The sequence below is a fragment of the Gilliamella sp. B2717 genome (genome assembly GCF_026536675.1).
In the GTDB taxonomy this organism is placed as follows: Bacteria; Pseudomonadota; Gammaproteobacteria; order Enterobacterales; family Orbaceae; genus Gilliamella; species Gilliamella apicola_I.
This window is the reverse complement of record NZ_JAFNNQ010000096.1, coordinates 115,344-173,014: the sequence shown is the minus strand read 5'-3', so window position 1 is coordinate 173,014 and position 57,671 is coordinate 115,344. Positions and strand designations below refer to the sequence as shown.

52 protein-coding genes and 1 pseudogene (1 of these 53 only partly in view) are annotated in these 57,671 nt (G+C 35.7%); 24 read left to right on the top strand and 29 right to left on the bottom strand.

Annotated elements, in window-relative coordinates; all coding sequences use genetic code 11:
- On the top strand, positions 1-103 hold the 3' end of the coding sequence (locus J3U35_RS11470; protein WP_267352304.1) for an MFS transporter. 1,250 nt of this gene lie to the left of the window's left edge; 103 of the gene's 1,353 nt are visible here — the last part of the coding sequence; its start codon lies beyond the left edge, outside the window; its stop codon occupies positions 101-103.
- Between the two features lie 68 nt (positions 104-171).
- On the opposite strand, the gene gorA is transcribed toward J3U35_RS11470, so the two are convergent.
- The 10 genes and pseudogenes from gorA to ribE form a co-directional block, all read right to left on the bottom strand.
- Positions 172-1,524, bottom strand: coding sequence for a glutathione-disulfide reductase (gene gorA / locus J3U35_RS11465; protein ID WP_267361476.1), 1,353 nt, complete (start codon positions 1,522-1,524; stop codon positions 172-174).
- A gap of 429 nt (positions 1,525-1,953) precedes the next feature.
- Positions 1,954-2,700, bottom strand: coding sequence for a twin-arginine translocase subunit TatC (tatC, locus tag J3U35_RS11460; RefSeq protein ID WP_267361474.1), 747 nt, complete (start codon positions 2,698-2,700; stop codon positions 1,954-1,956).
- A pseudogene (tatB, locus tag J3U35_RS11455) lies at positions 2,700-3,035 on the bottom strand (Sec-independent protein translocase protein TatB); the annotation flags it as partial. The pseudogene tatB and the gene tatC, both read right to left, overlap by 1 nt.
- A 3-nt stretch (positions 3,036-3,038) precedes the next feature.
- Positions 3,039-3,260, bottom strand: a complete 222-nt coding sequence (gene tatA / locus J3U35_RS11450; RefSeq protein WP_267352308.1) for a twin-arginine translocase TatA/TatE family subunit — start codon at positions 3,258-3,260, stop codon at positions 3,039-3,041.
- Positions 3,261-3,329: 69 nt separating this feature from the next.
- Positions 3,330-4,871 carry a ubiquinone biosynthesis regulatory protein kinase UbiB gene (gene ubiB / locus J3U35_RS11445; RefSeq protein WP_267361472.1) on the bottom strand — a complete coding sequence of 514 codons (1,542 nt, stop codon included), beginning with the start codon at positions 4,869-4,871 and terminating at the stop codon, positions 3,330-3,332.
- A 13-nt stretch (positions 4,872-4,884) separates the two neighbouring features.
- The gene (gene ubiE / locus J3U35_RS11440; protein ID WP_220216630.1) at positions 4,885-5,661 is read right to left on the bottom strand and encodes a bifunctional demethylmenaquinone methyltransferase/2-methoxy-6-polyprenyl-1,4-benzoquinol methylase UbiE; all 777 of its coding nucleotides are present in this window, start codon (positions 5,659-5,661) and stop codon (positions 4,885-4,887) included.
- Between the two features lie 61 nt (positions 5,662-5,722).
- Positions 5,723-6,658, bottom strand: coding sequence for a multifunctional transcriptional regulator/nicotinamide-nucleotide adenylyltransferase/ribosylnicotinamide kinase NadR (gene nadR / locus J3U35_RS11435; protein ID WP_267352310.1), 936 nt, complete (start codon positions 6,656-6,658; stop codon positions 5,723-5,725).
- A gap of 161 nt (positions 6,659-6,819) precedes the next feature.
- Complete coding sequence (locus J3U35_RS11430; protein ID WP_267352311.1) at positions 6,820-7,878, bottom strand: TrmH family RNA methyltransferase; 1,059 nt, start codon at positions 7,876-7,878, stop codon at positions 6,820-6,822.
- 21 nt (positions 7,879-7,899) lie between these two features.
- Positions 7,900-8,319, bottom strand: a complete 420-nt coding sequence (gene nusB / locus J3U35_RS11425) for a transcription antitermination factor NusB (protein ID WP_065558858.1) — start codon at positions 8,317-8,319, stop codon at positions 7,900-7,902.
- Between the two features lie 4 nt (positions 8,320-8,323).
- Positions 8,324-8,794: a 6,7-dimethyl-8-ribityllumazine synthase gene (ribE, locus tag J3U35_RS11420; protein ID WP_411589901.1), complete on the bottom strand. Its 471-nt coding sequence runs from the start codon at positions 8,792-8,794 to the stop codon at positions 8,324-8,326.
- Positions 8,795-9,178: 384 nt separating this feature from the next.
- Between ribE and lpcA the strand changes: the two genes are divergently transcribed.
- Together lpcA and J3U35_RS11410 are read left to right on the top strand one after the other, a co-directional pair.
- On the top strand, positions 9,179-9,757 hold the full coding sequence (gene lpcA, locus J3U35_RS11415; protein WP_267352312.1) for a D-sedoheptulose 7-phosphate isomerase: 579 nt from the start codon (positions 9,179-9,181) through the stop codon (positions 9,755-9,757).
- Positions 9,758-10,537, top strand: coding sequence for a class II glutamine amidotransferase (locus J3U35_RS11410; RefSeq protein WP_267352313.1), 780 nt, complete (start codon positions 9,758-9,760; stop codon positions 10,535-10,537). It abuts the gene before it with no gap.
- Between the two features lie 427 nt (positions 10,538-10,964).
- Here J3U35_RS11410 and J3U35_RS11405 read toward each other — a convergent pair whose 3' ends face one another.
- The 5 genes from J3U35_RS11405 to pncB all read right to left on the bottom strand — a co-directional run bounded on the left by J3U35_RS11405 (position 10,965) and on the right by pncB (position 17,169).
- Positions 10,965-11,423 (bottom strand): methylglyoxal synthase, encoded by a 459-nt coding sequence (locus J3U35_RS11405; RefSeq protein ID WP_267352314.1) that lies wholly within the window; start codon positions 11,421-11,423, stop codon positions 10,965-10,967.
- 134 nt (positions 11,424-11,557) lie between these two features.
- Positions 11,558-12,700 (bottom strand): porin, encoded by a 1,143-nt coding sequence (locus tag J3U35_RS11400; protein ID WP_267352315.1) that lies wholly within the window; start codon positions 12,698-12,700, stop codon positions 11,558-11,560.
- Positions 12,701-12,993: 293 nt separating this feature from the next.
- Positions 12,994-14,121: a porin gene (locus tag J3U35_RS11395; RefSeq protein WP_267361470.1), complete on the bottom strand. Its 1,128-nt coding sequence runs from the start codon at positions 14,119-14,121 to the stop codon at positions 12,994-12,996.
- 287 nt (positions 14,122-14,408) lie between these two features.
- On the bottom strand, positions 14,409-15,812 hold the full coding sequence (gene asnS / locus J3U35_RS11390) for an asparagine--tRNA ligase (protein ID WP_065558865.1): 1,404 nt from the start codon (positions 15,810-15,812) through the stop codon (positions 14,409-14,411).
- 163 nt (positions 15,813-15,975) lie between these two features.
- Positions 15,976-17,169, bottom strand: a complete 1,194-nt coding sequence (gene pncB, locus J3U35_RS11385; RefSeq protein WP_267361469.1) for a nicotinate phosphoribosyltransferase — start codon at positions 17,167-17,169, stop codon at positions 15,976-15,978.
- A gap of 251 nt (positions 17,170-17,420) precedes the next feature.
- On the opposite strand from pncB, the gene pepN reads away from it, so the two are divergent.
- Entirely contained in the window at positions 17,421-20,057 is a 2,637-nt protein-coding gene (gene pepN, locus J3U35_RS11380) for an aminopeptidase N (protein ID WP_267361467.1), read from the top strand.
- A 134-nt stretch (positions 20,058-20,191) separates the two neighbouring features.
- Positions 20,192-20,524 (top strand): rhodanese-like domain-containing protein, encoded by a 333-nt coding sequence (locus J3U35_RS11375; protein WP_267361465.1) that lies wholly within the window; start codon positions 20,192-20,194, stop codon positions 20,522-20,524.
- A 33-nt stretch (positions 20,525-20,557) separates the two neighbouring features.
- Here the strand turns inward: J3U35_RS11375 and J3U35_RS11370 are convergent, their stop codons facing one another.
- Entirely contained in the window at positions 20,558-21,406 is an 849-nt protein-coding gene (locus J3U35_RS11370; protein WP_267361463.1) for a MetQ/NlpA family ABC transporter substrate-binding protein, read from the bottom strand.
- Positions 21,407-21,588: 182 nt separating this feature from the next.
- Here J3U35_RS11370 and J3U35_RS11365 point away from each other — a divergent pair, with 182 nt between their 5' ends.
- The 19 genes from J3U35_RS11365 (at position 21,589) to J3U35_RS11270 (ending at position 42,485) form a co-directional block, all read left to right on the top strand.
- Positions 21,589-22,725 (top strand): amidohydrolase, encoded by a 1,137-nt coding sequence (locus J3U35_RS11365; RefSeq protein WP_267361461.1) that lies wholly within the window; start codon positions 21,589-21,591, stop codon positions 22,723-22,725.
- Between the two features lie 13 nt (positions 22,726-22,738).
- Entirely contained in the window at positions 22,739-23,782 is a 1,044-nt protein-coding gene (locus J3U35_RS11360) for a methionine ABC transporter ATP-binding protein (protein ID WP_267361460.1), read from the top strand.
- Positions 23,783-24,481, top strand: coding sequence for a methionine ABC transporter permease (locus tag J3U35_RS11355; protein ID WP_267352323.1), 699 nt, complete (start codon positions 23,783-23,785; stop codon positions 24,479-24,481).
- 263 nt (positions 24,482-24,744) lie between these two features.
- Positions 24,745-25,557 (top strand): phospholipid ABC transporter ATP-binding protein MlaF, encoded by an 813-nt coding sequence (gene mlaF, locus J3U35_RS11350; protein ID WP_267361458.1) that lies wholly within the window; start codon positions 24,745-24,747, stop codon positions 25,555-25,557.
- 3 nt (positions 25,558-25,560) lie between these two features.
- Positions 25,561-26,340 (top strand): lipid asymmetry maintenance ABC transporter permease subunit MlaE, encoded by a 780-nt coding sequence (gene mlaE, locus J3U35_RS11345; protein WP_065558871.1) that lies wholly within the window; start codon positions 25,561-25,563, stop codon positions 26,338-26,340.
- A gap of 11 nt (positions 26,341-26,351) precedes the next feature.
- Positions 26,352-26,936, top strand: a complete 585-nt coding sequence (gene mlaD / locus J3U35_RS11340; protein WP_267352325.1) for an outer membrane lipid asymmetry maintenance protein MlaD — start codon at positions 26,352-26,354, stop codon at positions 26,934-26,936.
- 12 nt (positions 26,937-26,948) lie between these two features.
- Positions 26,949-27,593, top strand: coding sequence for a phospholipid-binding protein MlaC (mlaC, locus tag J3U35_RS11335; protein WP_065558873.1), 645 nt, complete (start codon positions 26,949-26,951; stop codon positions 27,591-27,593).
- Between the two features lie 6 nt (positions 27,594-27,599).
- Positions 27,600-27,872 (top strand): STAS domain-containing protein, encoded by a 273-nt coding sequence (locus J3U35_RS11330; protein WP_065558874.1) that lies wholly within the window; start codon positions 27,600-27,602, stop codon positions 27,870-27,872.
- A gap of 86 nt (positions 27,873-27,958) precedes the next feature.
- The gene (locus J3U35_RS11325) at positions 27,959-28,216 is read left to right on the top strand and encodes a BolA family protein (protein ID WP_065558875.1); all 258 of its coding nucleotides are present in this window, start codon (positions 27,959-27,961) and stop codon (positions 28,214-28,216) included.
- Between the two features lie 89 nt (positions 28,217-28,305).
- The gene (prlC, locus tag J3U35_RS11320; RefSeq protein WP_267361457.1) at positions 28,306-30,333 is read left to right on the top strand and encodes an oligopeptidase A; all 2,028 of its coding nucleotides are present in this window, start codon (positions 28,306-28,308) and stop codon (positions 30,331-30,333) included.
- On the top strand, positions 30,320-31,057 hold the full coding sequence (locus J3U35_RS11315; RefSeq protein WP_267361456.1) for a class I SAM-dependent methyltransferase: 738 nt from the start codon (positions 30,320-30,322) through the stop codon (positions 31,055-31,057). Before prlC ends, J3U35_RS11315 begins: the two co-directional genes overlap by 14 nt.
- A gap of 13 nt (positions 31,058-31,070) precedes the next feature.
- Positions 31,071-31,763: a 16S rRNA pseudouridine(516) synthase RsuA gene (gene rsuA / locus J3U35_RS11310; RefSeq protein ID WP_267361455.1), complete on the top strand. Its 693-nt coding sequence runs from the start codon at positions 31,071-31,073 to the stop codon at positions 31,761-31,763.
- Positions 31,764-31,886: 123 nt separating this feature from the next.
- A complete protein-coding gene (locus tag J3U35_RS11305) occupies positions 31,887-33,134 on the top strand; it encodes a Bcr/CflA family multidrug efflux MFS transporter (protein WP_267361454.1) in 1,248 nt (415 codons plus the stop codon).
- Positions 33,131-33,652: a gamma carbonic anhydrase family protein gene (locus J3U35_RS11300; protein ID WP_267352331.1), complete on the top strand. Its 522-nt coding sequence runs from the start codon at positions 33,131-33,133 to the stop codon at positions 33,650-33,652. The genes J3U35_RS11305 and J3U35_RS11300 overlap by 4 nt, the downstream gene beginning before the upstream one ends.
- 102 nt (positions 33,653-33,754) lie before the next feature.
- The gene (locus J3U35_RS11645) at positions 33,755-36,718 is read left to right on the top strand and encodes a DNA translocase FtsK 4TM domain-containing protein (protein ID WP_416380705.1); all 2,964 of its coding nucleotides are present in this window, start codon (positions 33,755-33,757) and stop codon (positions 36,716-36,718) included.
- 125 nt (positions 36,719-36,843) lie between these two features.
- The gene (gene citG, locus J3U35_RS11285) at positions 36,844-37,728 is read left to right on the top strand and encodes a triphosphoribosyl-dephospho-CoA synthase CitG (protein WP_267361453.1); all 885 of its coding nucleotides are present in this window, start codon (positions 36,844-36,846) and stop codon (positions 37,726-37,728) included.
- Between the two features lie 103 nt (positions 37,729-37,831).
- Positions 37,832-40,276, top strand: coding sequence for an autotransporter outer membrane beta-barrel domain-containing protein (locus tag J3U35_RS11280; protein ID WP_267361451.1), 2,445 nt, complete (start codon positions 37,832-37,834; stop codon positions 40,274-40,276).
- Positions 40,277-40,518: 242 nt separating this feature from the next.
- On the top strand, positions 40,519-40,650 hold the full coding sequence (locus J3U35_RS11275) for a hypothetical protein (RefSeq protein WP_267352334.1): 132 nt from the start codon (positions 40,519-40,521) through the stop codon (positions 40,648-40,650).
- Between the two features lie 215 nt (positions 40,651-40,865).
- On the top strand, positions 40,866-42,485 hold the full coding sequence (locus tag J3U35_RS11270; protein ID WP_267361449.1) for an ATP-binding protein: 1,620 nt from the start codon (positions 40,866-40,868) through the stop codon (positions 42,483-42,485).
- 102 nt (positions 42,486-42,587) lie between these two features.
- Here the strand turns inward: J3U35_RS11270 and yfbR are convergent, their stop codons facing one another.
- The 13 genes from yfbR to murE form a co-directional block, all read right to left on the bottom strand.
- Positions 42,588-43,181, bottom strand: coding sequence for a 5'-deoxynucleotidase (yfbR, locus tag J3U35_RS11265; protein WP_267352336.1), 594 nt, complete (start codon positions 43,179-43,181; stop codon positions 42,588-42,590).
- A gap of 81 nt (positions 43,182-43,262) precedes the next feature.
- A complete protein-coding gene (lpxC, locus tag J3U35_RS11260; protein ID WP_267361447.1) occupies positions 43,263-44,177 on the bottom strand; it encodes a UDP-3-O-acyl-N-acetylglucosamine deacetylase in 915 nt (304 codons plus the stop codon).
- A 67-nt stretch (positions 44,178-44,244) separates the two neighbouring features.
- Positions 44,245-45,384 (bottom strand): cell division protein FtsZ, encoded by a 1,140-nt coding sequence (ftsZ, locus tag J3U35_RS11255; RefSeq protein ID WP_065558885.1) that lies wholly within the window; start codon positions 45,382-45,384, stop codon positions 44,245-44,247.
- 81 nt (positions 45,385-45,465) lie between these two features.
- Positions 45,466-46,719: a cell division protein FtsA gene (ftsA, locus tag J3U35_RS11250; protein ID WP_065558886.1), complete on the bottom strand. Its 1,254-nt coding sequence runs from the start codon at positions 46,717-46,719 to the stop codon at positions 45,466-45,468.
- Between the two features lie 21 nt (positions 46,720-46,740).
- Positions 46,741-47,574, bottom strand: a complete 834-nt coding sequence (locus tag J3U35_RS11245; protein ID WP_267361445.1) for an FtsQ-type POTRA domain-containing protein — start codon at positions 47,572-47,574, stop codon at positions 46,741-46,743.
- Between the two features lie 13 nt (positions 47,575-47,587).
- Positions 47,588-48,496, bottom strand: a complete 909-nt coding sequence (locus J3U35_RS11240; RefSeq protein ID WP_267361443.1) for a D-alanine--D-alanine ligase — start codon at positions 48,494-48,496, stop codon at positions 47,588-47,590.
- Positions 48,496-49,944 (bottom strand): UDP-N-acetylmuramate--L-alanine ligase, encoded by a 1,449-nt coding sequence (murC, locus tag J3U35_RS11235; protein WP_416380704.1) that lies wholly within the window; start codon positions 49,942-49,944, stop codon positions 48,496-48,498. Before murC ends, J3U35_RS11240 begins: the two co-directional genes overlap by 1 nt.
- A 167-nt stretch (positions 49,945-50,111) precedes the next feature.
- A complete protein-coding gene (murG, locus tag J3U35_RS11230; protein WP_267352339.1) occupies positions 50,112-51,164 on the bottom strand; it encodes an undecaprenyldiphospho-muramoylpentapeptide beta-N-acetylglucosaminyltransferase in 1,053 nt (350 codons plus the stop codon).
- Positions 51,164-52,315, bottom strand: a complete 1,152-nt coding sequence (gene ftsW / locus J3U35_RS11225) for a cell division protein FtsW (protein ID WP_267361441.1) — start codon at positions 52,313-52,315, stop codon at positions 51,164-51,166. The genes murG and ftsW overlap by 1 nt, the downstream gene beginning before the upstream one ends.
- Positions 52,312-53,646, bottom strand: a complete 1,335-nt coding sequence (murD, locus tag J3U35_RS11220; protein ID WP_267361439.1) for a UDP-N-acetylmuramoyl-L-alanine--D-glutamate ligase — start codon at positions 53,644-53,646, stop codon at positions 52,312-52,314. The genes ftsW and murD overlap by 4 nt, the downstream gene beginning before the upstream one ends.
- Positions 53,647-53,669: 23 nt before the next feature.
- A complete protein-coding gene (gene mraY, locus J3U35_RS11215) occupies positions 53,670-54,752 on the bottom strand; it encodes a phospho-N-acetylmuramoyl-pentapeptide-transferase (RefSeq protein WP_267361437.1) in 1,083 nt (360 codons plus the stop codon).
- A gap of 10 nt (positions 54,753-54,762) precedes the next feature.
- Entirely contained in the window at positions 54,763-56,127 is a 1,365-nt protein-coding gene (murF, locus tag J3U35_RS11210; RefSeq protein WP_267361435.1) for a UDP-N-acetylmuramoyl-tripeptide--D-alanyl-D-alanine ligase, read from the bottom strand.
- Complete coding sequence (gene murE / locus J3U35_RS11205; protein WP_267352344.1) at positions 56,124-57,671, bottom strand: UDP-N-acetylmuramoyl-L-alanyl-D-glutamate--2,6-diaminopimelate ligase; 1,548 nt, start codon at positions 57,669-57,671, stop codon at positions 56,124-56,126. The genes murF and murE overlap by 4 nt, the downstream gene beginning before the upstream one ends.

The window sequence follows — 57,671 nt, the reverse complement described above, 5'->3', positions numbered from 1 at the left end:
TGGTGCAGGTATTTATATCTCGTTTGTCGCGTTAATTGCAGTTGCGGTGGGTTTTTATCCGTTAGCAAAAAAAGGTTGGTCAAATAAACCCAATAATAAATAATTCTATCAATAAAAAAGCAGGATGTTTCCTGCTTTTTTATTCTATTTTAAATCCAGACAAATCGACATTTACCGCATGGTGACAAATTCTTCTGCGGCGGTTGGATGAATGGCTATGGTGTTATCAAAATCTTTTTTGGTTGCGCCCATTTTGAGTGCTACCGCAAAACCTTGTAATATTTCATCCATACCATAACCGATACCATGAATACCGATAATTTTTTCTTCATCACCAACACAGACTAATTTCATTCGACAAGGTTGGCGATGCTGTGTTACAGCTGTATACATCGCGGTAAATGTTGATTTATAGACTTTAACGTTTTCTTGTCCATATTGCAAAATCGCTTCAGGTTCTGTTAATCCAACAGTACCAATTGCAGGATGCGTAAAGACAACAGTTGGAATATTGTTATAATCTAGATGTTCATCAGGTTTATTATTAAATAACCGTTCAGATAAACGACGTCCTGCAGCCACAGCAACAGGGGTTAGGGCTGTTGCGCCTGTATCATCGCCAACCGAGTAAACACCGGCAACATTAGTGTTTTGGTACTTGTCTACAACAATAAATCCATTATCGTTAACCTTAATACCTGCCGCTGCTAAATTCATATTTTGTGTTGCAGGTTCACGACCAATTGCCCAAATTAGACAATCAACAGTATAACTTTCTCCATTTTCAAGGTGTAATGTTAACGAGTCATCACTATTTTTAGTCACTGATTTTGGTATCGCAAACGTGTGGAGTTGTTGACCTTCGCTGGCTATGACTTCCATTAAGGTTTCAATGATGAGTGGATCAAAACTGCGTAATGGTGTCGCTTGGCGTATAAATTGATGAGTTCGAGAACCTAATGAATGTAATACGCTGGCTATTTCACAAGCAATATACCCTGCCCCCACGACAGCTACACGTTTAGGTAAAGCTTTGAGCGCAAAAAAACCATCCGATGTAATACCATGTTCCGCACCAGGAATATTTGGTATACTCGGTTTTCCACCAACCGCTATTAATATGTGATCGGCGGTATATTGTTCGCCATTAACGTCAATAGTGTGAGAATCAACAAATTTGGCATAACCATAAATGACATCAACTTTATTATTAGTTAGTACACGGTCATAAGATTGATGTATTCGGTCGATGTAGGCGTTTCGGCTAGCCAGTAGTTTATCCCAACTAAATTGATTGATAGTCGTATCGAATCCATAATCAGAACCATAATGATTGATTGCTTCAGCAATTTGAGCGCCATACCACATGATTTTTTTGGGTACACAACCCACGTTCACGCAAGTCCCACCTAAAGATTTTGCTTCGATGATTGCGCATTTTTTGCCATATGAAGCCGCTCGGTTTACCGATGCAATGCCACCACTACCACCACCGATTGCAATATAATCATAATGTTTAGTCATTAAATTTCCTTCGTGCTGATTACTAAAATTAGCTATTAGCTTTGCATAAAGTGAAAAATAAAAAAAGTATTTATTTTAAAATTTAATAATAGTTATTAACGATTAATAATTACAATTAGTAGATTTTTATTTAATAAATCATTTTTCTAATGGGTTAATTTTTAATAATAATTTATTGGTTTTAAATGATTTTTTAACAGCGTTGTTTCCCAGTTATTGTGATAGGTTTTTTAGTAATACATAAAAATATCAAAAATTAGGGACTATGTTAAAGCGTTCGTTTTTTGTCGGTATTGGTCGATGCCGCCCTTAGGATCGGTTTGTAGAAGGGACAAGTGTTCCCATTGTTGCCGTAATTTTATGCCAGTCTCAATATTTGTATTTTTGTGCTTTTTTTGCTTGCATCAAAGTCCGTATTTATTGTGTTTGTTATTCATTATTTTCGTCTTCATCATGTTTACGGGGTTGATAAAAACGGGCGAAAAAAGTCCCAATTTCGAAAAGTAAACAAATTGGTATCGCTAATAATATTTGTGAAAACACATCAGGTGGGGTTACAAACATAGCAACGGCAAACACAGCCACAATGATGTAAGGTCTTTTTTTCCGTAAACTTTTTGGTGTGGTCACGCCAGTCCAACAGAGTAGTATAATGGCGACAGGGACTTCAAAAGCAAATCCGAATACCACAAATAACGTCATAACAAAATCAAGATATTTGGTGATATCGGTATTGATTGCAACATCAATCGGTGCTGTGTGGATAAAAAAGTAAAATGCAAGTGGGAATACCACAAAATAAGCAAAAGCAATACCTATATAAAATAACACTGTGCTTGATATAATCAGTGGCACGACTAAACGTTTTTCATTTTGATATAACGCGGGTGCAACAAATCCCCACACTTGATAAAGTACATAGGGAATAGAAATAAATATCGCCACCACTGCCGTTAATTTAATGGGTGTAAAAAAAGGGGCTGCGATATCAGTTGCAATCATGCTACTACCTGTAGGTAATTGACTAATTAACGGATTAGCAACGATGTGATAAATATCATTAGAAAAGTAAAGTAGAAAAATTAAAACCAATAAAATGCAGATAATACAACGTAAAAGTCGTGTTCTGAGTTCAACAAGGTGTCCAATTAAAGGTTGAGATGCGTCGTCTGTCATGGTTTGTCTTTATTTGGGTTTTCAATATCGGTTTGGGTTGCTGAATCAATCTCTTTTTGTAACGATTCTGTCACACGTTTTAAATCATCAATTGATTCTTGAATTTCAGGTGTTAAGTTGGTTAAACCACTTTGTTCTGCTTTTTTTAAACTATCTTGTAACTCTTGCAGTTTTAGCTCTTTGTTGAGTTCAAGTTGAACCGTTGCCGACATTCGTCGTAATACTTTAATCCAACCTGCAACGGTTTTAATTGCAATAGGCAAACGCTCCGGCCCTAATACAACCAGTCCAATAATTAAAACTAATAATAATTGACCAAAGCTGATATCGAACACAACCTACTCTTTTTTTGTCGTTTGTTCATCGTTAGAGGAGTCTACAGTTTCAACTTTATTTGGTTGTTCTGTTGATGTTTTTTTATCATCATCCTCATTCATTGCTTTTTTAAAGCCTTTAATTGATGCACCAAGATCCGAACCTAATGAGCGTAATTTTTTGGTTCCAAACAGTAATACAATAACTGCAATTAATATGAGTAATTGAGGCCAACTTGGCATCATGATAATTATCTCCGACGTCATTTGTGATTTGATTATACACTTAAATTATCAGATTCCCAAATAACTCATCTAATGAATAATTAGCATAGAGATAAATAATATAATGAGTATTCCTATTGCACTGTATAAAATTCGTTCTCGTTTTTTTCGACACGTTAGTTCGTGATTAATCTGTTTAATTTGATGATTCATCTGTTTTGTCATGCGTGCGTAATCATTAAGTTTTGCAGGCAGTTCAGGCAAAAGTGTTCGCCATTGTGGTAATGAAGCCCATGCTTGCTGAATAATAGTTTTAGCACTATATTTGTCTTCATACCATTTTTCTAAGAATGGTTTAGCGGTTTGCCATAAATCGAGTTCTGGATATAGTTGACGCCCCAAACCTTCAATATAAAATAGCGTTTTTTGCAATAAGATTAATTGTGGTTGAATTTCCATTTCAAATCGTCTGGCAACATCAAATAGTTTTAGTAAAATTTGTGAGAATGAGATTTCAGCCAACGGTTTTGCAAATGCAGGTTCACATACGTTGCGCATAGCCATTTCAAAAGCAATCGGATCAGTAGATTCAGGAACCCAACCCGATGCAATATAGGTTTCAGCTATTTTGCGATAATCTTGATTAAAAAAGGCAAGGAAATTTTCAGCAAGATAGTACTGATCATCTTCTGTTAAAATTCCAATAATAGCGCAATCAATTCCAATGTAACGGGGGTTTTGTGGCTCGGTAATGTCAACAAAAATATTGCCCGGATGCATATCAGCATGGAAAAAATTATCTTTGAAAACCTGCGTGAAAAAAGCTTGAACACCTCGTTCAGCTAGCAGCTTCATATCAATGTTGTGTTGTTTAAGTGTTTGGCTATCACCAATTGGCACACCTTTAATGCGTTCCTCAACTAAGATGTTTTCTCGACAGAGTTCTTGAAAAATGTAAGGTATATATAATATGTTACTATTAATAAAATTGTCACGTAAGCGTATGGTATTATAAGCTTCTTGTTTTAAGTCTAACTCTTTCATTAAGGTAAGTTCATAATCACGTACGATTTCAATTGCTCGCAACTTTGCACCGAACTTAATACGTTTAGTAAACTGTTTGGCAAGCCAATACATTAAGCCAATATCCGCTTTTATGACTGGTATAATGTTAGGACGCAATACTTTAATGACAATTTCAGCTTGGCTGCGTTTTAATATGGCTGTATGAACTTGTGCAATCGATGCCGATGCCAATGGTTGTTCATCAAAATCTGAAAAATAATGATCAATTGGCTGACCGAGTGCTTTTTCGATTAATTGTTTTGCCACCTTCCCGTCAAAAGGATCAACTTGGTCTTGTAATTTAGCTAAACTGTCTGCAATATCTTTAGAAAGCACATCTCGACGAGTTGATATCATTTGACCAAATTTTATCCATACTGGCCCAAGCTCTTGCAATGCTTGACGTAATCGCTCGCCAATTTCTTCATGTTTTGCTTTCGGCCTTATCCAAAATAAACATGATATTAAAATTGGTAACCACTTTGAAAATCGATTAGTTGGCAATAATTCATTTAATTGATATGCACGAAAAACGGTTAATATTTTATAGAGTCTGAAAAATGTCATTAGATTTCATCGCTTAAAATTTAAAACCAGTATGTAACGCCACAATACCACCTGTCATGTTGTGATATTTGACATCTACAAATCCTGCATCTTCCATCATTTTTTTCAATGTTTTTTGATCAGGATGCATCCGAATTGATTCGGCTAAATAACGGTAACTGTCAGCATCATTCGCAATAACTTTGCCCATTAACGGTAACATAGTAAATGAATAAAGATCATAAGCTTTATTTAAAATTGGGTATTGCGGTTTGGAAAATTCAAGAATTAATAAACGACCACCTGGTTTTAATACTCGCCACATGGATTGTAATGCTTTATTTTTGTCAGTCACATTACGTAGACCAAAAGAAATGGTAATACAGTCAAAAAAATTGTCCGCAAAAGGTAACTCTTCAGCGTTAGCTTGCACATATTCAATATTTTTGAATAATCCTTTGTCTCGAAGCTTTTCGCGTCCAACTTTTAACATGGATTCATTGATATCAGCGAGCACCACTAATCCGTCATCGCCGACTAATTGTGAGAATTTTGCAGTTAAATCTCCAGTGCCACCAGCAAGATCTAATACTTTTTGACCTTTACGCACACTGCTATATTCAATGGTAATTTTTTTCCAAATACGATGAATACCAAATGACATTAAATCATTCATTACATCATATTTGTCGGCAACGGAATGAAAGACATCCGCAACACGTTTTACTTTATCTTGTTTTAAAACTTGCGTAAAACCAAAATCTATTTTTTCTTGATTATCGTTATTTTGTTTGTCAGAAGATTGAGACATAAAATTTACCCATCACAAAGATTTAGGCTATTTTAGCATAAGCCAGAATAAAAGTGATGAACTAAATCAACAACCTTTCGACCATATTGGATACGGTTTCAAAATATTCTAATGATGAAAGATTTGGGTCAAAATCTTTTTCATGGATGACCAAATCAAAATGATAATTTTCTTTTAATGCGTTCAAAACTTGATGTTCTTTATCAAACACTTGCTGATAATAATGTGCTAACGTATCAAAATCGATTGAAGCAAACAGTAATTTATTAGCCTGTACTTCAGCACTCGATATCCGTTCAACATGTAACATTGCAATTTTAAGGTAATCAGCCTCACTCAAATAACGCTTATTATGTGAGTTTGTTAATTCCCGCTCGATATAATTAATATAGCCATTTGATACGTATTGCGTGTTATAAATATTAGCGAGCTGTATTGGGAGTTCTTTAAATATTCCTTGTCCTATAATCGCCACTTTTCTGACAAAAAAAGGCTTGGCAGCTTGTGCAATAAAAGACCAATTTTGGTAGGGGTTTTCGCGTATTTGAGTAGCACTAATATTTATAAAGTTGCGATCAGCATCAATAATAATTGCTGGGCAACCGAAATAAAGCTCATGATTTTTTATATCTTGAGGTTCACTGGTAAATATAACCGTTGGTTTGATTTTATATTCATTCAAAATAAGTTTGACACGATCACTCCAGTCTTTCCAGCCATTTGGATAAGACTGGATTCCAGCTTCATCTAAAACATGAATATGAATATTATGACGGTCTTTGAAGGTTTCTTTCAACCATGTGAATCGATCACTAACTTTAGGTTGTTTTGATAAATGGCTTTTGTCAAACAGTTGTTGATCACGTGATGGTTCACAGCCAAGAAAAATATGTAATTCATTGACCTGACTCATCGCTTTTTCAATTAAATATATATGTCCACTATGTAGAGGATAAAACTTACCAAAAATTAAACCAACTTTATGTTTAGACTCCATACCACTTACCAATGCATTTAAAACTTGTTAACAATCTACAGAAAAAATATTCATTTTCTAACCAATTGATGCTATTTAACATATACTCTATTTTATCAAATCCCATTAACCTTTATAGGTATTAATGTTTTGAGCAAAAATAAAGTAATCATATTTTTTAATTATAATGTTGATAATAAGATACCTGTAGCAACAGAAATATTTAGTGCCGCCATATTATCATTACCGTGTAAATGTACAACTACATCTGCACATTCTACCAGTTTTCGATTAATTTGTTGAAAAATAACGATAGCGACTTTTTTATTGAATTTGATTTGGTGTAATTCACTCGATTTAATTGACTTAACCGGGCATGGTAATAAGGCAACAATCTGATAATCATGTTGTTTTAATCGTTCAAGCGAAGCAACAAAGTCATCACTCTTTATCGACTCAATCGCTTCGATTCCCCCTTCGGCAATACGCATTGCTGCGCCACTATTGAGTAAATTAGTCTGACGCAATATGACACCGTTTACACCATAAAATGCGGCACTTCGAATAATTCCACCTAAGTTATGGGGATTATTCACATCATCAATTGCTAAAACACAATCTTGGTTTTTGCCACTATTTTTTTCGAGGTAATCGACTAATGTAAGTGGTATACGTTTTTTAACAATTAAACAGATCCCACCATGATGCTCCGTTTGGGTTATTTTCGCAATTTGTTCAACCGATACGACATCATAGCCTAAACGTTGATTGACTAACCAGCTAATTAAATCTTTAAACTGATAGGTCATATCTTGAGTAATAAATAATTTGACGATTGCTGAGCGTCGATGTTTGAAAACAGCTTTACAACTGTTTTCACTATAAACGAGGGTTTCTTCCTTACGTTGACGATATTCATCATAACCATAAGTAGGTGTTTGCTCATTATCACGAACTTTTTTCTGCCATGGGGAATCATGTTCGACAAATTGACCATACTTAAAATTTGATTCTAAATTACGATTCAGTTTTTCTGTCCCGGGTTTATTGGTTTTAGGTTTAAATACTTCAATACGGTCATTTACTGATTGTCTAATTTTGGTTTTAGACTGAAATGAATCTTTTTTAAAATTGTCTTTACGACCCGTCATTTTCTGCTGAGTTGAGCGAGAACGTTTCTGAGGTTCACTGTTCTTCGCATAAAAAATGGTTGGTTTATTTTTTTCAGAATTGTTGTTCATTTCAATCTCACTTTTGGTCAGTTATCGTGTACGAATGGTAGGAGCTATTTTATCTAATACACCGTTAACAAATTTGTGGCTATCAGCAGCACCAAACGTTTTTGTTAGATCGATTGCTTCATTAATCACGACTTTGTACGGTACATCTTGGCGTTTGGTTAATTCATATAGCGCAATTCGCAATATTGCTAATTCAATTAGACCTAGCTCTTCAACTGTACGTTCAGTGAGGTATGGCGCCATTTTATCATCTAACTCTGCTGTATTTTTACCCACCCCATTTAAAAGTTCTCGAAAATACTTGGAGTCAACGCCTTTCATATCTTGTTCTGCAATAAAACTGGTCTCAACATCGGCAAGATCATTTCGGGAAACTTGCCAAGAGTATATTGCTTGTACCGCACACTCTCTTGCTCGACGACGAGGATTGACTGATGCCACTAACTTACTCCTTAATTGCTTTAATAACGTTTAGCATTTCAAGCGCAGTTAATGCTGCTTCAGCACCTTTATTACCCGCTTTTGTGCCTGCACGTTCAATAGCTTGTTCTATAGATTCAGTTGTTAAAATACCAAATCCAACTGGGATCGAATAATCTAGGCTTGCACTTAATAAACCAGAACTTGATTCGCCAGCAACAAAATCAAAATGCGCCGTACTACCTCGAATCACGGTTCCTAATGCAACTATTGCATCATATTTTTTGGATTGTGCTGCAACTTTTGCCGCTAGTGGGATCTCATAAGCACCAGGTACCCAAATGACTGTAATGTTTTTATCATCGACTTGCCCAATACGTTTTAATGCATCGGTAGCGCCATTAACAAGACTATCATTTATAAAATGATTAAAACGTGCCACAATAATGGCAACTTTTGCTTTTGGTGCGATAACTTTAGCTTCAATAGTTTGCATACTAATTCCTTATCAATTGATTTTTAAATGCAATTTCACTATCTTTATTCGTGAAAAAATAACTGCCAAATTGTATCACAAACTGCAGATTTCTCCTATTAGCAAATAGCGCTACGAGCAAGATCTTTACATCAAATATCTAAAAATAAGACTGTACTATTTTTAAAAATAATTTAATTAAGCTCATATTGTAGATAATCAATTTAGAATAATTGATGTTTTAAGACTGATCACTCATTTTAGTTTTTATTTTCAAGACGATGTTTTAATTGACCAGTCATGAAAAATAAAAAAATGAATGAGAATTAAATTTATTTTTTAGTACTTGCAAGCTATTTTGAAAGAATTACAATGGTGGCTAAATTTTTTATGAGGGTAAGATTAATGTATATTGATAATATTCGAAATGAGTTAAATGAAGCAGCTGATGTGTTAAATAAATTTATTTCAGATGATAAAAATTTAGAACATATTCAGCAAGCCGCTATATTATTGGCTGATTCGTTCAAACATGGTGGTAAAGTGCTATCATGTGGGAATGGCGGTTCTCACTGTGATGCTATGCATTTTGCAGAAGAGTTAACAGGACGTTATCGCAACAATCGCCCTGCTTATCCTGCAATAGCGATATCTGATGTTAGTCATATTTCGTGTGTAGGTAATGATTTTGGGTTTGATTCGATTTTTTCTCGGTATATCGAGGGTGTAGGTCAAAAAGGTGATGTACTACTAGGTATTTCTACCTCAGGTAACTCTGCTAATGTGCTAAAAGCAATTGAAGCAGCAAAACAAAAAGGGATGAAAGTGATTACGTTAACCGGTAAAGATGGCGGTAAAATGCATGGTCTTGCTGATGTGGATATTCGAGTTCCCCATTTTGGTTATGCTGATCGTGTTCAAGAAATTCATATTAAAGTGATTCACATTTTAATCATGCTAATCGAAAAAGAGATGAGCAAGTAAATGTGCGAATTATTGGGCATGAGTGCGAATGTGCCAACAGATATCTGTTTTAGTTTCACCAGTTTAGTCAAACGTGGTGGTGATAAGGGCCCGCATAAAGATGGGTGGGGTATTACTTTTTATGAAGGTAAGGGGTGCCGTACATTTAAAGATCCTGAACCTTGCAGTTATTCGCCTATTGCCAAACTTGTTCAACAGTATCCAATAAAGTCAAAAGCAGTCATAGCCCACATTCGCCAAGCAAATCGAGGAGGCGTAGCACTTGAAAATACGCATCCTTTTACGCGTGAGTTATGGGGAAAAAATTGGACTTTTGCCCATAACGGGCAGCTAACAGGTTATGAAGATCTTGATATGGGGATATTTGAACCTGTAGGTCTGACTGATAGTGAATATGCATTTTGTTATCTCATTAATCAACTTCACAAGAAATATCCGCAAAAACCCAGTAATGATCTGGAAGTATTCAGCTATATTAAGCAATGCGCTGACAAACTAAGCCAACTTGGGGTATTTAATATGTTACTCTCTGACGGTCAATATGTTTTTGCTTATTGTTCAACTGACTTACATTGGATAACACGTAAAGCACCTTTCGGAAAAGCAAAACTTCTTGACGAAGATGTTGAAATTGATTTTCAAAAACACACTACGCCTAATGATATCGTCACAATCATTTCAACGTTGCCATTAACTTCTAATGAAACATGGTACAAGCTGAATACTGGAGAAGCGATTTTATTTAATAAAGGGGAAATTAATCCGTTTTCTTCATTTTAACTCACAATATTGAAACTTTATTTTAAATTAATACTGTAGAAAGCCGACAACTGTCAATTCGATTAGTATTAAAATTATTAAAGTTGCATACCAAAATCCGATTTTTATATCGAGCAACTTATATAAATAAACGGCGATAGGTATAAGCCAACAAACTTCGCCATAGCCAATTCGAATTAATTCAATCCCACGCAATAGTTTTACTTTTAAATTACTCTGATTTGTTGTTCAACATTCTCTTACAGGCTTGGCAATAAAAATACCTCATTTAAACAATGCAATTAAAAGTGGTACTACCAATAATGTTTTTGTAATACCAATAATCAGAATCCCAAAAGACATTAACAATAAAGCCGGCATGTTAGACCCTGTTTCTGTGGCAATATTTGCCCTTTCTGTTATGTAGTATTTGGGATTATATTGGCAATTATTTTAATCTTTCAGCTAAATAACCTTGATAGTCAGGAATTTCAATTTCTATTTCTTGCGTAAAAATGGAGGATTGAATCAGTGCATTAGCGGTTGCTTGATTAGTCGCAACCGGAATATTCCAGACCGTTGATAAACGAAGTAAAGCTTTGACATCAGGATCGTGTGGTACCGCATTGAGCGGGTCCCAAAAAAAGATAAGAATATCAATTTTTCCTTCGGCAATTAATGCGCCTATTTGTTGATCGCCACCCATAGGGCCGCTAAGCATAGGTGTAATATTTAGACCTGTTTCTTGTTTAATTAATGTTCCCGTAGTTCCTGTACCACATAAATGATGATGAGAAAGCTCTTCTCGATTTTTTTTACACCAATTTAATAATGACTCTTTTAAGTGATCATGTGCGACTAAAGCAATATTTTTTTTGGCAGCTAACTGACGAGTGGTATAACGCATAATGTTGTCCTAATCTATTATTATTGCTGATTTTTTTAACAGAGTATCAATTAAAATTCAAGTTTTATTTGATTAAATTAGGGACAATAAAAAAGGCACCGAAGTGCCTTTCAAAAATATCAAATTGCAATTAATTAGAATTGATAGATTAAACCAAGTGCAACAGTATCTTTTGTTGTCGCTTTAATTTCTGATTTGCTAAATGTGCTGCTATCATATAATGCACGACGTGCACCGATATCATCTTTATCTAACAAGTTGATTTTATAATCTACAATAGCTTGTAAGTTTTTGTTGAATGCATAAGTTAAACCAACATCAACATATTTAACAAGGTCATTACCTTTAAGCCCTGCATCGCTAGAATAGCTAGAAGCATCTTTAACTTTGTGTTGGATATAAGCAACAGATGGAGTTAAACGACCAATATCAAAGTCGATTCCGTATTGAGCAACAATTTCAATACCTTTGGTTTTTAAGTCATCTGCATTGTGGTTAGATGATGCATTATCCCAACCATATTTTTGTTTACCTTGAATATATAGCGCAGCTAAATAAACATTGTCATTGTCGTATTTGATACCTGCTGACCATGCTTTAGCATTTTTGTGACCACTAGTTTGAGTGTAACCAGCACCAACAGATAAACCAGTATCAAGCACATCCCAATCGATAACAGAACCCCATGCTTCCGCACTATCATGACCGTTGTTACGATTCACTGCATTGAAATGGCTAGTTGAGCTGTTATCACCGTTATCAGCATATTGAACAGCAAAGCGTAAACCATCAACTAAACCGAATAGATCAGTATTACGATAAGTTGCTACAGCTTTAGTACGTGCAGATAATGCATAAAGATCATTATTTGAAGCATCACCACCAAATTCTGGTAAAACGTCTGTATAAGAAGTTAAAGTTTTTAGCACACCGTCATTACGACCATAATCGAATGAACCAAAATCACCAAAATTCAAACCAGCAAATGCATAACGAGTTTCGTTGTCAGCATTTTTACCAGTTTTAGCTTCGTATTCCCAACGTCCGTAACCAGATAACCAGTCAGTAACTTGAGTTTGACCTGACATACCTAAACGTGCAGTCGTTTTATCACCTTCGCCTGTTTGGTTGTTTCTGTCAGTAATATAGTTTAATGCATAAACTCGACCATAAAAATCGACTTTATTGCCGTCTTTATTCCACACTTCAATAGAAGCGTTTGCAGTACCTGCAATTAAAAGAGCAGGAATAGCGATTGCTAATAGATTACGTTTCATTTTGTTACCCTCATAGGTATTTATATTTTTAAAGATGCAAATTACTTTGCTCTCGGTTAATAAATAACTGCAAAATTAAGCAATTATATTATTACTGTGATATCTTGTATTAGATATAAGATTTCTGCTTACATTGCAGATAAACAATGCAAATAAGTAAATTTCTACGAAATTTAGTTTATTTTAGTACCTACAATAAATTTTTTTAAGCATAAAATGTTTTTTTGGGCGGGAATAAATTCAAAAGGCGATAAAAAAGACACCTAAGTGTCTTTTTTATAATTTAAGAAGAATTAGAATTGGTAGATTAAACCAACACCTAACACATCTTTTGTACCTGGAGTATTTGCTTTCTTATGACCACGATTATTAGTCGTATTCATCGCTGCACCAATGTCTTTATGGTCAAGTAGATTAAATTTATATTCTACGATAGCGCTGAAATTTTTGTTAAGATCATAAGTTGCACCTAAAGATACGTATTTAGCCATAGGTGAGCTATGAGATCCTGAACGGTAATGCGCTTTATTATCACCATCATAACCACTTGTTAGTTTATGTTGAACATAAGCTAAAGAAGGAGTTAAACGACCAACATCTAATTCAATGCCATATTGAGCAACTAATTCGATACCTTTAACTTTTTCATCTGCAATATGACCTTTATGATCGATATAACGATTTTTTAACTTGCTTTGGAAATAGTTAGCAGCTAAATATAAATTATAGTTATCGTATTTAATACCAGTAGCCCAAGTATTGTGACGTTGATCACTTGAAGTTGATTGAGCATAACCAACACCTGCAGTTAAGCCTGTGTCAAAAATGTTCCATTGAACGTTTGTACCCCAAGCTTCTCTTGATTCACCACGAATATTATCTTTAGTAAGTGAGTTATCACCATTATCAGCATATTGTACTGCAAAGCTGATATCATCATTTAAACCAAAGAAGTTATTGTTACGGTAAGTTGCTACAGCTTTAGTACGAGCAGAAAGCACGTTCCAATTGTTGTTTGCAGCGTCACCACCAAATTCTGGTAATACGTCAGTATATGCAGTAATTGCTTTTAATACGCCATCATTACGACCATAATCAAATGAACCGAAGTCACCAAAATTTAATCCAGCAAATGCATAACGAACTTCGTTATCTGAATTTTTACCAGATTTAGCTTCATATTCCCAACGACCATAACCAGATAACCAATCTGTGATTTGAGTTTGACCTGACATACCTAAACGAGCAGAAGTATCGTCACCTTCATCTTTTTGACCACGATCAGTGATGTGGTTAGCTGCTTTTACACGACCGTAAAAGTCTACTTTATTACCATCTTTGTTCCAAACTTCAATAGATGCATTTGCGCTAGCTGCAACTAAAAGTGCAGGAATAGCGATTGCTAATAGATTACGTTTCATTTCTTACCCTCATGGTTATTTATTAAAAGACACTAACTGAAAAGTTTAGTGCCTATTTATGTACAATGATTATTCATCCAAAAATAATATTACTATTATTTTCTTCCACTTTTTACAGTAGTGTAAATTATGTATAAAAATTTTTTAAAAGCAAGTGAACTTTTCGTTAATTTTGATGTCTAACCCCAAAAACGAAACCGTTTGATTATAATTTATACATATTTGCTAATTATCACTAATTTGCGTTTTATCATAAACATCCAAAAATGTTTGTTTATTTATACCAGTTAAAAATTTGCATTTCGTGGCGTTCTTGGGAAAGGAATCACATCCCTTACGTTTTGTACGCCAGTGACATAAACAATTAAGCGCTCAAATCCAAGACCGAATCCAGAATGGGGAACAGTACCATATCGACGTAAATCACGGTACCACCAATAATCTTCTTTTTTAAGCCCCATTTCGTCCATGCGCTTATCTAACATATCTAAACGCTCTTCACGTTGCGATCCGCCAATGATTTCGCCAATGCCTGGCGCTAACACATCCATTGCAGCAACCGTTTTACCATCGTCATTCATACGCATATAAAATGCTTTAATATCTTTTGGATAATTTTTAACAACGACAGGCGCTTTAAAATGCTGTTCAGCTAAATAACGTTCATGCTCTGACGCTAAATCGATTCCCCAACTCACTGGATTTTCAAATTTGGCATCACAGTTTTGTAAAATAGTAATGGCATCGGTGTAATCAACTTGAGCAAAATCGGCATTAATAAAGTTTTCTAAACGATTGATTGCTTCTTTATCAATATGCTGAGCAAAAAATTGCATATCATCAGCACGTTTTTCAAGCACGGTTTTAAAGACATACTTCAACATATCTTCTGCAAGTTTTGCATTATCATTTAAATCAGCAAACGCAACTTCAGGTTCCATCATCCAAAATTCAGCTAAATGGCGTGTTGTATTGGAATTTTCAGCTCTAAAAGTTGGCCCAAAAGTATAAACTTTAGACAATGCACAAGCGTACGTTTCTGCATTTAATTGTCCTGACACCGTTAAAAAAGCTTCTTTTCCGAAAAAATCTTTATCAAAATCGACTTTCCCCTTGTCAGTTTTAGGTAGATTTAACATATCAAGGGTGGATACACGGAACATTTCACCTGCACCTTCAGTATCTGATGCGGTAATAATTGGCGTAGAAAGCCAAAAAAAGCCTCGTTCATCAAAAAATTGGTGAATGGCTTGCGCTAATGTATGACGTACACGAGTAATCGCGCCAACAATGTTGGTTCTTGCTCTTAAATGAGCAACTTCTCGTAAATATTCAATTGAATGACGTTTAGCAGCCATTGGGTAAGTTTCAGGATCATCAACAAATCCATAAACCTCAACTTGTGTTGCTTGTAGCTCGTATTTTTGTCCTTGTCCCGGAGATTCAACAACTTTACCTGTTACTTTAACTGAACAACCTGCCGTTAACCGTAAAATATCTTGTTCATAATTTGGTAGATCTTTTTCTATAACAGCTTGAATGGGATCAAAGCACGAACCATCATAAACAGCTAGAAATGAAATACCGGCTTTCGAATCACGGCGCGTTCTTACCCAGCCTTGAACAGAAATAGTGCTACCAACAGCAATTTTGCCTTGTAACACATCAACAATAGGAGCAACTGAATTCATTTTAATTATCCATCTCTATATTAATTAAGTTAAATAGTATTAAAAATAATACAAGTATATTCTAAATGCCACTTAGTTACCTAACTTTAGTCTCAGTTGGCATTAAATTAAATTTTTAAATAAAACATTTATAATTTGATTCACGTTTTTTATAAAAATAAGTTTAATGATTAACGTTAAACGTTCTTTTTAATTCATTAATAAAAGCTAAATCTTGCGATATTGTTTTTCCTGGACTGTCTGACAATTTTGCAACAGACTGATTATTGCATTGCGTCAATTTCAATACGATATTTAAGGCTTTGGTATTTGCTTCAGTAGACGGTATATCACACGCCAAAAAGCCCCCGATACCAAAAGACAATTTTACTCGATGATGAAAATGTTGATAAATCTTTATCGCTTTGTCAAAAGTTAAACTATCGGAAAATACTAACATTTTTGTTTTAGGATCAATCCCTAATTGTTGGTAATGGGCAATCGCCTTTTCACCCCATTCAATCGAATCACCCGAATCATGGCGTAATCCTTGATAGTGATTAGCAAAGTAAGTATCAAAATCACGCAAAAATGCGTCCATGGTAATACAGTCTGTTAGGGCTACCCCCAAATCTTGAGGATATTCATCTAACCAAACTTTAAGCGCTGTTTTTTGGCAATCTTGCAAAGTTGGGGTTAATCGCTGATGAGCTTGAAACCATTCATGTGCTTGAGTACCAACAGGGGTAAGTCCTAGTCGATAAGCCAGTAAATAGTTACTGGTACTATGAAAATTGTCAAAATGGTTTTTTAGGTAATCGACAACAGCAGATTGTACGGCAAATGAGTAACGCCTTCGGGTTCCAAAATCCATTAAATTAAAGCCCGACATATCCATATTTGCAGTTTGCTCTTTAAATCTTGTTAATTTATTTTTGAGTTGGGCTATAGCTTCCGACACGCCAATCTTAGGAGAACGATCTCTATGTGCTATTTCGCTAATAACTGCCAGTAATGGGACTTCCCATAAAATTACATCCAGCCACTTTCCTTCAATTCTTATATCAAGTCTTCCTTCTCGATTAGTTATCGTCAATAATTGACTATTAAAACGCCAATTCTTGAGCCAGTTTAAATAATCAGATTTAAAAAAGGAGATGCCAGATAGATAATGAAATTCATCATCGGAAAGCGTTAATGATTCCATTAATTTGACTTGATGTTTTATTTCATCAGCATATTGACCTAATAAATCATCACTTCTACAACGAAACTCCGCAACGACAGTGGTATCTGGGTAATGATGAAAAACGGCTTGCTGCATATGCAACTTATAAGCATCAGTATCTAAGATTGATGTAATTATAGCTGGTAACATGTCTTTTTGTTGTTAATACTCTAAAAAAATTCTAGAGATTATAGCAGAATAATATTGAAGATATAGATTAAATATATAATAACCTATCTTCATTAAGCTATAATATTAATAACAAACCAGATTAAATAATATAACCTAACTATACTCAAAAGAATTAATTAAACATCATCAATAACGATAAGTGCAGTTGTGAAAATCATGCAATATTTATCGAATTTTAATTATTTATAAAAATAAAAGGCACAATAACTATGACAACGAATAATACCAAAACACAACCAACTGCAAAGTATCGACTGGACTATAAAGCACCCGATTTTACCATTACGGATATCGATCTTGATTTTAACTTATCCGCACAAATCACAACAGTCACGGCTCGAAGCCATATTATACAAAAAAATGCTAAAGCCTCAGACTTAGTTTTAGATGGAGAAGACTTAACATTAATCGCTATCAATATCGATGAACAGCCTTGGCAGGATTATCACATTACCGACTCAGGCATTATTATCCACAATGTTCCATCAGATGAATTTACACTAACCATTGTCAATGAAATAAAACCGATTGATAACACTGCACTAGAAGGATTGTATGTTTCTGGAGAAGCACTTTGTACACAATGTGAAGCTGAAGGATTTCGTCATATCACATACTATTTAGATAGACCCGATGTTTTAGCGCGTTTTTCAACTCGTATTACCGCCAATAAACAACAATACCCATATCTGCTTTCTAATGGTAACCGCATTGCACAAGGAGAACTTTCAGACGGTCGTCATTGGGTACAATGGCAAGATCCATTTCCTAAACCCGCCTACTTGTTTGCATTGGTTGCCGGAGATTTTGATATTCTTAAAGATCAGTTTATAACTCGTTCAAACCGTAAAGTTGATCTGGAGATTTATGTTGATAAAGGCAATTTAGATCGTTCTCATTGGGCAATGACCAGTTTAAAAAATGCTATGCGCTGGGATGAAACTCGTTTTGGATTAGAATATGACTTAGATATTTTTATGATTGTTGCCGTTGACTTTTTTAATATGGGCGCAATGGAAAACAAAGGTCTGAATATTTTCAACTCAAAATATGTCCTTGCCAAACCAGAAACGGCCACTGACGATGATTATTTGGGTATTGAAGGTGTAATTGGTCATGAATACTTTCATAATTGGACAGGCAATCGTGTTACTTGTCGTGATTGGTTTCAACTTAGCTTAAAAGAAGGTTTGACGGTTTTTCGTGATCAAGAGTTCAGCGCGGATATGGGCTCTAGAGCCGTTAAGCGAATTGATGATGTTAAAATCTTGCGTAGTGTCCAATTTGCTGAAGATGCAAGTCCGATGTCTCATCCTATTCGTCCTGATCAAGTCATAGAAATGAATAATTTCTATACGGTGACTGTGTACGAAAAAGGGGCTGAAGTGATACGAATGATGCATACCTTGTTAGGCGAAGATAAGTTTCAAGCTGGCATGAAACGCTATTTTGAACGTCATGACGGAAGTGCAGCAACTTGCGATGACTTTGTCGCTGCTATGCAAGATGCTTCAGGCATTGATTTAACACAATTCAAATTATGGTACAGCCAATCAGGTACACCAGAATTAACCATTACAGATAGCTATGATGAAAAAAGCAAACACTATTATTTAACTATCGAACAAAACACGCCTGCAACCTTAGATCAAGCTGAAAAGAAAGCTTTGCATATCCCTATTAATATTGAATTATATCAACATAACGGCGAAATCATTAAACTTGAGCATAACCAACTGCCAATTAATCACGTTTTAAATTTAACACAAGCAAAACAACAATTTGTTTTCGATAACGTTAATGAAAAACCGATTATTTCATTATTACGTGATTTTTCTGCACCGGTAAAAATGACCTATGATTATCAAGATAGTGATTTGATTTTTTTGATGCAACATGCAACCAATGCGTTTAGTCGTTATGATGCTGCGCAAATGCTATTAATTAAATATATTCGGGAAAATGTTAAAAATTATCAAGATAATCGACAACTAAGCCTTCCTGATTCAGTTATCGATGCATTTAGAGCAATATTATTATCCGAATCAACAGATCCCTCTCTTATTGCCCAAATCATCACTTTACCTTCGGAAAATGAACTAGCCAATTTATTTAGTGTCGTTGACCCAATAGCCATCTATCAAGTCCGCCTGTTTTTATTAACGTGTTTTGGTAATGCACTTTATGATGAATTAACCGCAGTTTACCGTCACAATAAAATCGAAAATTATCGGATTGAACATGAAGATATTGCTAAACGCTCATTAAAAAATGCCTGTTTGATGCTTTTAGCCCATGCCGATGAGAAATCACAAGCAAATCATCTGGTTCATCAACAATATTATCAAGCAGACAATATGACAGATACCATCGCTGCATTAACAGTTGCTGTTAAAGCTCAGCTTGATTGTCATCAAGAACTTTTAGCCGATTTTGATAATAAATGGCATCAAGACGGATTAGTGATGGATAAGTGGTTAGCTTTGAATGCATCGAGTCCAGAAAAAAATGCACTTTCAACGGTGAAAAAACTTTTAACTCATCGATCCTTTTCGCTCAGTAATCCCAATCGGATTCGCGCTTTAATCGGTGCTTTTGTTAATAATAATCCTGTAGCTTTCCATGCAACTGATGGGAGTGGATATCAATTTTTAGTCGAAATATTAATGGAATTAAATCAAAAAAATCCGCAGGTTGCGGCAAGATTGATCGATCCATTAATCAGATTGAAACGTTATGATCAACAACGTCAGCAACAAATGCGTCAAGCACTTGAAACCTTATTAAAACTGGATCATTTATCAAAAGACTTATATGAAAAAATTAGCAAAGCTTTAGCTGCATAACACTCAACACATCATCCTGTTTTCCTCGAACAGGATGATGTTAAAATCATTTGAAACTTGATATGTTTTTGCTTTATATTCAGACACAAATAAAACATCCAACTTTTTACCATTACTTAACAATATTAAAAATCATGACCAACATAAAATCTATTACACCGACAGAACTTGCAGAAAAATTAAATCAGAAACATCCTCTATTTTTACTTGATGTACGTGAATCTAACGAAGTAGCCATATGCCGCCTTGAAAATTCCGTCCATATTCCAATGAATCTTATCCCACTTTATTTAGATAAAATACCCGATGAAATCGACATTGTACTTTACTGTCACCACGGAGTTCGGAGCCTTAATGTTGCCAATTATTTAGCTGAAAATGGTTTTGATACTGATTATCTTTATAATCTTAGTGGTGGGATTGATGCTTGGGCATTAACCGTTGACACGCAAATGCCAAGATATTAAATGCCCGCCTTCACAACGGGCACATTTTGGATTTTATTCTTGTGGCATCACCCAATAACCATTTTGATTGTGAGCTTGCATATAATCCTTAAATTGTTGGGATTGATAAATACGTTTGACAGCCTGCGCCCATTGACTGTTTTCATTACCTTCATTCACCACAACCATAATTTCTAAATCGGGGACAATGGTTTCCAAAAGCAATGCTTTGCTTGAATCAATGTTGGCCGAATAAACAATACTCCCCGGAATGACAGCAAAATCAAGCTCATTAAGAACTCTAGGAATATTTGCCGAATCCATTTCAATAATATCGATGCCCTCTAAGTTTTCAGCGATATCATTTTTACTCGCTAAAATAGGATTCGTATTTTCTTTCGATTTAATCCATCCTGCTTTTTCAAGTAAATTATAAGACCGTGCAGCATTTGAAGCATCTTGAGGAATCGCCACTTTAGCTCCAGAAAAAACCTTATCTAATGATTGATATTTATTAGAGAAAATCGCCGCAGGTACCGATGGCACATGCACAACTGGCTTTAAATTAGCTTTGCGTTGGGCATTAAATACATTCATATAAGCAGTATGCTGTGCAACGGTTAAATCAATGCTTCCTTCACTCAATGCCACATCTGATTCTAATAAATGTGGGAAATTAACCAGTTTAACTTTATATCCTTCTGATTCAAGAATAGGTTTTACCGCATCTCTAAAAAGATCATTATACGGGCCGGGTGATACCCCCATACTAATCTCTTTTTTGGTTTGATTATTAGCTTGTTTTGAGGAATTATCACAAGCGCTCATTAAACATGCAGAACTAAATAAAACCACAATAGCAATATGTTGTAAGAATTTATGTTTGATAAAACCATTTTTCATTTGAGTTACCCTTTATCGGCTATCGACATTTGTTTTACTCTAGCACAGAAATAATGGTTTATTTATTCCAAGTTATTCTATCTTATAACTTTTTGGAATAAGATATAAAAAACGATTATTAGGTTGAAAAATTAAGCTGTGCTAACGTTAAAAACATCTCATAATCATTTTTTGGATATATTATGCATCAGCCCATTGCACAAACTATTCATCAACTTTTTGTTACATTACATCAAAATCCTGAGCTTTCAAATCAGGAGTTCAATACCACTAAAATATTGAAAACGTATTTAGAAAAAGCAAACATTAAAATTTTAGAATTAGGTGCTAAAACGGGGGTCATTGCCGAAATAGGAACAGGTTCACCTATTCTGGCTTTACGAGCTGATATTGATGCGTTACCCATCCATGAACAAACAAATTGTGATTATCGTTCCCAAAATAAAAATGTTATGCACGCTTGTGGGCATGATGTACATGCATCAATCTTAATGGGAGCGGCTTATCTTTTAAAAGAACACGAAAAAGATTTAACAGGGACCATTCGTTTACTATTCCAACCTGCGGAAGAAAACTTTAGTGGAGCCCTACAATTTATCAAAATTGGGGCATTAAAAGGGATAGATGCCATACTCGGTTTACACAACAACCCTAATTTAACCATTAATCAAATGGCATCACGAGCTGGCCCTTTTTCAGCTAATGTTGATCGCATTGAAATTACCATAACTGGTGTTGGAGCACATGCAGCAAGACCTGAATCGGGTATTGATCCTATTGTTATTGGTGCACAAATTGTAAACGCCATACAAACTATTTCAAGTCGTTCTGTAAGTGGTCTTGATGCTGTAATTGTCAGCATTACTAAATTTGAAGGTGGAAATACTTGGAACGTGATACCTGAAAAGGTTGAAATGGAAGGCACGGTAAGAACTCTTACACCGCAAATCAGAGCTAAAGTCAAACAACAGTTAAGGTCTATTATTGAACATATTGCTATTGCAATGGGCGCAAAAGCTGAATTAAAATGGTTCGAAGGCCCTCCTTCAATCATAAATGTAGAAAATTGGGTCGAGCTTGCAAAAAATATTGCAAGACAAGAAGGTTATGAAATCATTGATTTTCAACCTCAATTAGGCGGTGAAGATTTTGCCCATTATTTACATCATGTACCGGGCGCATTTATTAACCTTGGTTCTCAAAGCCCTTATGCACTTCACCACCCTAAATTTCAAATTAATCCTGACATGATAATACCTGCAGCAAACTATTTAGCTAAACTTGCCAAACAAGCGCTTATCCAAATAGACCAAAGTTAATAGGGACGCAAGAATGATTAGATTTGAAAATGTATCCAAGCAATATGAGCGAAACGGCATCACCACTCAAGCCTTAGACAAGATCAACTTAACTATTGATAAAGGGGATATTTTTGGCATCATTGGTTATAGTGGTGCAGGCAAAAGCACCTTAGTTCGTTTAATCAATTACCTTGAAAAACCGACACAAGGTCAAATCATTATACAAAATCAAATTTTAAATCAACTATCCGGTTCTGAGTTACGCCAAGTTAGGCGAAAGATCGGCATGATATTTCAGCACTTTAATTTACTTGAATCAAAAACCGTTTATGAAAATATTGCTATTCCTCTAATTTTAATTAAAAAAAATAAACAAATTATTAAACAAAAAGTAAGTGAATTACTAGAATTTGTTGGATTAAGTGATAAAGCAGATAGTTATCCTAAAGAGCTGTCTGGCGGACAAAAACAGCGAATCGGCATAGCAAGAGCGTTAGCTAACGATCCGGATATTTTACTTTGTGATGAAGCAACTTCAGCGCTTGATCCTCAAACTACACGAGCAATCTTAGATTTAATCAAAAAAATCAATGAAAAATATAAAATAACGGTAGTGTTAATCACGCACGAAATGCATGTTATTGAACAAATTTGTCATAAGGTAGCCGTAATGGAAAAAGGTAAAATTATTGAACAAGGCAACGTGCTGGATGTATTTGGACACCCACAACACCAAACAACTCGAAATTTTGTCAATTCAGTCATTAGCAATCAAATCCCAAAGGGTGTTGTTGAAAATTTGTTAGAGCTAGAAGGCAAAAAAGACAATATTAAACTATTTAAACTTGAATTTTTAGGTCGCTCAGCTTCAGAGCCTGTTATCAACTCACTCATTTTAAAACAAATTGTTGTCGTTAATATTCTATTTGCTCATATGTCTGAAATTGAAAAAACGGTTTTAGGCAGTATGTTTATTCAGTTAAAAGGTAACGATAGCAATATCCAAGAAGCCGTACAATTCCTTCGAGAACATGGCGTACAAGTTACTGAAATAAACCGCTGGGAGGAAAACTAAATGCAAATTTTCACCGATATCCTTGAATATTTCAAAGCTAATATTTCAACCACCGTGACAGTTGAGCAATTTATCCAAGCGAGTTATGAAACATTTTATATGGTGTTTTTCGCTTTAATATTGGGTTCATTAATTGGTATTTCACTCGGTGTTTGTTTAGTGACAACTCGCCCAGGAGGATTGCTTGAAAATAATCGAATATATCGGATTATGAATCCTATTATTAATTTAGTTCGTTCGCTACCTTTTATTATTTTACTAGTGGCAATTGTCCCTTTTACTAAATTTATTGTGGGTAGTTCGATTGGTACAACAGCAGCTATCGTGCCTTTAACATTTTATGTCGCCCCTTACATTGCTCGCTTAGTTGAAAATTCTTTACTTGAAGTAAACAGTGGCATTATTGAAGCCGCTGAATCAATGGGGGCAACACCAATCCAGATCATTTGGTACTTTATATTACCTGAAGCATTTAGTTCATTGATTTTAACCCTAACCACTGCCACTATCGGCTTAATTGGAGCGACAGCAATGGCAGGTGCAGTTGGCGCAGGCGGCATTGGTGACTTAGCCATTTCATATGGTTATCAACGTTTTGATACCACAGTTACCTATATTTGCGTGGTCATTTTAGTTATTGTGATTCAATTGGTGCAAAGCACAGGTAATTTTTTAGCTCGCAAAGCAAGGCATGAATAAATCAGAATATGTGATTATTATTTGAACCGATTAGAAACGCAGCTTAATGCCAGACTAAAAAATGATTTAACACGCTAAAAACCTTATTTAGTTTTTTTGACTATTACAAATCAAGATTCAGTGATTTTTAATTAAAAAATGCTTTTTACCTTAAGCATTACCATAATATAAGGATTGACAATATGTTTTATCGATTTCTTTATTTGCCATTATCAAGTAAAATAACGTTAATTTTAATTAATTAAGGTAGTGTAGGAATCATAGTGACTGACTCATTACAGCAAAATTTGGTTGAAATTCATGATATGTCATTTTATCGAGGAACAAGACCAATTTATAAAAATATGAGCTTGAATGTCCCAAAAGGCAAAGTGACAGCGATTATGGGGCCTTCAGGTATTGGTAAAACCACGCTACTGCGTCTAATCGGTGGTCAATTAAAACCTCAATCAGGAAAAATATTATTCGATGGTGAAGATATTCCAAGTATGTCTCGCGCCCGACTCTATGAAGTTAGAAAACGCATGAGCATGCTATTCCAATCTGGCGCACTATTTACCGATCTTTCTGTTTTCGATAATGTTGCCTACCCGATTCGTGAACACCTTGATTTACCTGAGCCTGTATTACACAATTTAGTATTGATGAAACTCCAGTCTGTTGGTCTTCGAGGCGCCGCCCATATGATGCCGTCAGAATTATCCGGAGGTATGGCAAGGCGAGCCGCGCTAGCCAGAGCCATTGCCCTTGACCCTGATTTAATTATGTTTGATGAACCTTTTGCCGGTCAAGACCCAATCTCAATGGGTGTCATTGTTAAATTAATCTCAGAAATCAATCAATCGCTTGGATTAACCTGTATTGTTGTCAGTCATGATGTGAATGAAGTCCTTAGTATTGCGGACTATGCTTACATCGTTGCTGAACAACACATTATTGCAGGCGGAACATCACAGCAATTACGCGAAAATGACGACTTGCGTGTAAAACAATTTCTTGAAGGCTTAGCTGATGGACCAGTCCCTTTTCATTATCCCGCTGATGACTATAAATTAGACCTTAGCCGAGGTATATAACATATGTTTAATTTACTTGAAAGATTGGGAAAATGGTTAATTAATCTTATCGCTTTAATGGGGCGTTCAGGGATGATGCTTTTTGGAGCACTCATTGGACGTCCACAATTTGCGAAACAGTTCCCATTACTGGTCAAACAATTTTATTTTGTTGGCGTACAATCTTTAACGATTATTATTGTATCTGGACTTTTTATTGGTATGGTGCTTGCACTACAAGGTTATTTTATCTTAACCACATTTGGTGCTGAGGCAAGTTTAGGTATGATGGTTGCGCTGGCTTTATTGCGTGAACTAGGCCCTGTTGTTGCTGGATTATTATTTGCTGGACGTGCCGGCTCGGCGTTAACAGCTGAAATTGGTCTCATGAAAGCTACCGAACAACTATCAAGCATGGAAATGATGGCAGTCGATCCATTACGGCGTATTATTGCACCCCGTTTCTGGGCTGGATTTTTCTCTATGCCGTTTTTAACGGCTATTTTTGTCGCGGTTGGTATTTTAGGTGGTGTATTAGTTGGCGTTGATTGGAAAGGTATTGATGCAGGATTTTTTTGGTCTTCCATTCAAAGTAATGTTGACTGGTGGCATGATTTAGGCAACTGTTTTGTAAAAAGTTTTGCCTTTGCAATTGCCAGTACTTGGATTGCACTTTTTAATGGTTACGATTGCGTACCAACATCTGAAGGAATTAGTCGAGCAACTACCAATACAGTTGTTTATTCATCATTAGTTATTTTGGGGTTAGATTTTATTTTAACCGCATTAATGTTTAGTCATTGAGGTCATTAAACATGAGTCGTAAAGTCGAAATTACAGTTGGATTATTCATGGTACTAGTCATTTGCTCAGTACTATTTTTATGTTTTCGCGTTACCGATCCTACATCTTTTACTAGCCATAATTCATATCGAGTATACGCCGTATTTGACAATATTGGCGGATTAAAAGTTAGATCACCAATTAAAATTGGTGGGGTGGTAATTGGGCGAATAACCAATATTAGCTTAACATCATCAGGAAGTGATATTTATAAACCGTATGTAACAATGGATATCGATAGTCAGTACAATAAAATTCCAAGCTCCAGCTCACTATCAATCAAAACCTCAGGAATTTTAGGTGAACAATTTATTGATATCAATTTGGGGTTAGATCAATCGACCGAATTCGCCATTGACGCATTAGATGCTCCTGATGCCACTAATACAACGGCTCAAAAAAATGACAAACCACCTTATTTTCAAGAAGGATTTGTTGTTAGCAATACTAAACCAGCAATGGTGTTAGAAGATTTAATTGGTCAGTTTCTTTATAGTATGGGTGATTCATCAAATAAAGAAAAGAAACAAAATACGCAAGATACAAATGAACAGTAAGGAGTTGTCATTATGTTAACCAAATTTAAGCAAACTATTTTTTTAATTTTCGCTTTAGCAGTTAGTATGTCAGCTTTTGCTGAAAATAATCCTTATGATGAAATGCAAGTGGCCGCTGACAAAATTTTTAGTACCATGAAAGCACAACAATCAGCAATCAAATCAAATCCTAATTTGCTCAAAGATATTGTGAGATCTGACCTATTGCCTTATGTACAAGTCAAATATGCGGGTGCGCTAATTCTAGGCAACGCCTATAAAGATGCGACCGATGCGCAACGTACAGCCTATTTTAATGCTTTTGAAAACTATCTCGTTCAAGCTTTTGCACAAGCACTATCTATGTATAATGGGCAATCTTACCAAGTTGAAAAAGCAAAAGATTTGACTGGAAAAACATTAATTTCTATTCGAGTATTATTAAATCAACCAGACAAAGGTCAACAACCATTACGTATTGATTTTCAATGGCGAAAGAACTCGGTGACGGGTGAATGGAAAGCTTACGATTTAATTGCCGAAGGGGTAAGTATGATTACTACCAAGCAAAATGAATGGTCAACTATTTTAAGACAAAATGGTATTGATGCATTAACGAAGCAATTAAATGATCTTTCCAATCGTAAAATAGACCCGAATCAAAAACCTAAAGGTTAACTTAACATGTCACGAATCACAACCGAAAAGCAACAAGATATATTATATCTAAAGGGTGAGCTTGATGCTCACTCCTTAAGTGATATATGGTCAATACAAAATACACTATTAAAAGAGGTGAAAAAAATTGATGTGGCACAGCTGATTCGTGTTGACTCTTCGGGACTTGCCACACTTGTCTATTTTTGTAATAAATATAATGTTACTTTAGACAGTGTGAATCCTCAGTTACTTACTTTAATTGCGCTTTATGATTTACAACCAGTGATACTAAAATAAGTTACGCTCATCTTTAATCAAAAGACAAATTAAGATAATATGAATAATATTCAACATAAAATCACAAAAAATAATGAGTTTTAATAATGGACAAACAGCAAATAATAGATAAATTAAAAAGTTCACTTAATCTTGAGGAAGTGCATGTCATGACTAATGATGGTAGTCATTTTCAGGTCATTGCTATTGGTGAATTATTTGCAGATCTAAGCAGAGTTAAAAAGCAACAAGTTATTTATGCTCCTCTCGCAGAATTTATTAATGATAACCGTATTCATGCCTTATCAATTAAAACTTATACTCCAACAGAATGGCAACGTGAGCGGAAATTAATGGGATTATAGTGCCCTCTTCATCAAAACTAAATGAATGGCTATTTCCATAACCTGATGTTCTATAAAACAACAATATCATTGTACAAAGGTATCGCAACATGACAAACCCATTACTAAAAACTACACCACTTCCTTTATTTTCACAAATCAAGCCTGAACATGTTTTACCTGCAATTCAAGAGGCTTTGAAAAATTGTCGTCATACGATTGAAACCGTATTAACTAAAAATAGTCAATACACTTGGGATAATTTAATCCAACCCATTGATGAAATGGACGAAAAATTTAGTCGAGCATGGTCTCCAGTAAGCCATCTTAATTCTGTAAAAAATAGCCCTGAACTTAGAGAAGCCTATGAAGCTTGTTTGCCATTATTATCAGAATACAGCACATGGGTTGGACAGTATAAACCGCTTTATCAAGCCTATAAACAGATTAAAGAAAGTGAAGAGTATACCAAACTGACTAAAGCGCAAAAAAAGGTGATCGATAATGCATTACGTGACTTTGAGTTATCCGGAATCGGATTACCGGAAGATGAACAAAAGCGCTATGGTGAAATCGTTGCTAAACTTTCGGAACTCTCCTCTAAATATAGTAACAATGTTTTAGATGCGACCATGGGGTGGACAAAATTGATCACAAATTTAGATGACCTTACAGGCATGCCAGAAAGTGCATTAGCAGCAGCTAAAGAGCAAGCCAAAGCCAAAGGTCAAGAAGGCTGGTTACTCACCCTTGATATCCCAAGTTATTTACCTATTATGACTTACTGTGATAATCGTGATCTGCGTTTTGAGCTTTATCAAGCTTATAATACAAGAGCATCAGACCAAGGACCCAACGCGGGTAAATGGGATAATACTGAAATAATAAAACAAATTTTATCATTGCGTGATGAGCTAGCACATTTATTAGGCTTTGAGACTTATGCCGATAAATCCTTGGCAACTAAAATGGCTGAATCTACACAGCAAGTCATCGAATTTTTAACTGATTTAGCAAGTAAGGCAAAACCGCAAGGCGAAAAAGAACTCGCCGATTTAAAACGTTATGCTTACGAATTTTTTGGAGCTAGTGATATTAAACCTTGGGACATAGCTTATTACAGTGAAAAACAAAAACAATATCTTTATACCATCAACGATGAAGAGTTGCGCCCTTATTTCCCAGAGCAAACTGTTATAAATGGTCTATTTGAAGTTGTTCATCGTGTATTTGGCATTACGGCAAAACAACGACAAGGGGTCGAAGTTTGGGATCCTGAAGTTAAATTTTATGACCTTTATAATATAGATGGTGAATTAAAAGGTAGCTTTTACCTTGACTTATATGCTCGTGAACATAAACGAGGAGGCGCATGGATGGATGATTGTATTGGTCGTATGCGTTTTGCTGATGGTCACGTGCAAAAACCAGTTGCTTATTTAACCTGCAATTTTAACCGCCCTATTGGCGATAAACCTGCACTATTTACACATAATGAAGTCACAACGCTATTTCATGAGTTTGGACATGGACTTCATCATATGCTGACTGAAATTGATGTCTCTTCAGTTGCAGGAATCAATGGTGTGCCATGGGATGCAGTTGAATTACCAAGCCAATTTCTAGAAAACTGGTGCTGGGAACCCGAAGCATTAGCGTTTATTTCTGGACATTATGAAACAGGTGAACCTTTACCTGCTGAAATGCTTGAAAAAATGTTAGATGCTAAAAATTATCAAGCAGCGCTATTTATTTTACGTCAGTTAGAGTTTGGACTGTTTGATTTTAAACTTCACAGTCAAAAAGATCCTGATATTTTAGAAACATTAAAGCAAGTTCGAGAGTTAGTCGCTGTGGTACCAACTGTTGAATGGGGGCGATTCCCTCATGCCTTTAGCCATATCTTTGCTGGAGGTTATGCTGCGGGTTATTATAGTTACCTTTGGGCTGAAGTATTATCTGCTGACGCCTTTTCTCGTTTTGAAGAAGAAGGCATTTTCAATACGAAAACGGGAAATGCTTTCCTTGATAATATTTTATCGCAAGGCGGAAGCGATGAACCTATGACACTGTTCAAAAACTTCCGAGGTCGTGAACCCCAACTAGAGGCTTTACTTCGTCACTATGGTATCCACTAGTACTCATTCTGCTCAGCTAAGCCAATTAGCTGAGCAGTGGTTATCCACACATGCAGATCTTCCATTTGTCCTACTTAATCAAAATGATCAGCTAGCGTTACAAAAAACAGATGAGCCTAAATTAGGTGCCATCTCTGTTGATTTTACCTCTGGCGCCATGGCGCATCGCCGTCAATTTGGCGGAGGACGCGGTGAAGCGATAGCAAAAGCTGTTGGGGTAAAAGGTGATTACTTACCTACCGTCGTGGATGCAACGGCTGGGCTTGGACGTGATGCATTCGTATTAGCGGCTGTAGGTTGTCATGTCACCATGTTTGAAAGACATCCTGTCGTTGCGGCTTTGTTAGACGATGGTCTACAACGTGCCTATCAAGATCCCAATATTGGTAGTTGGCTACAGCAGCATTTACATCTTATCTATCATTCGAGTATTACTGGACTTGATTCCTATCCAGATAAGCCAGATGTTGTTTATCTTGACCCGATGTTTCCACATCGTCAAAAAAGTGCGCTAGTCAAAAAAGAAATGCGTATTTTTCAACAATTGGTAGGGAGTGATAGTGATGCAGACAGTTTATTAGCACCGGCAAGGCGCTTAGCTAAAAAACGGGTTGTCGTAAAAAGACCGGATTCTGCACCTTTTCTAGCCAATGAAAAACCAACCGCAGAAATTAAAACCAAAAATCACCGATTTGATATATATACCCCTGTCAGTGCACTATAGGAATGTTAATATTATGCGATTAGATAAATTTCTCGCTCATCATTTAGGCATTAGCCGTACAATTGTTAATAAAGAATTAAAAGCGAAAAAAGTTACCGTGGATGGTGAAATCATAAAATCAGGAGCTTATCAACTTAGTCCAGAACAACTTGTCGAATACGATGGTTATGAAATCATACCCATCACACAAAACCGCTACTTTATGTTGAATAAACCTCAAGGCTATGTCTGCTCGACGGATGATCCTGATCATCCAACAATTCTCTATTTTATTGATGAACCCATGTCTGAAAAACTTCATGCAGCAGGACGACTGGATCTAGATACGACTGGACTTGTGTTATTAACCGATGATGGTCAGTGGTCACATCGCATTACATCTCCTAAGCACCATTGCGAAAAAGTATATCAAGTGACTGTTGAACACCCATTAACCGATAATTTAATTGAAATATTTCACAATGGCATTCAGTTAAAAAGTGAAAAAACACTGACAAAACCCGCTAAACTCACAATCATCGATGAATATCATGCGGAATTAACTATTAGCGAAGGACGTTATCATCAAGTTAAACGGATGTTTGCGGCGGTAAACAATCATGTTACTGCATTGCATCGCAAACAAATTGGCAATATTATTCTCGATGTTCCTGAAGGCGAATATCGTCCGCTTACGGAAGATGAGATTAAATCATTTTGTAAATAGCCAATATAAAGCCGTCATTAATAAGTGAATTTAATGATCAAGCTAATTTAATCGAGCCATTATTATCAAAAAATGAAAAGTTAATAATTAATGAAAGCCAACAATCCATGAAGGAATCGCTACGTGCAGCCCTATGACAAATCAATAGAGATCAACATCTCGAAAAAAGCACTTATTTTTATTCTTGGATTATTATCTATGTTAATGCCACTATCCATAGATATGTACTTACCAAGTATGCCAACCATCACCGAAAATTTTCATGTTTCTGATGCAACAGTACAACTCACCATTAGTTGTTATTTATTGGGATTTTCATTTGGTCAACTCATTTTTGGTCCTTTAACTGATAGCTATGGGCGCCGTTATGTCTTAATTTTTGGGTTAATTATTTTCATATTAGCTTCTATAAGTTGTGGAATTGCGGCCAACATTCATCAATTGATTACGGCTAGATTTTTTCATGGTATAGCAGCTGCTGCAACAGCTATCGTTGTGAACGCATTAATGAAAGACATTTATCGTGATCGTGATGAGTTTTCTAAAATGATGTCTTTTGTTATGTTAATCTCAAATGTCGCTCCGCTACTTGCACCGATTATTGGCGGATTTGTATTATATTGGTTTAATTGGCAAGCCAATTTTTTTGCCCTTGGATTAATTGCATTGTTGTGTTTGGTATTCGTTTTTACGGCTATTCCAGAAACATTAAGTCAATCTAAACGAGATAAATTTAGTTTAACGCGTATTCTCAGTAATTTCATAACGTTATTTCGGCATAGACAAGTATTGTCTTATATGATGATCGGGGCATTTTCAGGGGCTGGATTATTCTCATTTCTTAGTTTAGGGCCATTTGTCTATATGAACTTGCATGGTGTCGAATCAATCCATTTTGGTTATTATTTTGCGCTCAATATTACCGTAATGATTATAATGAATACGATTAATAGCCGTTTTGTTCGCCGTGTCGGTTCAATCAAAATGATGCAATTTGGGCTTTTAATTCAATTTATCATGGCTATCGCACTTACAGTGGTAACTATAACCAATTTAGGGTTTATCTATTTAGTTATCTGTGTAGCGGGTTATATTGGTTGTATATCAACCATTGGCGGAAATAGCATGGCGGTGGTGTTAGATTTTTATTCTCATATCGCAGGCACGGCATCTTCGCTGGCAGGCACGCTTCGATTTGCGGTAGCGGGGGCTATTGGTGTAATACTTTCTACGTTAGTCGCTGCTCATCCCCAGACAACCGTTAATCATAACATGAGCGAATGGCTCATGGTTGGTTCAATGGTAATCTGTAACTTTATTGCGGTCAGTTTATTTTTGCGTATAAAATCTTTCAGAAGGAATGAACAATGATCTATCAATTAGGTGATTTAAAACCACAAATTCATCAACGCTGTTTTATAGCAAATTCGGCGGATATCATTGGTAATGTAGTTTTAGAAGAAGGTGTTTCAATTTGGTTTAATGCCGTTTTACGAGGTGATATCGCACCTATTTTCATTGGTAAAAATAGCAATATACAAGATAATTCAACGATACATATTGAAACGAATATTCCGTGTATCGTAGGTGAAAATGTCACCGTTGGCCATAATGTTATTCTTCATAGCTGTACCATTGACAATAACGTTCTAATTGGCATGGGCAGTACCATATTGAATGGTGCTAAAATTGCCAAAAACTGTTTAGTCGGTGCTAATTCCCTTGTTACGCATAGCTTACCCTATGAAGAAGGTTGCTTAATTCTTGGCTCCCCAGCTAAAATCGTACGTAAATTAACGCAAGCAGAAATCGCAGCCAATATTGAAAATGCACAACATTATGTTCAAAATGGCGAAAGATTCAATAAAACGCTCAATCTTGTCGATTAATCCTAGCCCAATAAATTGTGATTTAAACATATTCACTCTGTGAGAGATTGCAATTTATGGTAAAATACCAACCATTTACTGCGATATTTTTAAGGTACATGTTTGAAAAAGCAAAAAATCACAGGAAAACAGATAATAATTGAACTTATTCTATTAGCGTTAATAGGATTATCCGTTTGCTTGTTTTTATCACTATCGACTTATAACTCATCGGATCCGGGTTGGTCACGTACGGCTTGGCATTATCCTGTCAGTAATTTTGGTGGTTTAATTGGTGCCTATGCTTCCGATATTTTGTTCCAATTTCTAGGCTATATTGCATTTAGTTTACCTGTCATTATTGCATTAATTTGTGTACAGTTAGTTGGTTATTTTTATCGACATGCTAACGAACCGATTAATTATTTCAGTGTCTCTTTTCGGATAATTGGTATTTTAGCCTTTGTTTTTAGTAGTACGGGTTTTTTTGCATTAAATATTAGTGATCCAAGCGAATTTGAAGCTGGTGGTTATCTTGGTTCAATCGTCATAGAAAATCTTTTACCTATGATGAATAACTTTGTTCTTTCTTTGATTCTTCTTGCTGTTTGTTTTGCTTGTGTAACTTTATTAACGGGGCTATCTTGGCTTTACATAATTGAAAAACTTGGTGCTTTTGTTATGGTTTTGCTTACACCAGTAAAATGGTTATTGCTATCCCGTCGTGTCAATCACGTTAATCAAATCGATACTGAACCCAAAAATCAAAAATTATCTCAAGACCAAGAACCTCAAATAACACTGTCAATCAATTCAAATAGTAGTCAATTAGATACTATGGATGATTTTCAAACAAATATAAGCAGTGAAAATAGTGAGACGTCATTAGAAACAAGCATTAATAAAACATCTGATAGTTCAACAACCTCTTTAGCGGCTAACGAGAATGAACAACTCATCAAAACAGCAGCAGAGCTACTACAAACATTAGAAACATCAAAACAAACGCAATCATCCAAAAAAACATCGAGCAAAAAGAATAACACTGAACTTAATCAAAGTGATATCTTAGCTCGTATGGAATTGATTTTGAAAAACATCAATGAACAACAAAATCAAGACCAGATAATTCAAGTTGACGGTCAAGACTTTCAAGCTAAAAAGCTTGAAATAACAGAGCCTTTTGAAGAAGATAAATACACGATCACCGATGCACCGATCAAACCGTTATTTACCTTAACGCATAATGCGCACGAAGCTAATCCTGATAGTCCAATCGTTGCAACACAAGATGAACTAACGAGAGAAATATCATATTTCAAAGAAATAAATACACCTTATAACACAAAAGTTGAAACTCAGCATAATTTTGAGGTTGAAAACCAAGTAACACAACCACCTGAAGATGTCGATATAGACATTCTTAAACAAGAAAACCCAATTATAGATGACATTTATCCAGAAGAGGTAAGGCTAGAGGAGACTCAAGTACACACTTTAACATTGCGTGATAGTGACAGCGAAGAGGAAGAAAATGATGATGGAGAAAGTTTGATTCACCCATTATTAAGACGTGATGATAAACCACTACCAAAACCAACTACACCGCTACCGTCATTAAACTTACTTACTGCACCACCAACAGCACGCATTGAAGTGGATCATGCAGCCTTAAATGCGATGTCAGAATTGATCGAAAAAAGCCTTTCTGACTATCGAGTCAAAGCGAAAGTTGTCGATTATATGCCGGGTCCGGTTATTACTCGTTTTGAAATTGAACTTGCACCGGGTATCAAAGCTGCTCGTATTTCTACGCTAGATCGGGATTTGGCACGTTCGCTTTCAATGCCATCTGTACGTGTGGTAGAAGTCATTCCAGGCAAACCTTATGTTGGCATAGAGTTACCGAATAAAAATCGACAAACAGTCTACTTTAGAGAAGTTTTAGACAGCCCACAATTTAGAAATGCTCAATCGCCACTTACGGTTGTGTTAGGTAAAGATATCTCAGGGCAATCTGTGGTTGCCGATTTAGCCAAAATGCCACATTTATTGGTTGCTGGTACCACAGGGTCAGGTAAATCCGTTGGTGTCAATGCTATGATTTTAAGCATCTTATATAAATCATCGCCAGAAGATGTTCGCTTTATTATGATTGACCCAAAAATGCTTGAGCTGTCAATTTATGAAGGGATCCCGCATCTATTAACACAAGTCGTCACCGATATGAAAGACGCCGCTAACGCCCTTAATTGGTGTGTTAATGAGATGGAAAAGCGTTACCGACTTATGTCAGTTTTAGGTGTACGCAATATTGCTGGTTATAATGAAAAAATTAAACAAGCTGAAGAAATGGGTAGACCGATTCCCGATCCACTTTGGAAACCAACCGACAGTATGGATCTCAATATGCCGACATTGGAAAAATTACCTTATATTGTTGTCATGGTTGATGAATTTGCCGATCTTATCATGGCAGTAGGTAAAAAAGTCGAAGAATTAATTGCAAGGCTTGCTCAAAAAGCACGGGCTGCGGGTATTCACCTTGTATTAGCCACGCAGCGTCCATCCGTAGATGTAATTACAGGTTTAATCAAAGCCAACATCCCTACGCGTATTGCTTTTACAGTTTCGAGTAAAATAGACTCACGCACTATTTTGGATCAAATGGGGGCAGAATCGTTACTTGGTATGGGAGATATGCTATATCTTGCGCCTAATAGTTCAATTCCGATACGTGTTCATGGTGCATTTGTCCGTGATGAAGAAGTCCATGCGGTCGTTCAAGATTGGAAAGCGCGTGGTACGCCAAAATACATTGAAAATGTCACCGTAGCCACCGATGACGGCGAAAGCGGTAGTTCAGATAGTCTTGACGAAGAACTGGATCCCCTATTCGATCAGGTTGTAGAATTTGTTGTTGAAACTCGCCGAGCCTCAATTTCAAGCGTTCAGCGAAAATTTAGAATTGGTTACAACCGAGCAGCAAGAATTGTGGAGCAAATGGAAGTCGAAGGCATTATCAGTGCGCCAAGCCACAATGGAAATCGTGAAGTACTTGCTACATCATCGCATAATGATTACTAGTTCTTTAATTACCAATCTATTTTTAAATAGATTGGTAATGTACCGGTTTAATTCATTCAGTTACCTTTTCTAACAATTTCAAAAAGACAAGCAAGTTTGACATTTCATATAGGTATTAATCAATAATGAACGATTATTCAAAGCAAGTGGCATTCATAGAATCAAAACTGATTAAAGATCAGCAATCTTTACCAGTACAATTTGCCATTAAAGCTTTAATCAGAGAGATATGCTTATCACCCAAACCCGGGCTGGTTGATATGAATAATAACGGTGCTCACCGTGATATGAATTTTCAAACTTTTATTGCAAGTATTGAGGCAATATCGTGTTGGTTTGAACCCTTCTATCAGTATGGAATGGATTCAGCTAATAAAGATCCTCATCTTTTTTTAACTGATATAAGACCTATTGGGATACAGTGTGAACAAGCGATGTACCATGCTACACATCAAATTAATACTCATAAAGGTGGGATTTTTGCTTTTGGTTTGCTACTTGGCGCTATCGGTAGATTAACGAAACAACAACGACAAATCAATATTCAAAGTATCAACCACGAAGTGTCGACAATTTGCCAAGGCATTGTTGATCATGAGCTTAAACAAAATCATCAAATAAAATCCGTGGGTGAAAAGCTATTTAAACTACACAACCTATCTGGCGCACGAGGAGAAGCAGAATCAGGTTATGCTACAGCAATAAATATCTCGCTCCCTATTTACAAACAGATGCAACATAATGGTTATAATGAAGAAGATTCCTTATTACAAGCATTGCTATACTTGCTTGCCTATAATCAGGATACCAATTTGGTATCAAGAGGTGGTCTTGAGGGTTTAAACTTTGTCAAACAACAGGCTAAGCAGATTATTTTGCAAGGTGGCATTACACACCCAGATGGCATTCAGCTATTAACTCAACTTGATGATAAGTTGATTGAACGCAATTTAAGCCCTGGTGGTTCTGCTGATCTTATTGCAATAACCTGGTTTTTATCTCATTACTAGCAAAAAATGATATTGATCAAAAAAAATTTAAAATAATATTGATTATCATTACTAATAATATATTATTTCACCCCCCAAAGTATTAAATTAACTTAAAAAAACAATGAAATTGAAATCAATATCTTTATTAGTAATCAGTGCTTTTAGCGCCAATTGTGTACAAGCTTACAATCATGATGTGACTACAGACATAATTTTACCTTTCAACCAAATCGATGAACGTTATTTTTTAACAAATAGCAGCACTACACCAGTGAATATTATTGCAGAAAATGGTTTAACGATTAAAGATGATGCATCTTTCCATTTGGGTTTTAGTGGCAAAACAGCTACCGAATCCGCCTCAAATGCACAAGGTGACATTAACATGTTCATCAAAGGCAATTTTCAAATCTATAATGACACGTGGATTGGTAAATTTGATACCAAATTCTTTACCCAATATTTAGGATTACACAGTGATTTTCCTTTTGATCCTATAGAGCACGATATTAACGTTCATGTTTCGGGTGATATTAATGTTGAGTTAGGTGCAGATAAACAACGAGGTGGTTTGATGATTTTAGCCGGTAACGTAATGCGCGCCGGCCCAAATTCTACAGGAAAAACAACGGTTATTGTTGACGGTGATACGAATATTCGTAGTGGCGATAATCATCTAGCTGGCACTGCCTCTGCCCCTGCAAGACTGACCACCCGTACCTTTAATTTAACGGGCGGAGACATTGAAATCATTGGTGCAAAAACAGTATTAGAAACGACAAACAAGGATTCTAATCGTTCTTCTGTTTTAATAGGTAAAACAGGCAAAATGATTGTCATGCGAGAGGGAACGGTTGATGTCAGTCGTGGTGGTAATTTCGATGTTGTAGATCAAGGAATCTTGAGTGCAAGCCGAGGTAATGGTTTTATAAAACTCGCACCAAATGGACAAGTAAATGTTGGTAAAAATGCGACAATCGAATCCTCTAAGGGTTCACTGTCAATTAGCGATCAAACCAATAAAACATCTCAACTCAATATTGATGGTATCGTTAGCTTTGGTATTTCTGATACCAAACAGGTCAATGTAATACGCGGTGATAACATCAATCTTTCATCTAATGCCAAATTTTCAGTAACAGATGACTTTATCAAAAATGGATTGAAATATACGACAACCGATGTAAATGCGACAGTTTTAGCCGCAAATAATAAATTAACTATACACTCTATTCAAGACGGTCAACTAAAACCACTTGTTCAAAATATTTATGGGGACTTGAACTTTAAGCAATCGGGAAATGAACTTGTATTTGTCAATGCGAGCAATGTCACCAATTTCGATGATGTAAAAAATGCACAAAATGCAGCTAAACGCCAAATCTCACGTTATTATCAACAATCAGGTATTTCTTCAAAAAATGTCGCAAAACGATTGACCGATAATTTGGTAAAAGTCGCTTATGAATCAATGTATAACACAAATAATAATGAAATGATAAGTAAAACTAATACCAAAGCTGGGGAATTAAATTGGCAAATACTCAGCAATATGGCACGTGGTAATTTAGCCATTGAATCAAAAGGAACGACACTATTTTTTAATCAAAATATCGCTGGGCTTTATAATAATAATCATGGTTTACATTTAACTGAAATCGCGATGAATTCACTGAATGATACCAAAGCCATTTTAGATAAACGAGTTCACCAATTTCATCTAAACCAAGGTGAAGAAAATAATTTATGGGTTAACCTGACTCACCATTATGAAAATACCGATAATAATCAGGGCATTTCTGGATATAAATACACCTCTAATGGCTTTATGCTCGGGTTTGATAAAGAAGTTATCGATAATCTTTTAGTGGGTAGTGCCATTGGTTATTCCACTGGAAAATATAAGGATAAAGCGGCTTCATCAAATGATTCTGATATCCATCAATATCAAATTCAGTTATACAGCAGTTATAAATTTCCTAATAATATGCTTGGGTCTACGTTCGCAGGCTATTCTTTCGGAAAAAATGATTTAAAAACTCACGATAGTTTTAATACTATCAAGGAAAAATTCAATAACAAAACATGGAATTTTGGTGGTGCTATTGGCTATCATTGGCAAAATACCGAAGAATTTGCAATGATTCCAAGTATTGGCTTAACTTATATTTATACCGAAAACAGTGCTCACAATGTTAGCTATGATAAGATCAACTTAGTCAAATATGGTCAAGCGACAAATTCTGCTCTATTGATGCCGCTTGATTTGACTGCAACTTATTCTTTCTTCAAAAATAAGGATAGTCAATTAACTTTAACGGGTCAAACTGGCTATACATTTAATTTTAGTCGCAATAAATTTGATAGTGATATTACCCTTAATGGCATTAATGGATTATCTAAAATGCATAGCTATTCATCAAACAGAACGAAAAATCAATATAATTTAGGAGCTGGAATCGCTTATCAATATCATTTGATAAATTTAAATCTTGATTATCAATACTTTGGTCAAAGTAAAAAGAATAGTCATTATTTTACAGCAAGTGCTAAGATAGATTTCTAAAATTTCAAACTTGATTGTATTAAAGTTCGCAACATAAAACTATGGTGGTAAAATGTATCACCTTAGTTTTATATTAAATAATATCTTTCAATCGTTCTTGATATTCAGTATCATTCGTAAACTGCCTTTTAATGATAAAAACGTACATTTATCACTGATGTCTTTAATAAAAATTAGCTATTTACTTATTTACTCTTCTGATTTTAGCACTTAACACTATTATCAAATATAAGGAATACGTTATGACAATCTTTGAAGAAAAAGCATTAGCATTAAGTACAAAACTGCAGTGTAAATTTCATCATGCTTTAGATAATCAGCCTCAATATATCACTTTAGCCATGGAAAAGGTTTTATTTCAGATCCAATACTGATGATAACCTTGCTTCTGAATCTATTTTACCGAATGCATTTGAATCCAAGTTTACTAACGTATTGATGAATAAGTCAACAATACAACCCATAGCCAAAAAATCATTAATTAAATCGATAGAGTATGGAGTCTGTAAATAGCGTATTTAATTAATAATTTTTATCTCATCTGCATTCATATTGTTGAACCATCAACTTTATTGCTGAAGAATAAAATATGAAATCTATGATTAATCAATTAACGCTTAAAACTAAGCTTATCAGTTTGATTTGCGCTGTATTTATATTTTCAGTTGTTGTTCAATATATTTATATTATCTATGTGATAAACAAAGAGTATTTTTATCTGTCTTCTCAACGATTTAAAAATATTGCCGAATTAGTATCAACTAATCATAATCTCATTGATCAAGTCAGTAATCCCACGTCAGACAATTTACAAGCAATCCAACATTATACCGAACAAGTTCGCCAACTTTCTTTAGTCGATTTTATTGTCATTTTTAATATGCAAGGTGTACGGTATTCGCATCCCGATATAAATAAAATAAGAGAACCTAGAGTAGGTGGCAATGAACAAAAAACGTTACAAGAAGCGCCCTATCAATCCTCATCAACAAGAACATTTGACGATTCAATTAGCGCAATGAGTCCGATATTCAATGATAAACGTCAACAAATTGGTATGGTTTTAGTTGGACAAACACGCCAAAAAATTAATTATCTGGCTTCAAAGTCAAGCCAACCTATCGGGTTATCATTATTTGTATCCTTTACGTTAGCTGTTATTTTAGCTTGTTTGTTATCGCGTCATATTTCGAAACGATTGTATGGATTTAAACCTACCCAAATGGCTCAACTTTTTGAAGAACGTAATGCCATTATTAGAACCGTCAAAGAAGGCATAGTGGTGATTAACCGAAATGGATTAATTTCACAAATTAATGATGAAGCAGTTAGAATATTACATATGGATAAGAGTAAGGAAAACATTATCGGCAAGCCCATTAGCACCCTGATTCCTAATACACGTTTAAATGAAGTTATGAACAAGGGGATTGCTGAATATGATTGTGAGCAAAATATTGATGGTGTGGTAATTTTGATTAATCGTATTCCATTATATGTAAAAAATAAATTAGTTGGAGCCATTGCTTCTTTTCGTGATATAACTGAAATACGCCAGTTAGCAGAGAAATTAAAAGGCATTAATCGTGATGCCGACACATTACGTTCTCAATCACATGAATTTAGTAATAAATTGCATGTAATTTATGGGCTAGCCTATCAAGATAATAAAAAAGAATTAGTCAATTATCTAGAAGGTATTATTGGCAATAAACAACCAAAATTAGATGAGATTAGTCAGTACATTAAAGACCCCATTATTGCTGGCTTTCTCAATAGTAAATTGAGTCGAATAAAAGAATTAGGGGTATCGTTAACTTTTAACATCAATGGAATGCTTGCCCCTATTTCTAATCACTTAGTCATTCATAATATAATCACTATTCTTGGCAATTTAATCGATAATAGTTTAGATGCCGTTCATAGTTTAGCTGATAAAAAAATAGAGATAAATTTTACTGTCCAAAACGGCTATTTTTACATCGAAATCATGGATAACGGGATAGGTATTTCTGAAAAAGAGGTAAAGCATATCTTTCAAAAAGGCTATTCAACCAAAGGAGATAATCGTGGTATGGGATTATATTTGGTTTTATCTTGTGTTAATGAACTTGGCGGTAATATTCAGTTATTCAATCTTGGTAAGAAAAAAGGAACATGCTTTAAAATATCACTGCCATTAGCAGTCCTTTATCGAGAAGTATCATAATTGTAATGACCTGATAATTTATAAATATGTCTCATGAAAATGAAATTAAATAACATATAAGTTACCTAATTGTAGTTAACCGCAATTAGGCTTTAACATTTATTATTTATCTAACGTGATTTCATCCAACGATAAACTAAAACTTGGCACAAATATTTCTAAAAAATAATTCATTTCAGGACTTCCACGTTCAGACAATGTCTTTTTCAAACGCTGCTCAGCCAATCTAAACTCATTATTGCCAGCACTGAGCTCTTCAATCGTCTTAAGATAAGCACATAACGCATCAGCCTGTTTGACAATGTTTTTTTCTGTTTCATCATAAAAGTCATCATCAATGAGCGTTCTAAAATCATCTTGTAACTCTTGCGGTAACATATTAATTAGCTTGTTTTGGGCAATTTTTTCAATCTTTTTGTATTCTGTTGTAATTTGAGGATTATAGTATTTAGTCGGTGTAGGAAGGTCTCCAGTAATCACTTCAGATGCATCATGATACATAGCTAATAAAGCGATTCTTTCAGGATTAACTTTTCCATCAAAATGTTTGTTTTTGATGATTGCTAACGCATGTGCAACAAAAGCAACTTGAAGACTATGCTCAGATACATTTTCTGTTCTGACATTGCGCATTAACGGCCAACGATTAATTAATTTTAATCGTGAAAGATGAGCAAAAAAATGGCTTTTATTCATATCATCATCTCATGAGTTATAAAAACAAAAACGCTCCCATTAAAAAATGGAAGCGTTTAAATTCATTTTTAAAACAAATTGTTAAGCTAAAACAAGCTGTTTTGTACCCAATGCGAGCGGAACAGTTTGATCATCAGCAAATGTAACATATTCCCATGCACTTTGTTTAGCTAACAACGCTTGTAATAATTGATTATTTAATGCGTGTCCTGATTTGTAACAAATCACTTCACCTATCATGTTGTGACCAGTCATATACAGATCGCCGATAGTATCTAGCATTTTATGGCGAACAAACTCATCCTCAAATCGTAAACCATCTTCATTGAGAACTTTATAATCATCCACCACAATGGCACAATCTAAACTACCACCTAAGCACAAACCTTTAGATTGTAATGCTTCGATATCTCGCATAAAACCAAATGTTCTTGCACGGCTAATCTGACGAATGAAAGATTCAGATGAAAAATCCAACTGATAACGTTGAGAACTATTATCAATTGCTGGGTGATGAAAATCGATTGTAAAATCCAATCTGAATCCACTATATGGTCTCACTTCAGCCCATTTATCCCCATTTTCAACACGTACCGTCTCTTTGATGCGTAAAAACTTTTTAAGCGCATTTTGTTCAACAATGCCAGCATCAAGCAGCAAATAGACAAACGGGCTTGCGCTACCATCCATAATAGGAATTTCTGGTGCATTAACCTCAATAATAATATTATCAATACCCAGTCCTGCTAATGCTGAATTGATGTGCTCAACCGTCGAAATACGCACATTATCTTCATTAACCAGACAGGTACAAAGCATTGTATCGCGAACCGATTTAGCATCCACAGGAAAATCAACATAAGGATTCAAATCAGTTCGACGATATATAACACCCGTATTTTCAGGAGCAGGACGCAACGTCAAAGTAACTTTTTTGCCAGTATGTAAACCGACACCAGTTGCTTGAATTGTCTTTTTTAATGTTCTTTGTTTCATTAGCACCTACTGTTTTTTTATTTGTTTCTATTGAACTATGACAATAAAAAATCAAATAAGTTCACTTTTAATTCGCTTGTTTACGAATAAAAGCAGGAATATCTAAAATCTTATTTTCTTCAAGCGGAGAAATTGCTTGTTCATTCACTACTTTAGCTAATTTCTCTTCTTGTTGACCCAAATTGTTATTTTGGCTAAACAATGAGTTTTGTTGAATTGGTTTGGTTATTTTCGCTTCAGGACGTTTATCCATACCAATACCCGTTGCAACCACAGTAACACGAATTTCATCTGACATATCTGGATCGAAAGTTGTACCAACAACTACTGTTGCATTATCAGAAGCAAAAGCTCTTACCGTGCTACCCACTGTTTCAAACTCTTCCAAACCAAGATCTAAACCAGCGGTTACATTAACTAATACACCACGCGCACCAGATAAGTCGATGTCTTCAAGTAGTGGACTTGAAATAGCCATTTCAGCCGCCTCTTCAGCTCGATTATCGCCACTTGCACGTCCAGAACCCATCATAGCATATCCCATCTCTGACATCACTGTTCTAACGTCAGCAAAGTCAACATTGATATGTCCTGGTTTGGTGATTAATTCTGCGATACCTTGCACAGCACCTTTTAATACGCCATTTGCTGCGGCAAATGCATCTAATAGTTTAACACCACGACCTAAAACTTTTAACAATTTATCATTTGGTATAGTAATAAGTGAATCGACGTGTTTTGCTAACTCAGCGATGCCTTGTTCAGCAAAAGCCATACGCTTTTTACCTTCAAATCCAAATGGTTTAGTCACAACAGCAACCGTCAAAATACCCAATTCTTTAGCAATTTCGGCAACAACTGGAGCAGCGCCCGTACCTGTGCCACCGCCCATACCAGCGGCAATAAACACCATATCAGCACCTTCAATTGCACTGCGGATGACCTCACGATCTTCCTCGGCAGAGTTTCTACCCACTTCCGGATTAGCACCTGCACCAAGACCTTTAGTCACATTCGTGCCGATTTGGATAGTTTGACCTACCTTAATTCTTTTCAATGCTTGCGCATCAGTATTTGCCGCAAAAAATTCAACACCTTCAATATGCTCAGCAATCATATGTTCGACAGCATTACCACCGCCACCACCGACACCAATAACTTTAATGACTGCTGCTGGTTCATCATCTGCAACCATAGGCTCAAACATAACTTATCTCCAAATATACGATCTAAGGACATTGTACATATAACCGCCAACAATGTCCACGAAGTTCTTGAAATATATTAGCTAAAATTCTTTTTTAAACCAACCGGTCAATCGTTTAGCTATCCCTTTTAATGATGACTTATGATTATCTTTGCCATCATCACTTAATAAACTTTGTTTCCCGTAATGTAATAATCCTACTGTCGTTGAACAATAAGGCTTTTGTACATAATCAGTTAATCCTGAAATATTTAACGGTTGTCCTACACGAACTTGATTTTGAAAAACTTTTTCAGCACACTCCACCATTCCTTTTATTTGTGCTGCACCACCAGTTAATACTATACCTGCAGCTAATTGATATTTTACATTTTGTTTTTTTAATTCATCTTGTAGTGATAATAATTCTTTTTGTACTAACGATAATAATTCTGAATAGCGAGGTTCAATGACATCAGCCAGTGTTTGACGTTGTAAAGAACGAGATGGTCGACCACCGACACTTGGCACATCAATAACTTCATCTTTACCAATTAATGAACCAACAGCACATCCATAACGAATTTTGATATTTTCAGCATCCATTGGAGGAGCACCAAATGCATAAGCGATATCGCTCGTCACGACATTTCCTGCATAGGGGATGACAACTGAATGACGTAATGCTCCGCCTGTGTAAACTGTCACATCCATCGTTCCACCCCCGATATCAATGACACAAACCCCTAACTCTTTTTCATCATCAGTTAATACTGCATAGCTTGATGCTAACCCCGAAAAAATAAGCTGATCAACTTTCAATCCACAACGTTCAACTGCTTTTACTATATTCCTTGCCATATCATTATGACAAGTGACTAAATGCACTTTCGCTTTCATCCGAACGCCAGATAATCCTATTGGATTTTTAATTCCTTCTTGCAAGTCAATGGAATATTCTTGCGCAATTACATGTAATATTCTGTGTTCATCTAGTATTCTTACTGATTTGGCAGTATGAACAACATTCTCAACATCTTCGGCAGTCACTTCTTCATCGGCAATTGGCACCATGCCTATCTCATTTTGACAACGTATGTGTTTGCCAGAAAGACTTAAATAAACAGAGGAAATCTGGCAATCAGCCATCAATTCAGCTTGATCAATTGCACGTTGGATTGATTTAACTACAGACTCAAGATCGTTTACACCACCTTTATCAACCCCCTTTGATGGGCAATGTCCAACGCCGATGATATTGACAATACCATCGGGAAGAACTTCGCCAACAAGAGCGAGTACTTTTGATGTACCTACTTCTAGTCCAACCACCAATTTTTTTTCTGTTGCTTTCATATTTCAGCCTTAAATTATTCCCTACTGAGCCATTTTTTCTCTTTGTACTGAAATGCCATTCTCATAACGTAAATCAGCGACCGTTATTCTTTCATCAGCTGGTATTCTTGATTGAATTTCAGGAAATAATTTGATAAATCGTTGATAACGTTGTTCGATATGATCGTTACCTAACATCAATTTTATTTCATGATTTTCTTCACAAAAATCGGCTATACACTGTTTCACCATTAGCTGCCAAGCATTTCGCTCATCAGCTATCGCAGATTGAATATGCAAAGCTAATTGATTACTAGCTAATTTTTTTGAAAGATCATCTAATTTATAATACGTTTCTAATACTGGTTTTGCTTTACCTTCCGGACCATAAAGTCTGGGTAATTTTAACTCGCCAATACGATCTAGCGGCACACTAAATACATTTCCATTTTTATCTAGTAAAAATAAATCATTCCAATAAAAGACCGGTTTGTACTCTTCGACATAAACAATTAATTTATCTGGCCATTGCTTACGTACACTAACCTGCTTTACCCATGGAAATCTTAATATTTCTTGTTGTATATCATTTACATCTTGACCAATATAAGTATTAGGTAACCCTAATCCCAGAATCGCTTGTCTAAGGTCATCTTCGGTCGTATAAGTGTATTCGCCACTAAAATTTAATTGTGACAATACCATCTGCTCTGGATCATCCATCCAATTTTTAACACTTTGAATGACCCAAACGCTAATAACAATAATTGTTAGTAGAAACAAAAAGCCAATCAACTGCTCTTTGCTACTAAAAATAAGCAAGCGCCTAGTTTTTAGGTTTTCCCTTCTATGAGCGGCTTGCCGAATTTGTTTCATAAAATAAGGCCAGTTATATTGTTGCTGAATTCAAGATTCGACTAACAAGCTCTTTAAATGACCAGCCATGTTGTTTTGCAGCCATGGGAACTAAACTATGATCTGTCATTCCTGGTGCGGTATTAACTTCTAACAAATAAGGGATTTGATTAGCATCAAACATAATATCAACTCGTCCCCAACCTCGGCAGCCAACCGCTTTATAAGCATCAAGTGCTAACTTACGGATCTCTTGCTCTTTTTCATCAGATAATCCACTTGGGCAAAAATACTGCGTAGAATCTGACAAATATTTTGCATCGTAATCATAAAACTTTGTCGCCGGTTTGATATGAATTGACGGTAAAACGTCTTCTCCAACAATAGCAACGGTAAATTCTGGGCCAGATAAAAATGATTCAACCATAACAGAATTATCATATTTAAAAGCATGTTCGAGAGCTGTCTTAAGCTCATTAGCATGATTAACTCGCGTCATTCCTACACTTGAACCTTCATGACTTGGTTTTACAAATAGAGGAAGCCCAAGCTTTTGCACAATGGCATCAGTATCAATTGAGCAGCTCTTTTCTACCATAACATAATCAGCAACTGGTAAACCTAGCGCTTTCCAAACTAATTTAGTTTTTAACTTGTCCATAGTTAGTGCAGACGATAAAACATCACTACCGGTATAAGGAATATTTTGATAAGTCAAAATTGCTTGAACAATACCATCTTCACCACCACGACCATGAAGAATGACAAATGCTTTAGTAAAGCCATCTTCTTTTAAGTTGGTAATTGGTTGATCTTTAGTATCTATAAGATGGGCATCAACTCCACTAGCCAATAATCCTGCTAGTACAGCTTGACCTGATTTAAGCGATACTTCCCGCTCTGCAGATGTTCCACCATACAATACCGCAACTTTATCAATCATTATAGACCTTCTCCTGAAAAAATTTGAGCATCGGCTAACTGACGTGCAATACGACCTACACTACCCGCGCCTTGAGTTAATAACAGATCTCCACCTTTTAAAATTTCTTTCATCATTTCAGGTAAGAGATCTAAATCTGAAACATAAATCGGATCCACTTTGCCCCGATTACGAATTGAACGGCACAAAGAACGACTATCTGCTCCGGCAATCGGTTGCTCACCAGCAGAATAGACGTCTAACATTACAAGCGCATCAACCTGAGATAGCACTTGAGCAAAATCATCAAATAAATCACGAGTACGTGTATATCGATGAGGTTGGAATAGCATAACTAAACGACGATCCGGCCAACCATTTTTAGCCGCTTGTATCGTTGCATTAACTTCACTTGGATGATGACCATAGTCATCAACCATCATAATGTCTTTACCATTAGTATGCGGAAAAACGCCTAGTAAATCAAAACGCCGACTTGTACCAGCAAATTTTGCCAATGCATTAATGATCGATTGATCATCTATGCCATCTTCAGTCGCTGCAATAATTGCGGCCGCTGAATTTAAAGCATTATGTTTACCGGGTGCATTTAATTCGATTTCTAAATCATTACGATCTGGACGACACACAGTGTAGTAACTGACGCCTCGTTCTTGGCGATAATTTTTAATTACCACATCCGCTTCTTCACTAAAACCGTAAGTAATAATTTTACGTCCAACAATCGGTAATAATTCACGATTAATTGGATCGTCATAACACATCACCGCTAGACCATAAAAAGGTAAATTACGCAAAAAAGAGATGAATGTTTGTTTAAGATTTTCCACACTACCCTGATAGGTGTCCATATGGTCTGGTTCAATATTGGTAACAATAGAAACCATAGGTTGTAAGTGTAAAAATGAAGCATCACTTTCATCTGCTTCAGCAATAAAATAACGGCTACTACCTAATTTAGCATGCGTGCCTGCCGCTTTAACTAAACCGCCATTAACGAACGTTGGATCAAGTTTCGCTTCGGCATAAATAGCGGTGACCATGGCGGTTGTCGTTGTTTTACCATGTGTACCCGCAATAGCGATACCATATCGGAAACGCATAAGCTCGGCTAACATTTCAGCCCGCTGAATAACAGGAATACGAGCTTCCCGCGCTGCTACAACTTCAATATTATCTTGTGAAATTGCGGAAGAGATTACGACAACGCTTGAATTAATCACATTTTCAGCTGCATGACCAATCACAATTTTCGCACCTAATTTTTTTAGATGCTCAGTAACAGCATTTTCTGCAATATCTGAGCCACTAATTTCGTAACCTTCATTAGCAAGAACTTCAGCAATTCCTCCCATACCTGCGCCACCAATACCCACAAAATGGATATGTTTGACACGTTTCATTTGAGGAATAATTGCTCTTAATTCTGCTAATTCCTTTGTATTCACAATCTAACTCCTAAATATTCTGTAGTTGAGTATTTTGTTTATTTTTTATTGAGCTTTTTTAATTTTGTAAAATTCTAATTATGCATTTAAAGCTATTATTATCTAAACATTGATCTAACCTGCAACATCTTGACACGATTATTACATAAAGTTATATCAAAAACTAATTATTTTATCACTGATTTTATCGTATCCGCCACTCTTTCGGTAGAATTTGTAATAGATAGACTTTTCGCCTTAACCGCCATTTCGATTAATTTATCTCTATTTAAATTTCTTAACACACTCATCAATGATTCGCTATTAAAGTCAGGTTGTTCAATAATCTTTGCAGCATCAATATCTGAAAGCGATTTAGCATTCCAAAATTGTTGGCGATCTTTATGCATAAAAGGGACAAAAATCGCACCAATGCCGACAACTTCGATTTCACTTACCGTTAATGCCCCACTGCGACAAATCACAATATCCGCCCAACGATAGGCTTCTGCTACATCAGTAATAAATTCAGTCACTTTATTTTTTGTCATATCACAATCTTGATAGGCTCGCATAACAGGTTCTAGCATGCCTTTTCCTGTTTGATGCCAAACAACAAATTTATCGGATAATTTTGTCATTACCTGAGGAACAACATCATTGAGTACTTTTGCCCCTTGACTTCCGCCCATTACTAAAACTCTAATTGGTTCTTGACGATTTTCAAAACGTTCGTTAGGTTCAGCAATAGTTAATAAATCGTCACGAACAGGATTTCCTACTACTTCAGCTTTTGGAAAAGCTGTCGGAAATGCTTGTAAAACTTTAGTTGCAATTTTTGCAAGCCACTTATTAGTTAACCCTGCTACACCATTTTGCTCATGTAATACGACAGGAATTCCTAATGTCTTCGCTGCAATGCCACCCGGCCCAGACACATACCCTCCCATACCAAGTACAACATCCGGTTGATAAGTTTTTAAGATTTTTCTGGCTTGTAGAACCGCTTTTAAGATTTTATAAGGTGCTTTTAGCATTGCAGCAATTCCTTTACCGCGTAGACCTGATATTTCTATAAAATCAATCTCGATGCCATTTTCAGGGACTAAATGCGCTTCCATTCGATCTGCTGTGCCAAGCCATCTGACTTGCCAGCCTTGTTTCATTAAATAATGCGCAACGGCAATACCTGGAAAAACATGTCCACCTGTACCACCTGCCATAACTAATAATTTTTTCATTACTTTATTGACCTTATTCTTGCTTGGGCTTGTTGTTGTCTAAATTCAAAATCGATTCTAAGTAGGATCGCCACAGCCACACTCATTACAATTAAACTCGATCCACCATAGCTAATGAAAGGTAACGTTAATCCCTTAGTAGGTAACATTCCAGATGTTACCCCCACATTAACAAAGGTTTGAAAACCAAACCAAATACCGATTTGGCAAGCTAAATAGCCAGAAAATTGTAATCCTTCATTTAATGCTCGATACCCAATCGCCAATCCCTTAAAAGCCAGAGAAAAAAGTAATGTCAGCAGGAAAATGACGCCAAGATAACCAAATTCTTCCGAAATAATAGCGAAAATAAAATCGGTATGGCGTTCAGGTAAATAACCTAATTTCAGAATCGAGTTACCCATTCCTTGCCCAGCAAATCCTCCATTACCAATTGCTATTAATGAATTCACTAACTGGTAACCTACACCATTAGCATCTTCCCAAGGATTAAGAAATGTTAATAACCGTTTTAAACGGTATGATTCAAATAATATTAAACTGACAACCGCTGCAACACCTGTCGATAAAATAGCGATAAATTGCCACAACTTTGCACCAGCGATAAATAGAATTCCGATAGTAACAATAAATAATACAATCACTGTGCCTAGATCGGGTTGAAGTAATAGCAAAATGGAAAGCACAGCCATAACGACCATTGGCTTGAAAAAGCCCCAAAATCCATTTTGTACTTCATCTGACTTTCGAGTCAAATAACTTGCTAAAAATACAAATAAAGCCAATTTAGCAAGCTCGGCCGGTTGAAAGTTAAAAACGCCTAGCGGAATCCATCTTGCTGCGCCATTAATGGAAGACCCCACGCCTAAAACAGCAACAAGCATGATAATTGTCATAATGAGTAATACTGTTCCAAATTGCTGCCAACGTTTCATTGGGATCGATAACGTTATACACATTAAAACAAGTGAAATACCCAGCTGTATGAGTTCACGCTGAGTATAGAAAAAAGGATTACTATCATTCGATGACATTGATGCTGATGTCACCATAACTAATCCGAATATCATCAATCCAAATACCGTCCAAAGCAATTGATTATCAAAAGGGACGTGAGGATTAACTTGCTTTTTTATAGCCAACGAAATCATTTTTCACTCCTTTGCGCATATTGTTTAGCCAAAAGTGCAAATTGATTTCCTCGCTCTATATAGTTTTTAAATTGGTCTAAACTTGCACAAGCTGGTGAGAGTAAAACAATATCGTTAGCCTCTACTTTTTGAGCGATTATTTGCATAGCCTCAGCTAATGTCGCAGTCATTGTTGTGATTTTGGGTGCTAATTTTGCTAATAACTCACGATCCCGACCAAAACAAAAAATCTCAAGATGACTATTTTTTAGATATGGAATTAATGGGGAAAAATCAGCTGATTTTCCATCACCACCAAGCAATAAAAATAATTTTCCATGACATACGACACTTTTTAAAGCAGCTTCCGTACTACCTACATTGGTTGCTTTAGAATCATTAATCCATTTGACCCCATTTTGTTCCAAAACTAATTCAAAACGATGAGGTAAACCATGAAAGTTGGCTATTGTTGCTAAACTAGATTGTCGTGATATTGATAATTTATCTGCAATAGCTAATGCTGCTAACGCATTGAGATAATTGTGGCTTCCCGTTAGTTTCATTGTGTTAGTCGATAAAACGGGCTTTTCCTGCGCAATCAAATGTGCATAATCATCATCCAGATGATAATCGCCTGAATGTAAGCCAAATAACACATTATGACTATCTTTTTCTTTTGGAAAAGTTAGTTTATCATCATGATTTACTACACAGTATTTTGCATTCACATAAATTTGTTGTTTAGCCTCTACATATTGTTTGAGTCCTAAAGGATACCTATCCATATGATCTTCTGAGATATTCAAAATCGTTGCAACCGTTGCATGCAAACTGTGCGTGGTTTCAAGCTGAAAACTAGACAGCTCAAGTACGTACACATCGCAATCTTGAGCCAGTAAAGATAGTGCAGGTTGACCTATATTGCCACCGACACCCACTTTGATACCTGTAGACTTAACAATTTCACCAACTAATGTCGTCACCGTCGTTTTGCCATTAGCGCCTGTGATTGCCACAATCTTTTTATTAGGTAGTTGATTAACTTCACGACAAAAAAGCTCTATATCGCCAATGATTTCGATACCTTTATCGGCAGCTTGTTTGAGTTCAGGGGTTGATAAAGCGATACCAGGGCTAACAATTATTAAATCAGCATCGAATAGCCAATCGACATTTAAATCGCCTAAATGATAGGCAACTCGTTGATCCAGTTGTTCTAATCCTGAAGGTAATAAACGAGTATCAATTACTTTAGGAATAACATTTTGCGCAAGAAAATAGTCAACACAAGAAAGCCCTGTGACACCTAACCCAATGATAACAACATTTTTACCCTGATAGCGAATCATGATTCAATCCTGATTTAATTTAATTAACGTAATTTCAAGGTTAATAAACCAATTAAGACGAGCATTAACGAAATAATCCAAAAACGTACAATAACTCGAGGTTCTGGCCACCCTTTTAATTCATAATGATGATGAATTGGAGCCATTCTAAAAATTCGTTTGCCACGCAATTTAAATGAACCTACTTGTAAAATGACAGATAGGGTTTCAATAACAAATATTCCCCCCATAATGAGTAATAAAAATTCTTGGCGTAAAAGTACGGCGATAATTCCAAGTACTCCACCTAAAGCCAATGAACCGACATCACCCATAAATACCATAGCGGGATAAGTGTTAAACCATAAAAAACCAAGCCCTGCACCAATGATAGCAGTACAGACAATCATTAATTCACCACTAAATTTGATATAAGGTATATGCAAATATTCTGCAATAATTGTATTCCCTGTCGCCCACGATACCAGCGCTAAGCCCGCTGCCACAAATACCGTTGGCATAATTGCAAGTCCATCAAGTCCATCCGTTAAATTAACAGCATTACCTGACCCAACAATCACAACATAAGTGAGTAAAATAAATACTAATCCCAACTGAGGCATGACATCTTTAAAAAAAGGGACAACCAACACGGTTACTGCGCTATCTTTTCCATATACATAAAGGCCAAAGGCAACAATAAATGCAATAACAGATTGCCAAAAATATTTCCATCTAGCGATAAGACCTGCCGTGTTTTTTCGAATAACTTTTAAGTAGTCATCAGTAAAGCCAATAATGGCATAACCAATCAGGACAAATAACGCCACCCAAACATAAGGATTACGTAAATCTGCCCAAAGAAATACTGATAACGAAATCGACGCAACGATTAGCGTCCCGCCCATTGTTGGCGTTCCTTTTTTGCTTAAATGGGATTCCGGTCCATCATTACGTATTACTTGTCCAATTTGTAATTTTTGTAACCAATCAATGACTTTTTGCCCCATTATTAACGATATCGTTAGCGAGGTTAATAGACCCAAAATAGCTCTTACGGTTAAATAAGAAAATACATTAAAAAAGGTAAAATATTTCACTAAATATTCTGATATCCAAACCAACATAATTTTAATCCTAATTTATTTTTTGTTGTTTAATTAGTTCTATAACGTCTTCCATTTTAGCACTGCGAGAACCTTTAACTAGCATGGTTAAGGTTGGATACTGACGCAATAACGTTATAAGGTAATCTACTGCATCTTGTTTATTATAAAAATGATGACCGACTTCACTTGCTTGGCTAATGAATTGGCTAAATTTACCGACACTGACAACACAATCAAGTTTTTGTTGTTTAGCTAATGTGCCAATTTGTTGATGATATTTTTGAGCGTCTTGCCCTAATTCACCCATATCGCCAACGACGAAAACTTTATAGCCCGATTGTTTTGCCAGAACATTAATTGCAGCAGACATTGAACCCACATTGGCGTTATAAGTGTCATCCAAAATTAATTGATTTTGGTTTAATTTAATCGGGAAAAGCCTTCCTTTAACTGGCTTTAATGTTGATAATCCTTGTTGAATGCGATCTAAGCTTGCTCCGACAGAAATCGCTAAAGCTGAAGCTGCAATTGCATTTGAAACATTGTGTAACCCTATTAATGGTAATTGGATTTCGCATTCACCAAACGGTGTATGTAATTTAAATGTGGTCACATCTGCCATTTTAATATGACTTGCATAGAAATTGGCTAATGGATTCTCTAATGAAAAAGTCCAAACAGTTTTATCTGTTAATTGCTCAAACCATTTATCTGAACAGCTATCTAAATTGATGATAGCAATACCATCTTTAGTCAATCCTTCAAAAATTTCACCTTTTGCGGTAGCGACACCTTCAAGTGAACCAAAACCTTCAATATGCGCTTCTGCAATATTATTAATTAATGCTGTTTGTGGATGAACTAACTGAGTTGTATAAGCAATTTCACCAATATGATTAGCACCTAGTTCTATCACAGCAAATTGATCATCTTTTGTTAATCTCAATAGTGTTAATGGTACGCCAATGTCATTATTGTAATTACCTTGAGTATAAAGCGTTGTTCCACAATTTTGTAGAATGGCTGCCGTCATTTCTTTAACTGACGTTTTACCCGATGAGCCGGTCAAGGCAACAATTTTAGCGGAACTTTGTTGACGAATAAAACCGGCAATTTGCCCCAACGCTTGACGTGTGTCTTTAACCACTATTTGTGGAATAGAATTATCCTCAATTGGGTGATTTACGATTACGGCAACGGCACCATCTTTAATTGCTTGTTCGGCAAAATGATGACCATCAAAATTCTCACCAACAAGTGCAATAAAAAGCGATTGTTTTGTAATTTTACGTGTATCAGTACTAATAACATCAATCGTAAAATTACCGTCATGAATATTTAATAATTCACCGTCTACAATTGTTCTGATTTGCTTAATATTTAATGGAATCATGATTGATTCTCTACCCCTAAAAGCTGTTTCACTGTTTCTTGGTCTGAATAGTGATGTTTCGTGTGACCCACGATTTGGTAATCTTCATGACCTTTACCCGCAATTAATATCACATCATTTGGTTTAGCTTCTGCGAGTGCTTTTTTGATTGCTTGTACTCTGTCAGTAATAATCTGAACATTTGAATTATTGATGATACCTTTCTGAATATCATCAATAATTTTTGTTTCATCTTCTGTTCGTGGGTTATCATTCGTCAAAATAATTTTGTCAGCATATTGCGCAGCGATTTCTCCCATTAAAGGTCTTTTGCCTACATCTCTATCACCACCGCAACCAAAAATAACCCATAATGCACCCTTACAGTGAATACGACTTGCTTGGAGTGCTTTTTGTAAAGCATCTGGCGTGTGAGCATAATCCACAATAAATGTCGGGCTATTATTGGCATGTAAAACCTCCATTCGCCCACAAATAGGTTTGAGAAATGAAGCCATATTCACAACAGCGAAAAATGGGAAATCAAGCGTTAATAGCGTCGCTACACATAATAATAAATTTGAGACATTAAACTCACCCAGTAAACGACTGTGTATAATGGTATCGCCCCAACTAGAATGCATATGAATTTTGGCACCCTTATCATGATATTCAATCATCGACACACCAACATAAGGTATATTTAAGTTTTTTAATTTACTTAACGATTTGGGTTGACACGATACGGCTGTTACCTGAGAAAGCTTTTCAATCCAACGTTTCCCATAATTATCATCATAATTAATAATTGCTTTGCCTGCACTTTCGACTTGTCTTTCTTTATTATTAGGCGTAAATAACGACCATTTTGACTTAGCGTATTTACCCATTGTTTTGTGATAATCAAGATGATCTCGACTTAAATTAGTAAAAACTGTTGCAGCAAACGTAACACCTTTGACACGATTCATCACTAAACCATGCGAAGAAATTTCCATGGAAACCACTTTGACATGTTTTTTAACAAAATCGGCTAAATATGTTTGAATTTCAACGGATGAAGCCGTTGTATTGTTTGACGGTTGAAGATGATTATAGATCCCATTTCCAATCGTTCCTAAAAGTGCAACTTTCTGATTTAACAGATTAACGCATTGGGCAATAAGCTGAGTGACTGTCGTTTTACCATTAGTACCTGTCACACCAATAACAGATAATTTTTTAGAAGGTGAATGATAAAAATGATCGGCAATGCTAGAAAGTTTTTTAGATAGTTGAAAAACTTTAACCTGAGGAATATTTCTTTTTCCATGCTTGATATAATTGATACGTAAATCATCAGATTTTCTATTTGTTTCAATTAATATAGTCACCGCCCCAGCTTCTAAAGCTTGAGGAATGAATGATTTACCATCAACGACATTTCCCTTGATAGCGACAAACACATCATTTTTATTGACCATACGGCTATCAATACATATATGATTGAGCGAAAAATCTTTGATCGCTTGATCTTTGTTTCCACCTAATAAACTAAATAAAGTTTTAAATGTGCATGTAGCCAT

Bases quoted from the DNA above. Each gene is read 5' to 3' on its own strand.
- ftsA (WP_065558886.1), bottom strand. From the start codon at position 46,719: ATGAAAGCAACAGAAAAAAAATTGGTGGTTGGACTAGAAGTAGGTACA.
- yfbR (WP_267352336.1), bottom strand. From the start codon at position 43,181: ATGAATAAAAGCCATTTTTTTGCTCATCTTTCACGATTAAAATTAATT.
- mraY (WP_267361437.1), bottom strand. From the start codon at position 54,752: ATGTTGGTTTGGATATCAGAATATTTAGTGAAATATTTTACCTTTTTT.
- J3U35_RS11315 (WP_267361456.1), top strand. From the start codon at position 30,320: ATGGTATCCACTAGTACTCATTCTGCTCAGCTAAGCCAATTAGCTGAG.
- ftsW (WP_267361441.1), bottom strand. From the start codon at position 52,315: ATGATTTCGTTGGCTATAAAAAAGCAAGTTAATCCTCACGTCCCTTTT.
- J3U35_RS11410 (WP_267352313.1), top strand. From the start codon at position 9,758: ATGTGCGAATTATTGGGCATGAGTGCGAATGTGCCAACAGATATCTGT.
- prlC (WP_267361457.1), top strand. From the start codon at position 28,306: ATGACAAACCCATTACTAAAAACTACACCACTTCCTTTATTTTCACAA.
- J3U35_RS11245 (WP_267361445.1), bottom strand. From the start codon at position 47,574: ATGAAACAAATTCGGCAAGCCGCTCATAGAAGGGAAAACCTAAAAACT.
- J3U35_RS11280 (WP_267361451.1), top strand. From the start codon at position 37,832: ATGAAATTGAAATCAATATCTTTATTAGTAATCAGTGCTTTTAGCGCC.
- mlaD (WP_267352325.1), top strand. From the start codon at position 26,352: ATGAGTCGTAAAGTCGAAATTACAGTTGGATTATTCATGGTACTAGTC.
- murE (WP_267352344.1), bottom strand. From the start codon at position 57,671: ATGGCTACATGCACATTTAAAACTTTATTTAGTTTATTAGGTGGAAAC.
- J3U35_RS11275 (WP_267352334.1), top strand. From the start codon at position 40,519: ATGACAATCTTTGAAGAAAAAGCATTAGCATTAAGTACAAAACTGCAG.
- rsuA (WP_267361455.1), top strand. From the start codon at position 31,071: ATGCGATTAGATAAATTTCTCGCTCATCATTTAGGCATTAGCCGTACA.
- J3U35_RS11375 (WP_267361465.1), top strand. From the start codon at position 20,192: ATGACCAACATAAAATCTATTACACCGACAGAACTTGCAGAAAAATTA.
- murF (WP_267361435.1), bottom strand. From the start codon at position 56,127: ATGATTCCATTAAATATTAAGCAAATCAGAACAATTGTAGACGGTGAA.
- murD (WP_267361439.1), bottom strand. From the start codon at position 53,646: ATGATTCGCTATCAGGGTAAAAATGTTGTTATCATTGGGTTAGGTGTC.
- mlaE (WP_065558871.1), top strand. From the start codon at position 25,561: ATGTTTAATTTACTTGAAAGATTGGGAAAATGGTTAATTAATCTTATC.
- J3U35_RS11395 (WP_267361470.1), bottom strand. From the start codon at position 14,121: ATGAAACGTAATCTATTAGCAATCGCTATTCCTGCACTTTTAGTTGCA.
- J3U35_RS11400 (WP_267352315.1), bottom strand. From the start codon at position 12,700: ATGAAACGTAATCTATTAGCAATCGCTATTCCTGCTCTTTTAATTGCA.
- citG (WP_267361453.1), top strand. From the start codon at position 36,844: ATGAACGATTATTCAAAGCAAGTGGCATTCATAGAATCAAAACTGATT.
- mlaC (WP_065558873.1), top strand. From the start codon at position 26,949: ATGTTAACCAAATTTAAGCAAACTATTTTTTTAATTTTCGCTTTAGCA.
- asnS (WP_065558865.1), bottom strand. From the start codon at position 15,812: ATGAATTCAGTTGCTCCTATTGTTGATGTGTTACAAGGCAAAATTGCT.
- lpxC (WP_267361447.1), bottom strand. From the start codon at position 44,177: ATGAAACAAAGAACATTAAAAAAGACAATTCAAGCAACTGGTGTCGGT.
- murG (WP_267352339.1), bottom strand. From the start codon at position 51,164: ATGAAAAAATTATTAGTTATGGCAGGTGGTACAGGTGGACATGTTTTT.
- gorA (WP_267361476.1), bottom strand. From the start codon at position 1,524: ATGACTAAACATTATGATTATATTGCAATCGGTGGTGGTAGTGGTGGC.
- ubiE (WP_220216630.1), bottom strand. From the start codon at position 5,661: ATGTCTCAATCTTCTGACAAACAAAATAACGATAATCAAGAAAAAATA.
- J3U35_RS11360 (WP_267361460.1), top strand. From the start codon at position 22,739: ATGATTAGATTTGAAAATGTATCCAAGCAATATGAGCGAAACGGCATC.
- ubiB (WP_267361472.1), bottom strand. From the start codon at position 4,871: ATGACATTTTTCAGACTCTATAAAATATTAACCGTTTTTCGTGCATAT.
- J3U35_RS11405 (WP_267352314.1), bottom strand. From the start codon at position 11,423: ATGCGTTATACCACTCGTCAGTTAGCTGCCAAAAAAAATATTGCTTTA.
- ftsZ (WP_065558885.1), bottom strand. From the start codon at position 45,384: ATGTTTGAGCCTATGGTTGCAGATGATGAACCAGCAGCAGTCATTAAA.
- J3U35_RS11330 (WP_065558874.1), top strand. From the start codon at position 27,600: ATGTCACGAATCACAACCGAAAAGCAACAAGATATATTATATCTAAAG.
- J3U35_RS11365 (WP_267361461.1), top strand. From the start codon at position 21,589: ATGCATCAGCCCATTGCACAAACTATTCATCAACTTTTTGTTACATTA.
- J3U35_RS11300 (WP_267352331.1), top strand. From the start codon at position 33,131: ATGATCTATCAATTAGGTGATTTAAAACCACAAATTCATCAACGCTGT.
- nadR (WP_267352310.1), bottom strand. From the start codon at position 6,658: ATGGAGTCTAAACATAAAGTTGGTTTAATTTTTGGTAAGTTTTATCCT.
- J3U35_RS11370 (WP_267361463.1), bottom strand. From the start codon at position 21,406: ATGAAAAATGGTTTTATCAAACATAAATTCTTACAACATATTGCTATT.
- J3U35_RS11270 (WP_267361449.1), top strand. From the start codon at position 40,866: ATGAAATCTATGATTAATCAATTAACGCTTAAAACTAAGCTTATCAGT.
- J3U35_RS11355 (WP_267352323.1), top strand. From the start codon at position 23,783: ATGCAAATTTTCACCGATATCCTTGAATATTTCAAAGCTAATATTTCA.
- tatA (WP_267352308.1), bottom strand. From the start codon at position 3,260: ATGATGCCAAGTTGGCCTCAATTACTCATATTAATTGCAGTTATTGTA.
- J3U35_RS11430 (WP_267352311.1), bottom strand. From the start codon at position 7,878: ATGAACAACAATTCTGAAAAAAATAAACCAACCATTTTTTATGCGAAG.
- J3U35_RS11325 (WP_065558875.1), top strand. From the start codon at position 27,959: ATGGACAAACAGCAAATAATAGATAAATTAAAAAGTTCACTTAATCTT.
- ribE (WP_411589901.1), bottom strand. From the start codon at position 8,794: ATGCAAACTATTGAAGCTAAAGTTATCGCACCAAAAGCAAAAGTTGCC.
- pncB (WP_267361469.1), bottom strand. From the start codon at position 17,169: ATGTTACCAGCTATAATTACATCAATCTTAGATACTGATGCTTATAAG.
- tatC (WP_267361474.1), bottom strand. From the start codon at position 2,700: ATGACAGACGACGCATCTCAACCTTTAATTGGACACCTTGTTGAACTC.
- J3U35_RS11240 (WP_267361443.1), bottom strand. From the start codon at position 48,496: ATGATTGATAAAGTTGCGGTATTGTATGGTGGAACATCTGCAGAGCGG.
- pepN (WP_267361467.1), top strand. From the start codon at position 17,421: ATGACAACGAATAATACCAAAACACAACCAACTGCAAAGTATCGACTG.
- lpcA (WP_267352312.1), top strand. From the start codon at position 9,179: ATGTATATTGATAATATTCGAAATGAGTTAAATGAAGCAGCTGATGTG.